This is a genomic window from Nocardia sp. NPDC060255 (assembly GCF_042727395.1).
Taxonomy (GTDB): domain Bacteria; phylum Actinomycetota; class Actinomycetes; order Mycobacteriales; family Mycobacteriaceae; genus Nocardia.
The window spans coordinates 22,567-79,936 of sequence record NZ_JBHXAU010000034.1 but is presented as its reverse complement, the minus strand read 5'-3'; the positions used below and the strand labels follow the sequence as shown (position 1 = coordinate 79,936).

Genomic DNA, 57,370 nt, shown 5'->3' with positions numbered 1-57,370 from the left:
ACGGACCGCGGCACGCAGCCGCTCGGGTGGATTCTGCGGACGAAATACGGCACCGAGGACAGTCACCCGACCATTCCTACCCGGCGGGTACGACACCCTGGCGATCCCCACGACCGCGTCTGTGCCCGATATTTCGGAATCTCTCAGGTTCACCCAGGATGATGTGGCCGTGGCCCGATCACGCGGGGTTCGGTTTCCGGCTCTACCATCGTGGCGGCAGGTACCGGCAGTCGAGCGAAAGGCGTGGTGAACGCACGGTGAGCAAGAACCCGGGTGGGAAGAAGAACCCGCTGCTGGCGGCGGATCGCAGCGAGCGCAACCGCAAGATCTTCATCCAGGTGGCGGTGGCCGCCGTACTGATCGCGCTCATCGCGGCGATCGGCATCGGTGTCGCGGTGAAGAAGGCCCGCAAGGACGACCCCGGCGCGAGCCCGGCGATTCCGGCCGAGGTGAACCAGAACGCTTCGGGCATCACCGGCACGGTCACCGACAACGGCTCGATCCGCATCGGCAAGCCCGGTGCGAAGACCACCGTCCGGGTCGTCGCCGACCTGCAGTGCCCCGCCTGCAAGGGCTTCGAGGCGGCCAACTCCCAGGTGCTCGACGACAACGTGAAGAACGGCACCATCGCGGTCGAATACAACGTGATCGCGTTCCTGGACAAGGCGTCGACCACCCGTTACTCGACCCGCGCGGCGAACGCCTCGTACTGCGTCGCCGAGGCGGACCCGACCAAGTACATGGCCTGGCTGACCTCGATGTTCGCCCAGCAGCCCGCCGAGGGCGGCGCCGGCCTGACCAACGACAAGCTGGCCCAGATCGCCAAGGAAGCGGGCTACCCGGATTCGGTGGCGAGCTGCATCACGGATGTGAAGTACGACAAGTACATCCAGGCCCGCACCGATGAGGTGCTCAACAGCGGCATCAAGTCGACTCCGTCGGTCTTCGTCAACGGCAAGCAGATCCAGTCGAGCCAGGAGCTCATGGGCCCCGGCGGCCTCGCACCGGTGATCGCCGCCGCCGCGGCGCAGTGATCGTCGCCGCCCCGCCCCGGGCCGCCTGGATATTGCTTCTCGGCGGCCTGGCGGGTTGGCTGGCCGCGGTGGCGCTGACCGTCGAACGGTTCAAGCTGTTCACCGATCCGGGCTACACCCCCTCGTGCAGCATCAATCCGATCCTGTCCTGTGGCTCGGTGATGGTGACCAAGCAGGCCGCGGTCTTCGGGTTCCCGAACCCGCTCATCGGCGTCGTCGGCTTCTCCGTGCTGGTCACCCTCGCGGTGCTGTCCGTGGCCGGGATCGGGTTCCCCCGCTGGATCTGGGGCGGGCTGTTGCTCGGCCTGCTACTCGGGGTCGGTTTCGTCGGCTGGCTGATCTTCCAGAGCCTGTACCGGATCAACGCGCTGTGCCCGTACTGCATGGTGGTGTGGGCGATCATCACCCCGTTGCTCGCGGTGGTCATAGATCAGCTCTGGGGCGGGTCACGCGGCCCGCTGCGGATACTCGCGGAGTGGCGGTGGACGATCGTCGCGCTGTTCTACGCGGTGGTGCTGTTGCTGATCTTCCTGCGGTTCCAGGATTACTGGCTGTCGCTGGTCTAGTTCGGCGTGCCCAGCGCGAGCACGACGGTGACCGTGCGGCGGGCACCCGCGGGGTCGAGGATTTCGAGCTGGATCGTGTCGTCGGGCTTGTGCACGTTGATGGCGGCGTGCAAGGTCCGGGCCGAGGTGATCGGGTGCCCGTCCACCGACGTGATCACCTCGCCGTGGGTCAGCCCGGCCGCGTAGGCGGGTTGTCCGTAGATCGCCATATCGATCCGTGCCCCACCGGTTTTCGCGTCGGTGGTCAGCACGCCGAGGGTCGCGGTCGGGCCGATGTGCACGGTCTCGGTCGGCGTCCCGGAGCGGATCTGCCGGACCACCCGCATCGCGGTATCGATCGGCACCGCATACCCGTTCGGCGGCCTGCTCACCGCGCGCGCCGGATCGCCCGACGCGGCGGCGATCACCCCGATCACCGCGCCCGCGCGGTCGGCTAGCGCCCCACCGGACTGCCCGGAGGTGACCGCCGCGGCGACCTCGAGCATGCCGGTGAGCGGCTTGCGGGACAGGTCGGCGGAATTCAGCGCGACGATCGTGCTGTCCAAATCGGTGAGAGTGCCCTGGATCGCGGTAGGCGTGCCGCCGACACCGCCCGCATTGCCGATCGCCAGCACCTGGTCGCGCACCCGCGCGTCGGCCGAGCTGCCGATGCGGGCGGTCGGCAGCCCCGCCGCGCCGGACAGCGCGAGCAACGCGATATCCGCGTCGGAGTCGTAACCGAGCACGACGGCGTCGTACTCGCGCCCGTTGCCGACATCGGTGACGGTCACCGTGTCCGCGCCCTTGACCACGTGATGGCTGGTCAGCACCTGACCGTCCGCGGTGAGCACGATGCCGGACCCGGCCGCGCCGAGCCCGAACGGCTTGGTCGAGGCGCTGACATCCACCAGCGCCGGATCGACGACGGCGGCGACGGCCACCGGATCGAGCGGCGGCGGCGCGGGCTCGACGATCGGCGCGGCCACCTCGCTGGCCCCGATCTGCCACCCGGGCAACTCACCCCGATAACCGAGGAATCCGGCCACGGCGAGCAGCGCGGCGACGATCAACGCCAGCGCGCGGCCACCAAACCGATGCTCATTCATTGTTCTCCGCCTCGATGCCTGCGAATTCCATTGTGGCCGGAGATCTTCACCGTAGATCAGAAAACGGTCCGGATGGCGGCCGATCACCGCCGAAATACCCGCGTGTCCGAATTTCAGTCGGGTCCGTTATGCGTCGGGTTTGGCATGTGGTGGCATGCGGCGGTAGGCATGTATGCATGACAACTGCTGCCGCGTACGCCCTATCCAGTTCTGACGGCGCGTTCGAGAAGGTGACGATCGAGCGCAGGGACCTCGGTCCGCGCGATGTCTTGATCGACATCAAATACGCGGGCATCTGCCATTCCGATATTCACACCGCCCGCGACGAGTGGGGCGGCACCAAATATCCCGTGGTGCCCGGTCACGAGATCGCGGGCCTGGTCGCCGCGGTCGGGTCCGAGGTGAGCAAATATCAGGTCGGCGACCGCGTCGGCGTCGGCTGCATGGTGAATTCCTGCGGGAAATGCGGTCCGTGCCTGGCCAACGAGGAGCAGTACTGCACCCGCGGCGCCACCATGACCTACAACACGACCGTCGATCCGGCGGTCCAGGCCAACGGATACACGATGGGCGGCTACTCCACCCAGATCGTGGTGACCGAGAACTTCGTCGTCGGCATCCCCGAGGGGATCGGGCTCGACCAGGCCGCGCCGCTGCTGTGCGCGGGCGTCACCCTGTTCTCCCCGCTGCGGCACTGGAACGCCGGGCCGGGCAAGAAGGTCGCCATCATCGGCATGGGCGGGCTCGGGCACGTCGGGGTGAAGATCGCGGCCGCGCTCGGCGCGGAGGTCACCGTGCTCAGTCACTCGCTGAGCAAGCAGGAGGACGGCAAGCTGTTCGGCGCGAGCCACTACTACGCGACCAGCGACCGGGAGACCTTCCGCGAACTGCGCGGCAAGTTCGACCTCATCCTCAACACCGTCTCGGCCGATCTGCCGATCGATCACTACATGAAGCTGCTGAATCTCGACGGCACCCTGGTGCTCCTCGGGCTTCCGGAAAACCCGATCAGCGTCAAGCCGTTCACCCTCGTGGGCTTTCGGCGCTCGCTGGCCGGTTCATCGATCGGCGGCATCGCGCAAACCCAGGAGATGCTGAACTTCTGCGCCCAGCACGGCATCGGCGCGGAGATCGAGGTGATCTCGGCCGACGAGATCGACGGCGCCTACGACCGCGTGGTGGCCAGCGATGTCCGCTACCGCTTCGTCATCGACGTGTCCACGATGTAAGTGCCTGGCGGGTTGACCGGTAGACCCGCCCCGACGTGGGTACGTTTGGCGATGTGGCCTCGGATGAAGACGACAGCGCGACACGGCCCACCGACGCACCGGCGGCGGCCGGCGGCGACGCCGTGGTCACCGCGGAGATGACGACCGGTCCGCCGCCGTGGTTGCTGCGGGCGTTCCTGCTCGCCGCGGCGACGGTGGCCGGGCTGTTCGCGGGGTTCTGGGCCCTGACCCGGTTGCAGGGCTTGCTGACCATTCTGCTGGTTTCGCTGTTCCTGGCGTTCGCCATCGAGCCCGCGGTGAACGCGCTCGCGCGCCGCGGGATGAAGCGCGGACTCGCCACGGGGGTGGTCTTTCTCGTCCTGGCCACCGTCGTCGTCGGCTTCTTCTGGGCGCTCGGCTCGCTGCTGATCGATCAGGTCACCACCCTGGTCAACAACGCGCCGCAGTATGCGGACCAGGGCATCGACTGGATCAACCGCACCTTCAAGACGAACCTGTCCGGCACCGACATCGAGAAATACACCAGTAACTGGAGCAAGTATCTCGAGGGCGCGGCCGGAAACGCCTGGGACATCGGCACCAAGACGGTCGGGGTGGTCTTCCAGTCCCTCGGCGTGCTGCTGTTCACCTATTATTTCGCCGCCGACGGCCCGCGTTTCCGCAACGCCGTGTGCTCGCTGCTGCCGCCACGCAAGCAGCGACATGTGTTGCGCGCCTGGGATATCGCGGTGGAGAAGACCGGCGGCTACATTTACTCGCGCGGCTTGCTCGCGCTCGCTTCGACCATCGCGCACTATGTCGCGTTGCGGGTGCTCGATGTGCCGTCGGCCTTCGCGCTCGCGCTGTGGGTGGGCGTCGTCTCGCAGTTCATCCCGACGGTGGGCACCTACCTGGCCGGCGCGCTGCCGGTCATCGTCGCGCTGGTGCACAGCCCCTCCGACGCGCTGTGGATCCTCGGCTTCATCGTGGTGTACCAGCAGTTCGAAAACTATGTGCTGCAACCGAGAATCACCGCGACCACCCTGGACATGCACCCGGCCGTCGCCTTCGGCGCGGTACTGGCGGGCGCGGCCTTACTCGGCGCGACCGGTGCGCTGCTTGCCATTCCGGTCACCGCGACCGTGCAGGCCTTCGCCGGGGCCTACGTCCGGCGCTACGAGGTGCAAACCGATGTCGACCACGACGCACCGCTACCACCGGCACCGCCGAAGCCTCATCGAAAGTGGGCTCGCCAGTTGACTATTCGGTTCACCGGCGCAGATCGGCCGAAAGGCGAGTAGTCGCACAGCGGCGGATCTGCTCGATCAGGGCCAGCGTGACCTTCTCCAGCTGCCCCCGGCTGTGCTGCGCGGTGTCGTGCTCGACCTGAATGGTGAGCCGGTCGCCGACCGTGAAGACGGTGAGCTTCGGCGGCATGCCCGGACCCATCGCGAAGACGTCGTCGCGCACGTGCCGGATACCCGCCGGCGTTGAATGTGCGGGCAGGCGGCCGATATTGGAGATGGCCAGGGTGGGCGCGGCGGCAAACGCGGCGGCCGTCGCCGCATCCGTGACGCGCTGCGCGGCCAGTGGGAATCGGCCCGCTTCGTGCCGTTCGGCTGCGGCCTGCATGCCCGCCGTCACCAGTAGACCGAGGCCGATCGGGCTGTGGTCCGGGTCGACCTCCGCCGCGGTGCCGACGCCTGACGCGAAATTCACCATCGTGTTCGCGGGCACCGGCGGCGTCAGCTCGCCGCGGACGTCCACCGCGTGCCCGCAGATCATCGGCAGCGCACCGGTGGCCGGGTCGATCTGGGTACGGAACGCTACCAGTGCCGCGCCGGTGAGCAAGCTGTTGACCGAGATGCCGTGCGCGCGAGCGGAATCGACCAGCGCCCGGGTTTCGGCGGCATCCAATTCGATGCGCCGCACCGCGAATCGTCCGAGCGGATCAGCACCGCGGCCGTCCCCGTCGTCGGGCAGCTGCCGCGGCGCCGCCGCCGGGTCGATCATCGTCACACTCGCGCGGACGAGCTCCAGGAACTCGGCCACCTCCGCCTCGGAAAAGACCTCGGCGAGACGGGTATCCATCGCCGCAGGCAACGACTGGTCCGAATCGTCCACCGGCAGCGGCCTTCCCGCGAGGTGCGCGGTGTAGCGCCGCCAGAACTCCGCGAGCAGCGCGAAAGCCGATCGGCCATCGGAGATGCCGTGATGGATGATCAACACCAGCTGCTGACGCTCACCCGCACGCAGCAGCTGGGCACGGAACAACCCGTCGGTCCAGTCCCGCGGGCCGTTCACCAGCCGCAGATAGTCGGCCTCGTCGCCGTCCGCGATATCTAGAAGCGGGCGATAGTCGTCGTCGCGGTGCAGGTGCATCGTGCCGTCGGCCTCGGTCACCACCTTGCTGCGCAGCAACGGATGGATGGCAGCCAGTTCGCCGAGGACTCGGCGCAGGATCTCGGCGTCGAGCACGCCGTGCACGGTGGAGCCGATGAACAGCGGCATGCCACCGGTCGGCACACTGCCGAGCTTGGTATCCGTGCCGAAAAACGTGATTTCGAAGGGGGAAATGGGACGCTGTGCGGTCATGCCCCGACCATACGCACGTTTCAAACGCTTGTCACAAACATATGTATGAAACGATTGTCACAAACACACGTATGCCCAGCTGCTATCGTGCGGAGGTGGGAACCCGAGACGACCTCCTCGCCGCGGCCAAGCAGTGCCTGGCCGAACGCGGCTACGCGCGCACCACCGTGCGCGACATCGTGGCCGCCTCCGGCACCAACCTGGCGGCGATCAACTACCACTTCGGCACCCGCGACAAACTGCTCAGCCAGGCCATGATGGAGTCGAGCGCCACTGCGGTACAGGCGATCCTGGACTCACTGCCCGCCGACGACACCGCCGATCCGGCCGCCCGCCTGCGCGCCTTCTTGCAGCGGCTGATCGCCTCATTCACCGAGGACCGGCTGCTCTGGTCGGCCAATATCGAAAGTCTCGTGCAGGCGCTGCACTCCCCCGAGCTGCGCGCCGAACTCGGCACCGCGCAAGGCCAAGCGCGCGAAGCGCTTTCGCACGTCTTCGACACCGCGACGCCCGATCCCGCCATCGGCGCGGTGTTGCAGACCATGATCGGCGGACTGCTCGTCCAATGGCTGGTCGATCCCGCCAACGCGCCCTCTGCCGAGACCATCGCCGCGGGCCTGCGCGCGCTGGCCGCCGGGCTCGCCGCGGCCTGACCGGCACCGGGCGACCGCCCGGCGAACTCGTCGGCCCGTGCTAACGTTCCCGCCCGTGCCGATCACCCATGCTGGAACGATGGCGATTCTGCTGGCGCTGGTGTCGATGTGCGCCACGCTGGTCGGTGGCTACGTCGCGGTCCGTATCGGCGACCGCAAACATCTGGTGCTCGGCCTGGCCGCCGGTGTGATGCTCGGCGTGGTCTTCTTCGATCTGCTGCCCGAGGCGCTCGAACAGTCCAGCCAACACGTGCTCGGCGTGCCCGCCGCGTTGATCACCGCGGTGGTCGGGTTTCTCACCATCCACGTCATCGAGCGCGCGGTCGCCATCCACACCGGGCACGAGCAGGAATTCGGCACGCACACACACGGTTTCGAGTCCGTCGGCCTACTCGCCGCGGCGGGCTTGATCTTTCACAGCCTGCTGGACGGTTTCGGCATCGGCCTCGGCTATCAGGCGGGCGCCACCGTCGGCGCCGCGGTGGCCATCGCGGTCATCTCGCACGACTTCGCCGACGGCTTCAACACTTTCACCATCTCGACCCTCTACGGCAACGCGCGCAAACGGGCACTGACGCTGCTCGGCCTCGACGCCATCGCCCCCGTCGTCGGCGCGATACTCGGCACGCTGATCCACGTCCCGCAGAGCGTGGTCGGCCTCTACCTCGGCTACTTCGCCGGTTTCCTGCTCTACCTCGCCACCGCCGACATCCTGCCCGAGGCGCACGCCGTGCACCCGTCCCGCCTCACCCTCGCGTGCACCGTGGCGGGCGCGGCGCTGATGCTGGGCGTCGCCGCGCTCAATCACTGAACGACGAAGGCCGCCTTCCCGTAATAGGAAGACGGCCTTGGTCTTTCAAGCTATGGAGCTACTACCGTCCGGCGCGAGCGGCAGGTGCCTGCTCACGGGTCGCGACGGTGCGGGTGCGCGGCGCTCCGCTGCGGGCGGAACGGGTCGCGGGGCGGCCTGCGCCGTCAATGCCGTGGGTCGTGGCACCGTTGCCGCCACGACCGTTCCGACTCCGCGGCTGTCCACCGCCGGCGAACGGTGCGGCGTCACCGGCACCACGTCCACCGCGACCACGCGACTGACCACCGGCGGCACCGCGCGAGGCGGTGTCATCGGCGCCACGCGCAGTGCGGGTGCGCGGCTGTCCACCGGCAGCGGCGCCGTCCCGCGGACCACGCTCGCCACGACTACGGGCCTGCCCGGCAGGCGCGCTGTAGCGACGATCGCCACCGCCACGACGGTTGCGGTTGCCCTGGGTGTCGGCATTCGAGCTCACCGGCACCGCGCTCGGCGCGACCCGCGGCGCGACAGTACCGACCAGCGCCGTCACCGGCACCGAATCGGCGGTCACCCGCTGGGAAGCGACATTGATGTTGGCCTTGCGCAGCAGCGCCGCCACATCCCGGCGCTGCTCGGGCAGCACGACGGTGACGACGTCACCGGAGCTGCCCGCGCGGGCGGTACGCCCGGAACGATGCAGGTAAGCCTTGTGCTCGGCGGGCGGATCGACGTGCACGACCAGCTCGACGTCGTCCACGTGCACACCGCGCGCCGCGATATCGGTCGCGACGAGCACCCGGGCCGAGCCGTTGGTGAAGGCGGCCAGGTTGCGGTCGCGGGCCACCTGCGACAGGTTGCCGTGCAGATCCGTCGCGGGAATGCCCACCATGCTCAGCTGCTTGGCGAGCTTGCGGGCCTGATGCTTGGTGCGCATGAACAGGATTCGACGCCCGGATCCTGCCGCGAGGGTCTCCACCAGGACGCGCTTGGCCTCGACGCCACCGACCTCGAAGACGTGGTGGGTCATCGCGGGCACCGGTGAGTCCGCCGTGTCGACGGAGTGGTTGGCCGGGTTGCGCATGAACTGCTTGACCAGCTTGTTGACGCCGTTGTCCAGCGTCGCGGAGAACAGCAGCCGCTGCCCGCCGCTCGGGGTGGCGGCCAGGATGCGGGTCACCGCGGGCAGGAAGCCGAGGTCGGCCATGTGGTCGGCCTCGTCGAGCACGGTGATCTGCACGTCCTGCAGCGAGACCAGGCGCTGACGCATCAGGTCTTCGAGCCGGCCGGGGCAGGCGACGACGATATCGACACCGGCCGAGAACGCCTTGGCCTGCCGGTGCTGGGAAACGCCACCCATGATGGTGGTCACCTTCAGCCCGGCGGCGGTGGCCATCGGCTCCAGCGCGGCGGCGATCTGGGTCGCCAGCTCACGGGTCGGGGCGAGGATCAGGCCGCGCGGCCGACGGCCGGGACGCTGCTCGCCGCCGGCGAGGCGGTCGACCATCGGGATGGAAAAGGCGAGCGTCTTGCCGCTACCCGTCTTGCCGCGGGCGAGCACGTCGCGACCGGCCAGGGTGTCGGGCAGCGTGGCCGCCTGGATGGGGAAAGGAGCGGTGATGCCACTCGCCGTGAGGGCGCCGACCAGCTTCGCGCCGACTCCGAGAGCGGCGAACGACGTGGTGGGGGCAGGGCTCGAAACAGGGGTTGTCATATGTGGTGGGTGTGCCTTCCAGGCATCGGGGTGTACCCCAGCGCTGCGCAGGACGGTGGTCCGTGCGTTCGGTGTTATGACACCCAGCTGAGGCGCCGACGCGAAAGGTAAGACATCCACGACGGATCGAGAGGGAGCGTGAAGATCAACGCTTGCCTTTGGTAACTCTACCGCAACCTCGAGTATTCCTCGCCTTCAGACCGAGAGGTCCGCAAGTGGGTTACGTCACGACGCTTCGGACAGGGTATGACCGCCGATGTCGCACAGCCCACACACTGACACTGCCGGCGACCCGAGGCCACGGCGCGAACGAAGACCGCCCCCTGCGAAAACAGGGGGCGGCCAACGTAGTTCGCTTACTCGTTCGCGAGCGCGCGCCTGCGCACCCGGCGCGCGGCCGCGACCAGATTGCGCAACGACGGCTCCAACTGCCAGTAGTGCCGCGTCTTCAGCCCACCGTCCGGATTCGCCCATAGTCGATCCGGCGTGATGGCTTCCGCTGCGGCGGTGAGCAATTCGTCCAGCTCGTCGATGTCCGGGATCCGCGCCGAGCGGCTCTCGTACACACCGGGGCCGACGCCGTGACTCAGCCCGTGATCGGTGCCGCTGTCCGCCTTGAGCGCCTTGACCACCCACTCGATCGAGCGAGTCGCCACGATCGCGGTGACGTCGCAGTCGAGTTCCTCGATCGCCTCGACCACCTCGGCCCGGCCGGAATACCCGATGTGCGTGTGGATCTGGGTTTCCGGCTTGACCCCGGAGGTGGCCAGCCGGAACGCGCCGACCGCCCAGCGCAGGTACTGCGCCCGGCCTTCCGGCCGCAGCGGCAGCATCTCGCGCAGCGCGGGCTCGTCCACCTGGATGATGGCGATGCCCGCCTTCTCCAGGTCGGCCAGCTCGTCGCGGATGGCCAGGGCCACCTGGTCCGCGGTCTCGTGCAACGGCAGGTCCTGCCGGACGAACGAGCGAGCCAGCATGGTGACCGGCCCGGTGACCATGCCCTTGACCGGCTTGTCGGTCAACGACTGGGCGTAGCTGATCCACTCCACCGACATCGGCGCGGGCCGCGACACGTCGCCGTAGATGATCGGCGGTCGCACGCACCGGGATCCGTACACCTGCACCCAGCCGAAGTGAGTGGTCGCGAAGCCGTCCAGCAGCTCGGCGAAGTACTGGATCATGTCGTTGCGCTCGTGCTCGCCGTGCACCAGCACGTCCAGGCCGATGTCCTCCTGCAGCCGGATGGTCGCCTCGATCTCGGCTTCGATCCGCTTCTTGTAGTCGTCGAAGGACAGTCGGCCCTGCCCGAGGTCGTAGCGCGCCTGCCGGATCTTGTTGGTCTGCGGGAACGAACCGAGCGTGGTCGCGGGCACCGGCGGCAGGTTCAGCTTGGCCTGCTGGGCCGTCCGGCGCACCGAATAGGGCTCGCGCGTACGCATTTCCGGCGTGACCGCGTAAACCCGTTGCCGCACCGCGTGCTTCTGCTTGAAGTGCACCTCGGTCGGCCGCTTGCGCCAGCCCTCCGACGGGCCGTCGGTGAGCGCCTTGGCGAGCGAAACCACCTCGCCCACCTTCTGTTTCGCGAAGGCGAGCCGATCGGCCACGTTGCCGGGGATGTCGTACTCGATGAGCAGGTCGTAGGGCACGTGCAGCAGCGTCGTCCCGGTCGACACGACCATGTCCGGGCACACCTGCGCGAGCCGGTTCAGGTACTCGAGCGTGACGTGCCGGTCGGCCCGCCAGACGTTTTGACCGCTGATCACCCCGGCGTACAGGCGCTTACGCCGAATGCCGGGGATCTCCGCGAGGTCCTCCGGAGTGATCCGGTAGCTGGACAGGTCCAGCCCGATGGCCTCCACATTGCTGGCCGCCAGGATCCGCAGCGCCTCACCGAAATCGCCGTACTGCCCGGTGACCAACATCCGGGGACGCAGCGGCGCCTTCGAAAGTCGTTGGTAGGCAGCCTCGAACGCGGCCAGCTCGGCGGGCGTGCGCTCGCTGGTGAACGCGGGCTCGTCCAGCTGCACGCAGGTCGAGCCGCGCTTGGCCAGGATCTCGAACAACTGCTCGTACGCCGGCAGCAGCTTGTCCAGCAGCTTCAGCGTGTCGAACTCGTCCTGACCCGGGATCTGGCCGGCCTTGGACAGCAGCAACAGCGACAGCGGGCCGAGCACGACCGGCCGCAGCTCGATACCGCGCTCCTTGGCCCGGTCGAATTCGTCCAGCAGCGCCTCGGGGTGCAGCGAGAATTCGGTGTCGGCATCCAATTCCGGCTGCCGGTAGTGATAATTCGTGCCGAAGAAGCGCACCAGTTCCAGCGGCGGCACATCCGGATTGCCGCGCGCCATCAGGAAATAGAAGTCCAGCGGGTCCAGTCCCTCGCGATACTGCTCGAACCGCTTGGGCACGGCGCCGAACAACAGGGCGTTGTCCAGCACGTGGTCGTAGAACGAGAAGGTGTTGCCGGGGACCTGGGTCAACCCGGTGGCGGCGAGTTCGTTGAACTGCCGCTCCTGAATGTCACGGCCCACCGCGAGCAATTCGGCGCGGGGAATCGCACCGCGCCAATAGGCCTCGAGTGCCCGCTTGAGTTCTCGATGCGGCCCGATTCGCGGGTAGCCGAGGATGCTCGACCCGTAGCCGTCGGTCACGTTCACCATGAGCGCGCTGCTCCCTTCGATGGCTGTGCGGCGCCCACTGAGAACAACGGACGCCGCACGCTAAAGCGCCTGGGTTTTGATCGAAACGAGCTCAGGCCCGGTTGTACTGGTAGAAACCCGCGCCGGTCTTCTTGCCGAGCAACCCGGCTTCGACCATACGCATGAGCAGCGGCGGCGCGGAGTACAGCGGCTCCTTGAATTCCTGGTACATCGAGTCGGCGATCGACTTGACGGTATCCAGGCCGACCAGGTCGGTCAGCGCCAGCGGACCCATCGGGTGCGCGCAGCCCAAGACCATCGCCTTGTCCACGTCGTCCTTGGTGGCGAAGCCGGACTCGACCATCCGGATGGCCGAGAGCAGGTACGGCACCAGCAGCGCGTTCACCACGAATCCGGAGCGGTCGGCCGAGCGGACGACCTGCTTGTCCAGCACGTCACCGGCGAACGCCTCGGCCCGCTTGGACACCTCTTCGCTGGTCTTCAGCGTGGTGACCAGTTCGACCAGCGGCAGCACCGGCACCGGGTTGAAGAAGTGCATGCCGACCACGCGCTCGGGCTGGGTGGTGGCGACCGCGATCTTCATGATCGGGATGGACGAGGTGTTGGAGGCCAGCACGGCGGACGGGTCGGTGACGACCTTGTCCAGCTCGGCGAAGATGGCGGTCTTGACCTTCTCGTCCTCGAGCACCGCCTCGACCACCAGCTGGCGGTCGGCGAAGTCGCTGAGGTCGGAGGTGAAGCGCAGTCGCCATGCGGCCTGCTCGCGCTCGCGCTCGGTGATCTTGCCGCTGCTGACGCCGCGGTCGAGCGAACGCAGGATGCGAGAGCGACCCGCGGCGGCCAATTCCCTGGTCTGTTCGAAGACGAGCACGTCGACGTGCGCCCTCGCACACACCTCCGCGATTCCGGCACCCATCTGTCCGGCACCGATGATGCCGACGCGTTGAATCTTCTCGCTGCTCACGTCCCGCTCCTGCTGTTGGTCTGGCTAGTCGGTGGCTGGAGGGGGTGTGCTCTGGTGTGAGCGACCCCTCGATGGTCCAAGGTATAGGGATGCCCTCCCTGCTGGGGCTGTTCAGCAGGGAGGGCGGTACACCCCTACAGGGGGTTAGCGGTGTTCACGTCGGGAACCTCATTCCCTTGGCGAATCACTGGTGGCTCAGTGGAACTGGACCTCTTCGGTCGAGCCCTTCAGCGCCGCGGTGGACGTGTTCGGGTCGACGGTGGTGGCGATGGTGTCGAAGTAGCCCGCACCGACCTCACGCTGGTGCTTGACCGCGGTGAAGCCACGCTCGGAAGCGGCCTTGAACTCGCGCTCCTGCAGGTCGACGAAGGCGGTCATGCCCTCGCGGGCGTAGCCGTAGGCCAGGTCGAACATGCCGTAGTTGAGCGAGTGGAAGCCGGCCAGGGTGATGAACTGGAACTTGAAGCCCATCGCGCCGAGCTCACGCTGGAACTTCGCGATGGTCGCGTCGTCCAGGTGGGCCTTCCAGTTGAAGGACGGCGAGCAGTTGTAGGCCAGCAGCTGGTCCGGGAACTCGCCACGGACGGACTCGGCGAACTTGCGCGCGACCTCGAGGTCCGGCACGCCGGTCTCCATCCAGATGAGGTCGGAGTACGGGGCGTAGGCCTTGGCCCGCGCGATGCAGGGGTCGATGCCGTTCTTCACACCGTAGAAGCCCTCGGCGGTCCGGGTGCCGTCCAGGAATTCCCGGTCGCGCTCGTCCACGTCGGAGGTGATCAGGGTGGCGGCCTCGGCGTCGGTGCGGGCGATGATCACCGACGGCACGTCGGCGACGTCGGCGGCCAGACGCGCGGAGGTCAGCGTGCGGATGTGCTGCTGGGTCGGGATCAGCACCTTGCCACCGAGGTGGCCGCACTTCTTCTCCGAGGCGAGCTGGTCTTCCCAGTGCACGCCCGCGGCGCCGGCCGCGATCATGGCCTTCTGCAGCTCGTAGGCGTTCAGCGCGCCACCGAAGCCGGCCTCGGCGTCGGCGACGATCGGGGCGAGCCAGTTCTTGACCGAGTCGTCACCCTCGACCTTGGCGATCTCGTCGGCGCGCAGCAGCGCGTTGTTGATGCGACGCACGACGGACGGGACCGAGTTGGCCGGGTAGAGGCTCTGGTCCGGGTAGGTGTGGCCGGACAGGTTCGCGTCACCGGCGACCTGCCAACCGGACAGGTAGATGGCCTTGAGGCCGGCGCGGACCTGCTGGACCGCCTGGTTGCCGGTGAGGGCGCCCAGCGAGTTGATGTAGTCCTCGTTGTTCACGAGATCCCAGAGGATCTCCGAACCGCGACGAGCGAGAGTTGCCTCTTCGACGACGGTGCCCTGGAGCTTCGACACCTGCTCGGCGGTGTAGTTACGGGTGACGCCCTTCCAGCGGGGGTTGGTGTCCCAGTCCTGCTGGATTTCCGCAGCGGTCTTCGGGGTGCCGGCGTTCGACATCTCTGACTCCACTTCCTCGTTTTAAGTCGATTGCCCCACGGCCGAGCGGTGAAACAGCTCGAACTGCTGGAGCGGCAATTTGCAGGCTTGCTAGGCCCATGGGGTGTACTTCCACACGATTGCACAATGCGAAATGGCCGTCTACCTGTTGCTAATGTGAATCTAAGCTAGGTTTCGATCCCGGTTTGCTAACTCTGCGAAATTTGCGAGCAAATTGCAAAGATGGAACCTACCGGCAAGTAGCCCTGACATGCGGTTTTAGCGTAACGCTCGTACTGTTAGAGATCAGCGGCATATCGGCTTGCCGCGCCGCCATCCATTCCGGGTTGTGAGGACGTTCACAAGTCCGGGCAGGTGCCGCCCGTGTGGCCTACGCCACCCACACGTGGGCGGCGGACACCGGTTCGGGCAGACTGGGTCGAATCTGAACTTGGACATGCGTCCGGCTTCCCCTCGGGAAGCCACGGCACCCACGTGCACCCGGACAGGAGATCCCATGCGGAAATCGGTCATCGCCGCCGCGTTCACCCTTGCCTGCACCGCAGGCCTACTGAATCTGCCCGTCGCGGCGGCCGCGCCCGTCGGCACGGTCGAATCGGTCGCGCCGCTGGCACCGGTTGCCACGCCACCGGGCGCGGTGGATTCGACCCGCATTCTGTACAGCTCGACGACGGCCAACGACGTGCCGACCACCGCGAGCGCGGCGGTCTACTTCCCGCCGGGCGCACCGCCGCCGGGCGGCTGGCCGGTCATCGCATGGGCGCACGGCACCGTCGGACTCGGCGACGACTGCGCGTACAGCATCGCCGGGCCGGGCGCGGTCGACCGCGACTGGGCGTACCTCGGCACCTGGCTACAGCAGGGGTATGCGATCGTGGCCGCCGATTACGCCGGGCTCGGGACGCCGGGTGAACATCCGTATCTCAATGGGATCGTCGAAGCGCACAACGTGGTCGACGCGGTAAAAGCCGCGACCCGGCAGTATTCGTCGCTGGCGAAGAAATGGGTGGTGGTCGGCCAATCGCAGGGTGGCGGCGCTGCCGTCTACACCGCGCGCTACGCCACCGAATTCGGTGGTCCGGAACTCGACTACCGCGGCGCGGTCGGCACCGGCGTACCGGCCTATATCGAGGACATTCTGGTGCCGCTCGGCCCGAATGTGCCGCCGGTGAAGCTCAGTCCGCACACCACAGGCTATGTGCTCTACATCCTCAACGGGCTGCGCACCACCTACCCGGAGCTGAACATCGACTCGTTCCTCACCGACGCGGGCCGCTCGTGGCTGGCCAAAGCGCGCGAGGAGTGCCTCGTTCCGCTCGGCGACGAGCTCGACGCGGCAGGCGTGGTGGTGGGCAACCTGTTCAGCAAGCCGCTGGCGCAGATCCCCGACCTGCACGGACTGCTCACCCGCTACCTCGGGCTGCCCGAATCCGGTTACGACAAGCCGCTGTTCATGGGCCAGGGTCTGCGCGACACCGACGTCATCACCCCGGAGACGCTGCGGTTCGCCGCGGTGCTGCGGGCGAACGGACAGCCCGTGCAGCTGCACACCTATCCCGAGGACCACAGCGGGACGGTCAACGCATCGCTGCCGGATTCGGTCCCGTTCGTGCGCAATCTGTTCTCCTGAGGCCGGGAGCGCGGCTCTCCTGAGGCCGGGAGCGCGGCCGGTCCCTCGCGACCGGCCGCGCATCAGGTCCAGCGTCGGCTCAGGGCCGCACCGGGTGGACCTTGCGCCAGTGTTCGGCGATGTCGATGCGGCGGGTGATCCACACCTGGTCGTGGGATTGGACATGGTCGAGGAAGCGTTCCAGCGCCGCGATCCTGGCCGGGCGGCCGACGATGCGGCAGTGCAGGCCGATCGACAGCATCTTCGGATTGCCTTCCGCGCCTTCGCGATACAGCACGTCGAAGGCGTCGCGCAGGTGGGCGAAGAACTGCTCGCCGGTGGGGAACCCGGCGGGCGAGGCGAAGCGCATATCGTTGGTGTCCAGGGTGTAGGGCACCACCAGGTGGTCTTGATCGTGCACGGTGACCCAGTACGGCAGGTCGTCGGCGTAGGAGTCGGAGTCGTAGACGAAGCCGCCGTGCTCGACCACCAGTTCGCGGGTGTTCGGTGAGTCGCGACCGGTGTACCAGCCCAGCGGCGCGGCGCCGGTGAGCTCGGTGAGCAGGCGCACCGCCTCGGCCAGGTCCGCGCGTTCGGTGTCGCGGTCGGTGAGCTGGTAGGACTTCCAGCGCAGGCCGTGACTGGCGATCTCGTGGCCGAGTTCGCGAAAAGCGGCTACCGCCTCCGGGTTTCGTTGCATGGCGTGCGCGACGGCGAAGATGGTCAGCGGCAGGTCGCGGCGTTCGAAGGCGCGCAGGACCCGCCAGAGTCCGGCGCGGGAGCCGTACTCGTAGAGCGACTCCATGCTCATGTGCCGGTTCGGAAAGGCTTGCGCCGGAGTCATTTCCGAGAGGAAGGTCTCCGAGGCCGGGTCGCCGTCGAGGACGTTGTTCTCGCCGCCCTCCTCGTAGTTCAGCACGAATTGCACGGCGATCCGCGCGCCACCGGGCCATTGCGGGTCGGGCGGGTGCTGGCCGTAGCCGATGAATTCGCGAGCGGGCTCGTACGGTTCAGTCATCCGCCGAGCTCCCCGTAGAGCCGCAGCCGGGCAAGGCCACCGTCGGGATAGATGTCGAGGCGGACCTCCTCCACCGAGGCCGCCATCGGCGCGATCGCGAACTGATGCCTGGTGTCGGGCAAAAGCTCGGTGCGCGGGAGCAATTCGAGCTCGGTGCCGTCGTTGGTGCGGCCGGTCAGCCGGGCGGCGCCCGGACTGTTGCCGAGGAAGTAGGAGGTGTCGATCTCGGCGAGCCGGATCAGCCCGGGTCCGGCGAGCCGGATCCGCACCCAGTCGTTGCCGTCGTCGCGGCGGCGGGCGGTCTCCCAGCCGTCGCCCATCCGCCGGGCCAGCCCGGGATACAGCAGCTGATTCGGTGAACTGTAGAAGCGGTTGGAGCAATCCAGCACCAGCGCACCGTTTTCCAGTGCGGCCAGGTCGAGTGGTCCGAGGCCGAGCAGGCGCGGATCGGGACTGCCCTCGCCGTGCACGCGAAGCCGCGCCACACCACCGTCGGGATGCATGGTGAGTTTGACGTGGGTCCATCGCCGTTCGCTCGCGACGCCGAACGGGTTCCGGCTGTCCCCGGTGACCGGCGCGTGATCGATCAGGGTCTCCCAATCGTCACGTGCGGCAATGCTTTCCGCCGTCGGATAGTTGACGACCTCCAACGCGGCCACCGAGACCGCGGGCGGGTAGTTGCCCTTGAACCAGGCGGTATCGACCACGACGCCACGGATCACGCCGGGTACGCCGAGCCGCACGATGGCGGAGTCGTCGCCGGGTCGGCCACGGTGCCTGCGGGTTTCCCAGCCGTCGTAGACCTGCCCCTTGTGCCCGAAGGTCGACGGCTGATACTCGGCCGGGCCCGGGTTGATCAAATTCTCCTTCTCCGCGAAGAATTCGTCGTCGGCCCAGATCACCGAGCCGCCGAGCGGGCGGACCGCGAGGTCGGGGAGCAGGGTGAACTCTTGCGGGTCGGTCACGACCGCACCTCCTGGGGAATCGGCGAACGGGTGACCAGCGCACGCAACACCGCCGGTGACAATTCGGGCGCGCGGGCCGCGAGGTCCTCGGCGGTGCGTGCGCCGCACTCCACGCCGCGTAAAACGGTGGACGCCAAGGCCTCCGCGGTGGCCGGTTCGTCCATGACGCCGCCCGATCGACGATCCAGGTAAGCCTGCAGTCGCGGCACGGCCACGTCGATCGCCTGCCGGAAGAAGTCGTAGGTCGCCAGCCAGCGGGTGATCAGATGGCCGGGATGCATGTCCCATCCTTGGTAGTAGCCGTGTTTCAGCGACCGGCTGACCAAGCGGTGGTGGTTGCGCAGCGCCGCTTCCGGTTCGGTGTCGGGCACGATCTGGGTGGAACCGTCGCACACCCACACGCCGGTCTGCGCCGCGGCGACCTGCATGACCGCCTTCGCGTAGTCCGCGGCCGGATGATCGAGGGCCTGGTCCGGCGCGGCGACACCGCACGCCGCGGTGTAGTCGTAGGTGCCGAAATGCAATGCGCTGCAGCGTCCGTCGGCCAGCCCGATCATGCGCGCGATCGGCGCGGTGCCATCGGCGGCGATGATCGCCTGCGGACTCTCGATCTGGAGCTCGAAGCGGAGCGTGCCCGCGGCGAGCCCGTAGCCGCTCTCCAGCCCTTCACACAGCGCCACCAACGCCGGAACCTGTTCCGCCGCACGGATCTTGGGGACGGTGAACACGAAACCCGCTGGTACGTCAACCATGGCCGCCAGCACCAGTTCGAGCGTGCGCAGCGTGCGGTTTCGCTCGCCGATCGCCAGGCCCTTGGTCCTGATGCCATAGCTCTGCGGGCGATACGGCGTGTACGCCCAGGTGGCCAGCACGGCACCCGCCGCGGTGGCCGCCTCGTCCTCCTCCGAGTCGGAGCGGAACCCGTAACCGTCCTCGAAGTCGATGCGCAGATCTTGGATCGGATCCTGCTCGAGGCGCTGGCGCACATCGGGCAGCGAGCCGGTCGAATCCAGCTCGGACAGCAGGTCGTAATGCCGGTCGAGCAGCTCGATCGCCGCGGCACCCCAGACGGGCGGCGTGTCCTCGCGAATCCGGTCGGCCGGGACATACGCCGTGTGAATCGGCTGTGCTCGTCCGTCCGGTCCCGGGTAGCGCGTGCGCAGCTCGGCATCGACGGCATCCAGCATCGCGTCGATACTGACCCGGACATCCTCCGGCAACCGTGTCACCGCTGGTCTCCTTCCTGCATGGACCGCCAGATCCGATCGGCGGTCATCGGCAGCCGATCCGGCCGCACCCCGACAGCATCCCGTATCGCGTTCGCCAGGGCGGGGGCGACCGGGTTGTACGGGGATTCACTCATCGACTTGGCGCCGAGCGGGCCGAACTCGTCGGCGGTGTCGGCGAAGTACACCTCGGTGCGCGGCACGTCGGCGAACTGCGGAATGTGGTAGTGCCGCAGCGACTGAGTGGTGACGACGCCGAGCTCGCTGCGCATGTCCTCGTACAGCGCCGTGCCGATGGCCTGCGCGACGCCACCCTCCACCTGGCCCCGGCACTGCACCGGATTGAGCACAGTGCCCGCGTCGGCGGCTTGGATCGACTGCAGAATGCGCAGTGAACCGGTGTCCTGATGCACGGCGACCCGGAAGGCGTGCACGTTGAAGCTCACCGATCGCGGCGTGCCCGAGTGCTCGCCGTGCGCGATCAGGTCGCCGTCGGCCAGCAGCTCGCGGACGCCGAATACCTGGTCGCCGCAACGAACTCCGCCGGACTCGAGCACACAGTCGCGCTCGGGCAGCCCCGCCAGCTTCGCCGCCCTGGCCAGCAGCAGCCTGCGCAATTCGAGCGCCGCCACGTAGGTTGCCTTGCCCGCCACCACGATTCCGGTGGAGCCGAACGCGCCGGTGTCGTGGCCGACCAGGTCGGTGTCGGATTGCCGGACCACGATGCGCGCCGCATCGGTCTCCAACGCCGACGCCGCGAGCTGGGCATGCACCGTGGTGGTGCCGTTGCCAAATTCCGCGGTGCCGACCCGGAGCTCGTACCGGCCGTCTGGCAACAGGGTGATGGTGGCGTCGGCCGCGTGCCCGCGCGGTGGGATGGTCGCGATCATCGCCACCGCCATGCCCGTGCCGACCCGCCATTCCGGCCCGGGAGCCGGTACCCCGTTGCCTCGCAACAATGCTCGTTCGGCCAGGTCGATGCACTGGTCGAGGCCGTAGCTGCCGAACGACAGGTCGCTCTCGTCCACCTCGGCGCCGACGAACTCGTCGCCGGGGACCACCACGTTGCGACGCCGGAATTCGAACGGGTCGAGGCCGAGCTCACGCGCGAGATCGTCCAGCGCGGACTCGATGCCGAAGATGACCTGGCCGAGCCCGTAGCCGCGGAAGGCGCCGGAGGGAATGTTGTTGGTGTACACCGCTTGCGCGTCGACCCGCTTGTTGGCGCAGCGGTAGACGCCGACCGACTCCCCGACGCCGTGGAACATCACGCCCGCGCTGTGATTGCCGTACGCGCCCGCGTCGGCGAGCACGTCGACCGCCAGCGCGGTCAGTATCCCGTTCGCATCCGCGCCCGCGGTCACCGCGACCCGCATCGGGTGACGGCAAGTGGCGGAGGCGAATTCGTCGGCCCTGGTGAATTCGTACTGCACCGGCCGCCCGGTCCGCAGCACCGCCAAGGCGATCAGATCCTCGGCCAGCATCTCCTGCTTGGCACCGAACCCGCCGCCGACCCGGGTGGCGAACACCCGCACCTGCTCGCGCCGCAGCCCGAACACCTGACACAGCTCGTCCCGCACCAGGAACGGCACCTGCGTGCTGCACCGGATGACCAGCCTGCCGTCCGCGTCGAGCCAGCCGACGCCGCCGTGTGTCTCCAGATGCACGTGCTGCCCGCGCGGCGAATGCCACACGCCGCGCACCACTTTCGCCGCCGCCGCGAGACCGGCCGCCACCGCGCCGACCTCGCCGTGTACCTCGGCGATCAGATTGCGCTCGACGTCCGCGATCCGCGCCGAATCCGGTTTCTCCCCATGCAGTTTCGGTGCGTCCGGCGCCAGCGCCGCGGCCGGTTCGAAGACAGCGGGCAACACCTCGTACTCGACCCGCAACGCCCGGCAACCCGCACGCGCGGCCGCCGAACTCTCCGCGACCACCGCGGCGACTCGCTGTCCCACGAAGCGCATCGTCCGATCGAGCACATAGGTGTCGTCCGGATCGTCCTCCCGCAATTCGTGCCGTGCGGTGGAAAACGCCACGTCCGGCGCATCCCGGTAGGTGAGCACCGCGTGCACACCGGGCAGCGCCTCGGCGGCTGTCGTATCGATGGACACGATGCGCGCGTGCGCGTGTGGACTGGGCAGCACCGCGAGGTGCAGCGAAGCGGTGGGTGGCGAAATCTCCGGTTCCCCGGGCGAACTCGCGAGAGTTCCACCTGTCAGGCCGTTCGCGTCCGTTTGCGCGGCGCCCGGTCGGATATCAAAGGTGAACGGCTCCATCCCGCGCACGATCCGCGGACCGGCAGGAGCACCAACGCCGCTGCCTGCTCGTCCGGCCACGGTAGTACCCGATCCGCCACTGCCCGAACGTGTTCCGGCGGAGACGCCACGCTCGATCGCACCGTCCCCTTCGGCAGCGTCGACTCGCTTACCGGCCAGCGCCTCGGCGATGGATCGATAACCGGTGCAGCGACAAAGATTTCCCTTCATCAGCTCTGCCAACTCGGCATCGGAGCGTTCTGCCGCAGCGAAAGCGCTCGGCGCCGCTACGTCGGCCGACGAGACAGCACCATCCGGCACAACGCCAGCGACCCGTGCCGCGGTGGCATCAGAATCCGATAGGTCCGCGCTATGCGCAGCATCGCCGCAGGACGCGGTCGCCGACCCACACGCGGAGGCACCGACCATTCCCGCCGCGTCGCCAGGCAGGTGCGCACCATCGGCGGCATCGTCACATCGCGCAGCCGCCGATCCGCGCACGAATGTTCCGCAGCCGAGGCCTGCGGCGGTCACTACCATTCCGGCTGTACAGAACCCACACTGGAAGGCGGCGTTCTCGACGAATCGGCGCTGGATCGGGTGGGGCTCCTCGGCGGTACCGAGCCCCGCTGCGGTGGTGATCGCGCGGTCGGCCGCCCGGTGGGCCGGGATGAGGCAGGAGTGCACGGTCATTCCGTCGAGCTGTACCGAACAGGCTCCGCAATCGCCTGTGTCGCAGCCCTTTTTGACAGACAGCGTGCCCTGTTCACGGAGCAAGGTGCGCAGGCACTGGCCTGCACGCGGTTCGGCTTCGATGGGACGACCATCGACTTCGAATTTCATAGTCGCTCCCGATCCGACGCGCGTAGCTCGGCGGCTACTTCGCGGGCGAGTACGCCGGTGACGTGTCGGCGCCAGTCGGGGCTGCCGTGTGGGTCGTCGAACCACAGCAGCGGATCTATCTCCGCGACCACCGCATCGATCTCGGCATCACTAGGCGCCGCAACGAAATCCAGCGCGATGGGCCGGTCGGTGGCGGCCGTAATGGTGACCGCACAGCGACCATCCGGATCGCGCCGCCCCATCACCACGGATCCGGACCGGCCGAGCGGCGCGAGCGCGACCTTCCGAAAGCTCGTGTGCGCCAGCAGACTCGAGGTCGGTACAGTGATCGAGCGCAATACCTCGCCAGGCAACAGCACATTGCGGCCGGGGCCGAGCACGAACTCCCGCAACGGAATCCGACGATCCACCCCATCCGGACCCCACACCAGCGCGACACCGTCGAGCGCGGTCAGCGCCGCGAGCACCGCACCGGCGGGCAGGGACAAACAGACGTTGCCGCCCACCGTCGCCGTCCGCCAGATCTTGTGCGACGCAAGCAATGCCCGGCATCCCTGCGCGAACAACCTTGTCCCCGGCCACTCGTCGCGCAGCACCGGCGCACCGAGCTCGCGCCCCGGCGCGGCACCGGCGAATTCGGCCAGCGTGCAGGTGGCCGCGATCGCCAGCCCGTCCGGCTCCTCGGTGAACGCGGGCCAGCCGAGTGCGGTGATATCGACCAGCCGGTCCAGATGATTCTGCGGCTCGGAAAAGAGAAAGGTCCCGCCCGCCAGCACCGCGCACGATGCACCGATCGCACCCAGGTCCGCCCGCTCCCGCGCCGGCACCACCTCCCGGATCGTGTCCAGGTCCACGTCTCACCTCACTCCGCTGCTCTGCGGTCACCCTAGAAGCGGGGAGTTGCCGCAATGTTGCGCAACAACCGCCCCAGATTTCGCGACCGTTACCCGGCCGGCCGCCGACCGGCCTATTCCACTCCTCGAATCGCCCCCCGGCACCCGACGTTGGTTCCGCCCGCCGCCCCGGTCAGAGGCGGCACTGTTCCAGTATCCCGCACGGGCTCTGAACTGGCCCAATGCCGATTCAATACCTGCCGGTCTATTTATGACCCGACCGCAGCGCCGACCCCGAAATCAGCGCGGCGACACCCGGCGGACGCAACACCCCTAGCTCCCGGTTCACGGCCCGCTCTCGACACGCGATCTCGAGCACGTCACACACTCGACAACCGGGCGGCTGCCGGATTAATGTCCATCGCGGCCCGCTCTGTGTGACATTTCCCACGCATACGCGGGCCATCCCTTACAGATGTGAGCCACCGTCGGCCCGCCCGTCGGCAGCCCATGTCCCGACGCGGAAGGGCCACCGATAAACGCCAACCAGCGGGCGGCGACCGCCGACCACGAGTTGCCAGCGCCCCGCTCCGAGGACGCACCGTCCTCCTGGATGATGACGGCGAACGATTTCCCGCTCACCGACCGCGACCTGCACGTCTTACGTCGCACCTTCCGGGACTACACCGAACTCGACCGCTGGCTGCCCGGCGGCGAGCAGTACCGCCGCCGGGCGTACCAGTGTTTCGACCTGGCGACGGCTCGTCTGGCCGAGGACGGACCGGACGCGCTCACCGCGATCAGCGAGCCACCGCCGTACGTGCAGTCGAAGCAGGTCAACCCCGTGGCGGGCGATATCGAACGCGCCTTCAAGCTGATCCCGCCCGATCATCCGGCGACCGAGCCGACCAGGCAGATCGCCACCGCGGTCGCCCGGCTGCTCGCGACCAACGGCGTGCTGTCCGCGGTCGGCACCCCGCATTGCCTCGTCGACGCCCACTACATGCGGCTCATCGCGCCGGGCCATCCGGCCCCGGAGGGCAAGCACCGCGACGGCCTGATCGCGGGCTCGGCACACCTGATCCAGCGGACCAACGTCACCGGCGGCGACTCCGCCCTCTACGATCGCTACGACCCGGAACGGGAGCTGTGCAGCTTCGTCCTCGAGCGGCCGCTCGATTCCTACGTCTTCGACGACGAGCGGGTCCTGCACTACACGACGACAATCACGGTGACCGATCCCGCCGAGGGCGCCGGGTTACGCGATGTCCTGCTGATCGGATTCAGAAAGCGTGAATAGTTCCACAACGACCTTTGTCGACCAGCTGCCCCGGCTGCTGCCCGACGACGAACTCGTGCAGCTCGCTGCCGGGCTCACCGCGGTACCCTCCTTCACCGGGCAGGAGACACCGCTGGCCTTTCATGTCCGAAATATTCTCGCCCGCAATGACATTCATTCATACCACCAAGAAGTTCAGCCCGGCCGATTACAGACGATCGCGCGCCTCGGCCCGGAGCACGGCACCCCCGCGCTGCTGCTCAACGGTCACCTCGACATGGATCCGCTCGGCCGGGACTATCCCGGCGAGCCGTTCAGCGCCCGTCGGGACGGCGACCGGCTGTACGGGGCGGGCCTGCACAACATGAAGAGTGGTCTCGCGGCCATCCTCGGCGCGGCGATCGCGGTGCGCCGCAGCGGGATCGCGCTGCATCGGCCGCTGCTGCTGGAGTTCGTCGTCGGCGAGCTACAAGGCGGGGTCGGCACCCGCCACGCCCTACGCAGCGGCCTCACCGCGGACGCCGCCGTTGTCCCCGAACCGTATTCGGTGCGCAGGGTGATCACGCGCACCGCGGGCGTGCACAAGTTCGCCATCGTGGTGCGCGGCACCACCGCACACACCAGCAGGCACCACGAGGGCGTCGACGCCGTCAGGGTCCTGCGCCGGGTCCTCGACCTGCTCGACGCCGCCGACCTCGGCCTGCACAATCCCGAATTCCCGCCGCTACCAAGGCTTCAGGTGGCCAGCCTGATCGCCGGACGCGGCGAGGGGCACGACCTGTCCGGGGTGAGCTACTGCTCGGACAAGGCCACCGCGCTCATCGATCTGCGCTACCCGCCGCCGTACGAGCCGCACCAGGTCGGCAAGGCCATCGACGAGGTATTGGACCGCGCCAGGGACGCGTTCCCGCAAGCGCGGATCGCCATGGAGCATCCGGTCGATCCGCAGTTCCGGGTCGGCGGCACCGATATGCCGCCGATGGACATGCCCGCCGACTGCTCGGTGGTCCGCGATATCGCCGAATTGCTGCCCCGGGTCTCGGATTTCCAGGTCGAGGAGACCGGGCTGGCACTGCCTTACTCCTACTGCGGCAACGACACCACCCACCTGAGCCGGGCAGGCATCGAGTGCTGCCTGTTCGGGCCCCGCGGCGATACACCTGACACCGAACACCATGTGCTGATCAGTGAAATGCGCGCCTGCGCGGACACTCTCGCACTGCTCGCCGCCCGCCGCTGCGGGTGAACTACCTTCCGCGAGTGCGCAGTTCGGCCCGCACCTGAGCCGCGAGCTGCAGCCCGATGCCGTCGTACAGTGCGAGCGCCTGCGTCAACAGTTCCTCGCCCTGCGCTGCGGAGCCCGTCGCCGTCTCGACGCCCGCCAGACTGCGCAGCGCGTCCGCCTGGCCCAGCGGATCGCTGATGCGGTGCGCGACGTCCATCGACTCGAGGTAATACCGTCGCGCGGCGTCGAATCGACCGAACTGCCGGTCGATATGCCCCAGCCCCCGCAGCGCGTCGACCTGTCCGAGCGGATCGTTGATCTCGACCGCGATGTCATAGGCCCGCTGGAACATCTCGCGCGCTTCGACGTAGTCCCCCGCTTTGCGCGCGAGATTGCCCAGCCCCCAAAGGGTCCAGCCCTCGCCGTAGCGATCGTGAATCCGGCGCGCGATCTCGAGCGCGTCGTCGAAGTTGCGCCGCGCGGTCTCGTGCTCGCCGACCAGCCGTTCGATGTGCCCGAGCCCGCGCAGCGCATCGCCCTCCAGCTTCTGATGATTGAGCCCCCTGGCGATCTCCAGCGCCTCGGCGTACCGGCGTTCGGCGCCCTCTGCGTCGCCGAGCCGCCGGATCACCTCCGCGAACCCCCACTGCGCGCTGGCGATCCGCACCGGGTCGTCGATGGCCTCCGCGATGGCGAGGGCCTGCGCCGAACAATTCCAGGCGGCGCGGTATTCGGACGAGGCGCGTTCGACGTGCGCGAGACCGTCCAGTGCGTCGCATTCGGTCGGCTGATCGTCGATATCCCTTGCGATACCGAGGGCTTCGCTGAAGTAGCGCCGCGCCGCCGCGTGGTCGCCGGTGACCCGCGCCGTCTGCCCCAGCTCGCACAGCACGGCCGCGTGACATTGCTGATCGCTCAGCTCGACGGCGATCTTGCGGGCCAGCCGGAACCCGGTGCACGCCTGCTCGTGTCGCCCGATCAGCCGATCGACCCGGCCCTGGCCCACCAGCACCCAGGCTCGGGCCCGCCGATCGCCGACTTCGGTGGCGATCTCCAATGCTCTTGCGTAGAGCCGCAAAGCCAGCGACCAGTGGCCGGTGCCGGACAGGTGCGAGGCCAGCCTGGTCGCCAATTCCGCCGCCGCCGAGGTGGGTTCGGCGTCGCGCAGGCAGCCGACCAGCAGCTCGCGCTCTCTGGTCAGCCAGGCCCTGGCCCGCGCCGTGTCGGCGGACGGATTCGAAAGGTGTTCGCTGCCTGCGGGATCGAAGAGCTGATGGATGCTGGCTCGGCGGGCCACCGCCAGACTGTCGTTGATCAGGCGGTCGATCACCGCCGCGTACTCCACCGCCGAGTCCTCCCGCTCGGCGTGCAGGCGCGCGCACAATCGGGTCAGGTCGTGCATCCGGTAGCGCGGGCCACCGGGGCCGCCGGGCGACGGATCCAGGAACCCCGCTTCGAACAGCCTGCGCACCAACATCTTCCCGTCGCGCAGCGGGACCGCCGCCATCGTCGCCATCGCCTCGGCGGTGATCTCCGGCCCGGGGAACCAGCCGAGCAGCCGGACGGCGCGCTGCTGCCCGGCATCGGGCAGGCGCTGATACGACATCTCGAACGCGGCCCGCAACGATTCGTCCTCGGCCGCGAACCGATCGAGTAGATGTTCGGCCGCCGAACCGTTGGTGTGATCCGCGGGTGCGTTTTTGATCCGTTCGGTGAGCTGCGCGATATCCGCCGCGCTGTCGGCCAGCATGGCCTCGCCGTGGTGCGCGATCTGCCCGCCGATCAGCCGGATGGCCAACGGCAGCCGCCCCGCGGTCTGCAGGATCTGGCGGACCGCGCCCCGGTCATAGCCGGGCCGCAGGTTACCCAGCTTGACCAGCAGTTCCTCGGCTTCGTCCCACTCCATCACGTCGAGGCGCAGCGGTGCCGCCTCGGCCAGGCCGGTGAGCTTGCTGCGGCTGGTGATCAGCACGAAGCAGCCGGGCGCCTGCGGCAGTAGGTGTTTCACCTGGGCGCTGTCGAGTGCGTTGTCGAACACGATCAGCATGCGACGCGGTCGCGTCGCGGTGCGCCAGCGGTCGGCCCGCCCGGCCAGGTCGGCGTCGATGGTCTCCCGGGGCACCCCGATCTGCAGCAGCAGTTGTTCGAGCACCTCGACCGGTTCGCGTGGCTCGCGTCCGAGGGTGTAGCCGTGCAGGTCGATCCAGAGGGTGCCGTCGGGATAGTGCTTGCCGAACACCGCGACCGCGTACCTGGCGAGCGCGGTCTTGCCGATCCCGGTGAGCCCGACGATGACGTGCACGGCCGCCGTCGCGTTCCGCAGATGCGCGGTAACGCGTTCGCGCAGTTGCGCTTTCGGGCCTTCCCGGCCGGTGAAGTGCGGCACCTCCGCGGGCAGGTCCCGACCGGCCCGCACCGGCTGGCGGCCGATCGATCGCCTGGCCACCGCCTCGTGATATTCCATCCGCTCGCGGTGCGGCATGTACGCCAGATCCGCGACGTCGACCAGCTGGTCCCAGGCCGTACCGTAAATGGCGGCAAGGTTTTTCAGCACCCGGATGGTCGGTCGGGCGCCGCTCGGGCGATGGTGCTCGTCGTCGGGATCGGCGCCGTCCCTGGCGAACGGCCACGCCTCGTACTCGGAGATCCGGCTGGCCTTCATCGCCGCCCGCGCGCTGTCGGTCACCTCGTTGTAGCGTTCCGCGACCGCCGCCTGGGTCAGTCCGTTGGCGTAGCGCCAGGCCGCCCGCGGCCGGTAGCCGCGCTGGCGCAGTTCCGCCGCCAGCGGTTCGAGCAACTGCAGTTCGGTTAATCCCAAGTCGGCCAACCGATCACGCAGCTGACGTCGTTGCTCGGCGGTCAGATTGCCGCCGGGACGCCATCGGCCGGTTCGGCCGGATCGATCCATCCCGCCACCCTCCCGCGCGCGATGGGTCCGGCGTAGCGGTGCGCCGGAACCGGAGAATCGAGACGCTGATTGTGATTAATTCCTTGGTATCAGCGCCGTTTTCCCAGGTCAAGTAATTGGGCCGACCCGATAAAACGCTACGCCCGCTGGGATCGCGCCGCGCCGGAAAGAGCTGGCACCATCGAGATAGTCGCCTGGACAATGTGACCGGGCGCTGCGGACGAAAGGGGGTCCGGCGATGGCGATCAGGGCCACCGACTGGCTGATCACAAGCGATGTCGCGCACGAGGCGGCGTTCCGGGTCGATCTGCCCGAGGCGGACCGGGGCAAGTGGGTGCTGTCCTACCTGCCGACCAATCGGCGACTGACCAGGAACCAGGCCTTGACCGGCATGGTGCTCGCCGAAATGATCCTGCTCGACCGGCTGCACCCGGCCGGTTTCGATCAGGAGATCGCGCACGTGCACGCGATGGAACTGGGCTTCACCCTGCACGACATCATGATCCTGCTGGCCCTGCGGGCACCTGAAGCGGCCGAGCCGGACGCACCCTGCGAGGTTTCCGACGATCGACTCAGGTCCACCCTGGCATTGATCCACGGCGCGGCGTCGTTCGCCGCATAGACCCGATCAGGTTGCCCAGGTCCGCTTTTCGATCACTCGGGCCGCGCTAACCCGCCTTGGCAACCAGCGCGGCCTGCGCCCGGGCCACCTGCGCCCCGACGGCGTTCTCGTCGACGGTACGCAGCCGACCGTCGCGAACGACCTCGCGCCCGTTCACGATCAGCGCCGCGAGGGGTGGCGCCGAACCGAGCACCAGCGCGGTCACCGGATCGTCGATGCCCGCGTGCGCCGGGGTGTCCAGCCGCCACAGCGCCAGGTCGGCGAGTTTGCCCGGCTCGATCGAGCCGATCTCGGCGGCGCGGCCGAGCACCCGCGCGCCGCCGATGGTGGCCAGCGCCAACGACGTTCGCACGGTCATCGCGCGCGGACCGCCCTTGTTGCGCGCGAAGAACAGGGCATTGCGCGGCTCCTCGATCATCGAGCTGGACTCGTTGCTCGCCGCGCCGTCCACCCCGAGCCCGACCGGCACACCGGCGTGCACCAGATCCGCGGTACGCGCGATACCCGCGCCGATCCGCGCGTTCGAGGTGGGGCAATGCGCCACTCCGGTACCGGTTTTCGCCATGGTCTCGATCGCGGAGTCGTCCAGGTGGATCGCGTGCGCCCACCAGACGTCCGCGCCGACCCAGCCGAGCCGCTCCATGTACTGCGCCGGGGTACAGCCGAATGTTTCGGCGCAGTAGTCCTGTTCGTCGATCGTCTCGGCGACGTGGGTGTGCAGTCGCACCCCCGACTCGCGTGCCAGCACGGCCGACTCGCGCAGCAGTTCCGGGGTCACCGAGAACGGCGAGCACGGGGCCAGCGCGATGCGCAGCATCGAGTCGAACGACGAATCATGGTGCCGGGCAATGGCAGTCGCGCTGTCGGCCAGGATGTCATCCAAGGTCTGCACCACGTGATCGGGTGGCAGCCCGCCCGAGCTGGCGCCGAGATCCATCGAGCCGCGGCACGGATGGAAGCGCAGGCCCACCTCGGCCGCCGCCGCGATCTCGGCGCCGAGCAGGTCCCCGCCCTCGCGCGGGAACACATAATGATGGTCCGTCGTGGTGGTGCAGCCGGTACGGGCCAGCGCGGCCAGCCCGCCGGTCGCCGCGATCCGCACCGCTTCCTCGTCGATGCCCGCCCAGATGGGATAGAGCGTGGTGAGCCACTCGAACAGCGTGTTGTCCGCGGCGAGACCCCGGGTGATCCACTGGTAGAGGTGGTGGTGCGTGTTCACCAGGCCGGGAGTCAGCAGACAGCCACGGCCGTCGATGCGATGCACCGGGCCATCGATGACAGGCGCCGCGCCCGCGCCGACGGCCTCGATCCTGTTGCCGCGCACCACCACATAGCCGTCGCGATATTCGGTGCCGACCGCGTCGACCGTCGCGACGGCACAGCCCTCGATGACTGTCACTGTGTCCATGCCGGCCCTGCCTCCGGTGCGTCGGCCCGCTGCACGGTCGCGTGGATCAGCCCGTACGGGCGGTCGGCGGCGTGGTACACCTCGCCGTTGTTCTCGATGCCGAAGCGGGCCAGGTCGTAGTCGAAGTGGTGCTTGTTCGGTGCGGCCAGCCGGATCTCGGCGAGCACCGGATAGGCCTCTAGCGCGGCCTTGCCCATCTCGAACAGCGTCTGCTGCAACGCCTTCGAGTGCTGCGTCGCGAACGTCTCGACCAACCGCGCCCGGATACCGGCGTACACCTCGTCCCAGGCGATGCCGGTGCTGCCCGCGAAACGCCATTCCACCACGAGCGAGGTGGCCAGCATCCGGTCGTGCGTCGGGGCCAGCACGGTGAATTCGTCGGTCAGGAAGTCGGCGAACTCCGAGCCGGTCGACTTCAGAATCGTCAGGTCCTTCACCCCGCCGATCACCCAGGCCTGCCGGTCGGCGCCCTTGCCCGCCACGGTGACCGCCGCGGTACGCACCTCGGGGCCCTGCCGGACCCAGGTGTAGTCGTGTTCGCGGCCGTCGACCGAAACCCGTTGCCAGGCATACTCGTCGATCTCGATCCGCGCGCTGGTCACCGGCTCGACGTCGTCGACGAAATGACCGGCCAGCGCCAGCGCGTAGTCCTCGATCGTTTGTAGCCCGGGCTGTTTCGCGTAGGCGTACGCGGTCTGCTTCTGCGTGTCGGTGGGTAGCACCTTGCGCTGATCACCGGCGATGTAGGCGTCGGCGAAATCGCCGCGCAGCACGGTGGACACGTTCACGTCGCGAATCTCGTGGCGCGCGTGCTGCCGCCAGATCCGGACGATCCGGTTCTCGGCCTTGCCGTATCGGTGGTCGGACAGCACGATCGGCCCGGTCAGTTCCATGCTTGGTTCAGCTCCCTCGATAGGTGGAAAAGGCAAAGGGCGACAGCAACAACGGGACGTGATAGTGCCGTTCCTCGGTGACCGCGAACGTCACGGAGACCTCGGGGTAGAAGGTGTCGACCTGTTGTCCGGCGAAGTATGGGCCGGTGGCGAACACCAGCCGATAGGTGCCCGCCGGAAGCGCACCGCCCAGCGCGCCGATCCGGCCGTCCGCGTCGGTCGTGCCCGAATCCAGTTGCTCGGCACCGCGATACAACGTCACCGCGACCTGTTGCGCGGGCGCGCCACGCACCGCGTCCAGCACGTGCGTGCTCAGTGAGCTCATCGGGCCGCCAGCAACGCCCGCAACCGGATTCGATTGATCTTCGCCAGTTCTGTTCGCATGACCCGCCTTTCGGTCTCGGCCTCGTTGCCGAGTCGTTCCTCGAGGATCGCGAGCAGCTCGCTGCCCGATCTGCCGCTCGCGCACACCAGATAGATATGACCGAACCGCGCCTCGTAGGCCCGGTTTCCGGCCGCGAGCGCCGACCGTACCGCGTCCTCGGCCGTGGCGACCCCGGCTTGCTCACGCGCCGAGGCCGCCGTGTCCGGTCGCTCGCCGATCCGCGGATGCCCGGCCAGCGCTCGGTCGATCTCGGATTCGGGCAACCCGGCCAGCACGGTGTCGGCCGCCTGCAGCAGCGCGTCGACGCTCGGGTACGGCCGCCCCGCCACCAGCGACCGCGCCCATTCGGGCGAAGAGCAACACGCGAGCAATGCCTCGGTGGCCGCGTCGTCCGGCATCGCGTCGAACCCGGCCAGGCCCGCCCCGTCGTCTGTCATCGGACCAGCATCGAATACGACCCGCCCGGCCGCCACCCGAAAGAGATAGATCACCCCCGGGCGTGTCGCCGCAACGAAACCGGCCGGGCAGGTCCGCGAGCGGCACTCTTCCGACACGCGCGGACAGCGGTTCCGGACTACCGTCGTCACCATGGCTGTACCCGATCGCCCGGCCGTCCCGCCCGTCTGCGCGGGCATCGTGCTCGCCGCGGGCGCCGGAACACGCTACGGACGGCCGAAAGCCCTGGCCGAGGGTGGTTCCTGGCTGCGCGGCGCGGTGGCCGCGCTGCGCGACGGCGGGTGCGATCCGGTGATCGTGGTGCTCGGCGCCACCGGCCCCGACCCGGCCCTGCTCGACCTCCCGGCCGGCGTCCACCACGTCTGGGCGGCGGACTGGGCCACCGGGCTCGCCGCGTCGGTCCGGGCCGGGCTCATCGCCGCCGCCCGCACCCCGGCGCGCTACGCCGCGATCATGCCGGTGGATACCCCGGACGTCGGCGCCGATGTGGTCGCCCGGGTCACGGCGGCGGCCTTCGCCGCACCCAGCGGTCTTGCCCGTGCTGTGTTCCACAACACACCGGGGCACCCCGTTGTGGTCGCTCACAAGCACTGGACCTCGATATGTCAGGAGGCCGTAGGAGATTCGGGCGCGCGCAACTATTTGTCACGTAGGGCAGATATGGTGTGCGTCACGTGCGACGATTTGGCGACGGGCGTCGATCGTGATTACCCGGCCTCGTCCGCACGCTGATCGGAGCGAGCTGATGCGGGACATCGTCGATGACCTACTGCGGGTTTGGCATTCCGGGCGGACCGGTGGGCTGGCCACCATAGTGCGCACCGGGGGCTCCGCGTCCCTGCCGATCGGCTCGGCGATGCTGGTCGATCCGGACGGCGGCGTCTACGGCGCGGTCACCGACGGCGGGCTCGAGGAAATCGCCTACGAGGCCGTCCTGCAGGCCGCTCGCACGGGCCGGCGGGCGATGCACCGCTACGGCGTGGCTACCGGCGCGGAAGGCGCGACGGACCGCGACGGCACCATGGACGTGTTCACTGAACCGTTCTCGCGCAGGCACTTTCCCGAGTTTCCCGTCGTCGCCGCGGAGATCGCGGCACATCGGCGGATCACCGTGTTCACCGTCGTATGGAACTCCGACGCGGACCTGATCGGCCAGCACCTGGTCACCGACAAGAAGCACGGCACCGAGCTGCTCGCGCTGCCGGATTCGGATGTGTTCGTCGCGTCGTTCGCCCCGCCGCCGCGGCTGATCATCTTCGGCGCCAACTCTTTCGCCGCGGCGCTGACCGTGCAGGCCAGGCTGCTCGGCTACCGCGTCACCATCTGCGACTCCCGCGAGAACTTCGCGATGCCGGAGAAGTTCCCCGGCGCCGAGGTGGTCGTCGACTGGCCGCACCGATACCTGAACACGCTGTCCTCGGCGGGCGAAATCGACGGCAGCACCGGCATTGTCGTCACCTCGCACGACCCGAAGTTCGAGATCCCGCTGCTCACCGTCGCGCTACGACTACCCGAGCTCGGTTACCTGGGCGCCATGGGTGCGCGCACCGTGCACACCCAGCGCATGGAAGACCTACGGGCGGGCGGCTTCACCGAAGCGACCCTGGCCCGCCTGCACTCCCCCGCCGGACTCGACCTGGGCGCGCGCACCGCCACCGAGATGGCCGTCGCGATCGCCGCCGAGCTGATTGCCGCCAAGACCGAGCAGTCCGGGCGGCACTCGCTGCACAACAGCACCCAGCCTTCGCTGAAAACCGTTGTCGGACTGAATAGTTAAGCCTTCAGCCCCGGGTTCTCCGCGTATACCTCGCGCAGCACCGACAGGTCGAACAGCTGATCGGCCTTGATATCGAGCTTGGCCGCCTTCAACGCGGTGATGTTCTGCTCGATCAGCGTGTCGGTCATGGTCAGCAGGCCGTTGGCGGTCGCGTCCGCGGAGGTGACCAGATCGTTCTGCGCCTGCGCCTCCTTCGTCTGCTCGGCCAGATCGAGCTTCTGATCCTTGCCGTACACCTCGACCGCGAGCCTGGCCGATTCGGCCGGGTTGGCCACCGCGTCCTTCCAGCCCTTGATCTCCGCGACGAGGAACGCCTTCAGCTTGTCCCGCTCCTTGTCGATGGTGGACTGCTTGACGGTGAGCGTCTCGGCCGTCAGCGGCAGGTTGTAGTCGGCGAACAGGAAGTGGGTGTTGGCGAATCCCTTGGCGGTCAAGGTGATCGGCTCGTTGGTCACGTAACTGACCCACCCGTCGACCTCGCCGTTGGCCAGCGGGGACGGATCGAACTGCGCGGGCACGATGGTGACATCGCTCGGCTTCAGGCCGTTCGCGGTGAGCAGGGCGTTGAAGATCAGCTGGTTGGTGTCCTGCACCCCGATCTTCTTGCCCTTCATGTCCTCGGGCGTCTTGATCGGCTTGGCGGCCGAGCTGACGATCGCGAAGGGGTTCTTCTGATAGGTGGTGGCGATGATCTTGCCGGGCAGCCCCTCCAGCACCGCCTTGGCGGTGGTCTGCGGGGCGGACAGGCCGAGCCAGACCTTTCCGGTGTCCAGCCCGGCCTCCACCGAGGTGCTGGCCGCACCGCCCGCGATGAGGTTGACCGAGCCGAAACCGGCTTCCTTGAAATAGCCCTTACTGTCCGCGAAGTACTCGCCGGCGAATTCGATGTTCTTCAGCCAGGACAGCTGCACCGCCACGGTGCCATATTTCGAGCCGTCCGCGGTGGAACCGCCCGACGAGTCGGAGGAACTGTCGCCGCAGGCGGCGAGCAGACCAGCACCGCCGAGGGCGGCACCGGCCAGCGCGGAGTAACGAAGGAGAGACCGTCGGTTCAGTGTCGGCCCGAACGAAGAGCGTTGCACGGGTGTCATGCGCCGAATCTAGGTCGATTGCGTTTCGTTTTCTTTACTTTGACGTTCCGGACATTGATTTGCTCGAATTTCGCCGCGTTTTCCGGGCAGAAAACCGGGCTCACGACCTCCCCGCGTCGGCTCCGAAGCGGGCGAGCACCAGATTCTCGATCACGCCGACGATGGCGTAGAGCAGCACCGAAACGATGGTGACGATGACGATCGAGGACCACAGCTGGTTGTACTGGAACGTCGGGATGGCCCGGATCAGGCTGGCGCCGAGGCCCGTTCCGCTGCCGAGCCATTCGCCGAGCAGCGCACCGATCAGCGCGCCGGGCACCGAGATCCGCGCCGCCGCGAACACCGAGGGCAGCGCGGCGGGCACCGCGACCATCCGCAATCCGGTCCATGTGGACCCGCCGTACGCGGCCACCAGGTCCAGCGCCTCCCGCGGCGCGTTGCGCAGCCCGGCCATGATCATCACCAGCGCCGGGAAGAACACCACGATCGCGGCCAGCACCGCGACGCCGCCGAGCCCGCGGCCGAACACCAGCACGATGATCGGGGCGAGCACCACCAGCGGCACCGACCGCAGCAGCATCGCCACCGGCAGGAAGGTCTGCTCCACCGCGGCGAACGACACGAACAGCGCCGCGACCACCAGCGCCGCCGCCATGCCGAGCCCGAACCCGATTGCCGCGTCCCGCAACGTGATCTGCAAGTCGTCGATGATCACCTCGCGCGCGGCACTCGCACCGGGCGAGGTGACCAGATAACGCCAGATGTCTTCCGGTGACTTCCCGACCCGCGGCCCGACCTGCGGGAACGCCTTCAGGAAGACGTACCAGATCACCAGCATCAACAACAGCGAAGTGAACAACGGGAACAAGAACTTCCCGATCCGCAACACGACCTTCATCGCACCTCCTCCGCGTCGCACGTAAAACGTTGCACGCCAAGCTGTTCGGTCATCGCGCCGCCTGGGTGGTCCAGGGGGCGACGACGCGGGCGGCCAGTGCGACGACCGCGTAGCCGAGGCCGGCCAGCGCGGCGGCGGCCAGTGCCATGCCCCAGGTGCGTGGCACGTTGTAGGCGGTCTGGGCGGCGGTCAACGCGACACCGATGCCGCTGTCCACGCCGCCGAGGTACTCGCCGATGATCGCGCCGAGCACCGCCGACGGAGCCGCGATCTTCAACGCCGCGAACGTATTCGGCAACGCCGAGATCAACTGCACCCGGTACAGCTGCTGCCAGCGCCCGCCGCCATAGGCGCGCACCAGGTCGAGGCTTGTTCTGTCGGCCGAGCGCAATCCCGTCACGGTGCCGACCATGGTGGTGAAGAAGCAGTACATCGCCGCCAGGAACACGGTCGGGGTGCGGCCACCGAACACGACGAGGATGATCGGCCCGAGCGCGAGCAACGGCGTGCAGTAACTCAGGATCGCCAGCTGGGTGGCCAACGATTCGATCTGCGGGATCAGCATGATCAGGATCGCCAGCGCGATGGCCATCCCATTGCCCCAGAGGAATCCCTTCAGCGCGCCGAGCGCGGTGATCCGGAAGTTCGGCCCGTAGAGGCCCCACCCGTCGGTGTACATGGTGTGCAGCACCGTCCACGGGCTCGGCACGGTGCCACCCGCGACACCGAGCGCCGCGAGCAGCCACCACACCCCGATCAACCCGGCGACGCCGAGCAAGCCGCCGATTCGCTTCATGCCCGACCTCCCCGGCCACGCCGGACGCAGATCGCGACCGACCGCATCGACTCTCCATAGGGCCGCACCCGCTGCCAACCCGGTCGCGCCTGCCACTGACAGCGCGCCGGTCGTTGCCCGTTCACGGCTGCACCGCGCCCGTGCTCGACTTCCCCGCGGCGGTGCCCAGCGCGCCGCCGGTGCCGGACTTCCCGAACAGCAGCTCCGACAGATAGTCGTGCAGCTTGTGGAATTCGGGCGTGCGCATCATCTCCGGGGTGCGCGGACGCGGCAGATCGATCTCCACCAGTTCCAGCACCCGGCCCGGTCGCGGACTCATCACCGCGACCACATCGGAGAGGAACACCGCCTCGGCGATGCCGTGCGTGACCATCAGCGTGGTCGCCGGTTTCTCCGTCCAGATCCGCAGCAATTCCAGATTGAGCCGCTGCCTGGTCATGTCGTCCAGCGCGCCGAACGGCTCGTCGAGCAGCAGCACCGTCGGCTTCACCACCAGCGCCCTGGCGATCGAGACGCGCTGGCGCATGCCGCCCGACAGCTGCGCGGGCTTGGCCTTCTCGAAGCCTTCCAGCCCGACCAGCTGGATCAGGTCCGCGATCAGCGCCGGGTCCGGCGTGAGGCCCGCCACCTGCAACGGCAGCTTGATGTTCGACTCCACCGAACGCCACGGCAGCAGCGCCGAGTCCTGGAACGCGATGCCGAGTTCGTGCCTGCGGATCAGCTCCGCGGGCGTCTGGCCATCGATGAGCGTCTTGCCCGCGCTCGGCGTTTCCAGTCCGGCGAGGATGCGCAGGACGGTGGACTTGCCGCAGCCGGACGGGCCGAGCAACGACAGGAAGGTGCCCTGTTCGGTGTGCAGGTCGACCGAGTCCAGCGCCTGCACCGTCTTACGACCGACTCTGAAGGTTTTGGTCAACCCACTGATGTGAATTCCCGTCCCCCCGGTACTGCTTTCCACACTCATGCCTCCGCCTCGCCGGCGCTCGGCTCCGACATGACTGTGGCCACAGCTGTACCTATTTTTCGCTCGCTACGCTCCCTCATGAACGTCACCCTAGAAGGGGTCCGTTGCACAGATATTGCGAATCGCGACCCCAGATTTCGCAATCGTTACGCGAACCCGCGTCTGCGCCGGTTTTTCGATCAACCCGAGCCGATATCCGGCCGGTGGATGACATCGGCGGGCGCGCTGGTTGCACCACAGGTGAACCCGATCATCTCGCTGCTCGACGCCAAGCTGCACATCGCAGGCTCGGAGATCCTCTGGCGCGAGGTGATCGGCAACGGTTTCGGCCTCGCCTCCGCGCTCGGCGGCATGCGGCGACGCGTCTGGGCGTGGCCGATCGGCATCGCCGGGAACGCCCTGTTGTTCACCGTTTTCGTCGGCGGGGTCTTCAATACCCCGCAGCATCTGAACATGGCGGGCCAGGCGGGACGCCAGCTGATGTTCGTCGCGGTCAGCGTCTACGGCTGGTGGAGCTGGCATCGGCACGCCAACGAAACCGGCCTCGAACACCGCGGCGTCGATCCGCGCTGGGCGAGCAATCGCGAACGTCTAGTTCTGGTCGCCGCGATGGTGGTCGGCACCGTGGCCTTCGCGCAGATCTTCGCGCTGATCGGTTCCTACGGTCCGTGGGCCGAGGCCTGGATCTTCACCGGCTCGGTGCTGGCGACCTACGGGATGGCGCGCGGGCTCGCCGAGTTCTGGCTCATCTGGATCGCCGTCGACATCGTCGGCATCCCGCTATTGGTGAAGGCGGGCTACTACCCGTCCGCGACCCTGTACTTCGTCTACGCGGGCTTTGTGGCCTGGGGCTTCGTGGTGTGGATGCGCAGCATTCGGCCGACCACCACACCCGAAGCCGTATCGCTGGCCGCGACGCACTAGCGGGCGCGCAGCCCGTCGAGCATGATGTCGACGACTCGATCGACGGCTTCGCGGTGGGATTCGCCTGGGCGAGTGTAGATCTGGAGTGTCATCAGCTTGGCGATGTCGGCCGGGCCGATGTCGCCACGCAGCGCTCCGTCGGCTTTGGCCTGTGTGGTCATGCGCTCGATGAGGTCGGTGACGACGCCGCGTACCTCGATCAGCTTGCCGTCGGCGTGGATTCGGGTGTGCGCGACGGGCCCGATCGCCGAAGACAGTCCGCCGACACCCATTTGAACGCATTCGCGCAGGAAGCGAGCGAGCGCTGTCCAGGCGTCGGACTCTTCGCGCCATGCCGTCGCGGCGGTGTCCGCGAGCCCCGCCAGGTAGGCGCTGGAGGTGGCGGAGATCAACGCGTCGCGGTCGGGGAAGCGGCGGTACAGCGTGCCGACGCCGACGCCCGCACGGTCGGCGATCTCCTTCATGGGCACATCGACTCCGCGTTCGCGAAAGACGCTCAGGGCCGCCGTGAGGATCTGATCCCGGTTGCTTCTGGCGTCGGCGCGCAGTTCCTCGGTCGCCATGAGCGTCTCCCATCAGGCCATATCGAATAACTGGACGATTTTCTTCCGCTTAGCGTACGCTACTGCTAACCGGACGAAAATCGTCCAGTTATCTGAAGAAGGTGTCGCCATGAACAAGACAGTGCTGATCTCCGGAGCGGGCGTCGCGGGTTCGACGCTGGCCTACTGGCTGGCGCGGCAGGGTTACGAGGTGACCGTCGTCGAGCGCGCGGCGGCGCTGCGTTCGAGCGGAAATCCGGTCGACGTGAAGGGGCCCGCGGTGGCCGTGGCGGAACAGATGGGGATCATGCCGCAGCTGCGTGCCGCTGGATCAGCTGTCGATCGGATGACATTCGTCGATGGCTCGGGCAAGTCGGTGGGACGGATTCCACTGGCCGCCTTCCAGGGCTCGGGCGGTGATCGGGAAGTAGAGGTACCGCGTGCCGACCTCGCCGCGATCCTGCTGGCAGCCAGTCGCGCGGAAGCCGAATTCGTTTGGGGCGACACCATTACCGGACTCACGCAGGACAGCGAGGGCGTCGGCGTCACCTTCGCAAAGGCATCTCCTCGACGCTTCGACCTGGTCATCGGCGCCGACGGGCTGCACTCCACGGTCCGGCGCCTGGCCTTCGGCCCGGAAAGCGAATTCGTCAGGCACAAAGGCATGTTCGTCGCGACTATGCCGATCGACGCGCCCGTCGGCTCGGATCGGGAAGTCGTCATCTACAACACACCGGGCCGCGCCGTGTCGGTGCATCCGACGCGTGGGCGCGCACTAGCCGCGTTCATCTTCCGGCACGATGCCGTGCCCGGCTTCGATCACCGGGATCAGGCGAGCCACAAACGCCTTGTCGCCGAGGCATATTCGGGCGGCAGCTGGCGGTTGCCGGAACTGCTGCAGCGCATGGATGCCGCCGACCTGTACTTCGACGCCGTCAGCCAGGTCGATTCACCCACCTGGTCGACTGGACGAATCGCGCTGGTCGGCGATGCCGGATCCAGCCTGTCCCTGTTCGGCGACGGTTCCACGCTCGCCATGGCGGGTGCTTACACCCTGGCCGAGGAGCTGGGTGCCGCGGACAACCCCGCGACCGCACTGCACCGATATGAGGCGCGTCATCGAAAGCTGGTGCGGTCCAAGCAAGGTGGCTTCCGGATCGCCGGTGCCCTGCTCGTGCCTGCCACCCGAACCGGCATCGCACTGCGCAACGGGGCAACCCGGCTGACACCCGCGCTTACCGCGCTGGCCAACCTGCGGTCCGCCCGAACGGTGTCGGCGACGCAGCGCGTCCATGCCGGGTGAGCCCGAAAACTCCTGCAGCACTTTCAGTCTTGCTGTGCCGCGGCCTCGGCGAAAAGCTTGGCGAGGACTTCGGCGATGTTGGCGGACCGGTCGAAGTGGTAGCCGAGGTCGGCGGCGTGGCCCGCGAACAGGTGCCAGCCGGACGCGGTGAGCATTCGGGCGATGGCCTCCTGATCGGGGCGATCGGGGCCGGGCGGTGTGCCGAGATACTGGGTGACGATGCCTTCGACCAGGCCGACCAGCCCATAGGCGAGCGGACGATACGGTTCGATATCGATGGCGAGCAGGCCGGTCCACGACGAAAACTGTTGCCACAGCGCCTCCGCCACCCGATGCCTGCCGACGGTGAGACTGTTCTCCGCGGCCGAGTGCCCGTGCACCGGGCCGCTCTGCGCGAACCGATAGAGACTGGGATGCTCCGCGGCCCAGCTCACCACCCGGCGCATCACCTCGAGGAACATCTCCTCCGCGGTTTTGGCCGGATCGAGCACGAGCAGCGACTCCACCTCGGCCACATAGTGATCCGTGATGTACTCGCGCACCCGGGCGTCCAGATCTTCCCGATTGTCGAACTGCCGGTAGACCACCGAGCGGGCCAGGCCGGCGCGCTCGGCGATCTGCTGGATCGACACCTCGGCCTTCGGGCCGTGCTCCTCGATCAACGCGACGGCCGCCTCGAGGATCTGCGTCTGCCTGGTCGAATTGTGTTCGTCCCAGCGCTGCCCACCCGAGCGCCTGCGATGGCTGCGCATGTGGGCGGGCGGTTTCACGGATCCGACTATACGGCGGTGTCCGCGCGCTCCAGTTCCGGCAGGAACCGAGGGCGCATCGGCAGCGGGCCGTCCGGACCGCCGGTGAACGAGATCTGCCGTCGCACCCGCTGATCCGACACCGCGTCGAATTGCAGCTGCTGCGCGAAGGTGGCGACCACCAGCGCGGCCTCCATATTCGCGAATCCCGAAGCGACACACATTCTTTTGCCCGCCCCGAACGGCATGGTGGCCCGCTTGTGTTCGCGCTCAACGTTTTCCGGCAGGTACCGGCTCGGGTCGAATTCGTCCGGCCGATCCCAGACCCGATGGTTGTGGTGCGAGCCGTGGATCAGCGTGATCACCGTGGTGCCCGGCTTGATCCGGTAACCGCCCAGTGCGTCAGCCGCTTTCGCCGTTCTGGCCAGCCCGACCACCGGCGGCAGCACCCGCATGGTCTCGGCGACCACGGCCTGCGTCCACGGCAGCCGATCGAGGTCGGCGGCGGTGGCCGGGCGCGAGCCGAGTACCGAGGTGACCTCGTCGCGCAGCCGCTCGCGGGCCTCGGGGTGCTCGGCGAGCATCTGCCACACCCAGGTCAGCGCGGTCGCGGTGGTCTCCATGCCGGCGCCGATGAACGTCATCAGCTCGTCGTGGATCTCCTGATCGGTGTACTGGTAGCCGGTTTCCGGATCGGAGGCATCGATCAGCGCGGCGAGCAGGTTGTCCTTGCGGGTGATCCGGCCCGCGCGATGATCGGCGATCAAGCCGTCGACCACGCCCTCGGCGTGCCGCAGGTCGCGCATGCTGCGCGGCTCGATCACCCAGCCCGCGGCCCGCATCACCCGCATCGGCAACCGCGAATTCCCGGCATCGTCGCGATGCCGCCCACGCTGGTGCAGCCAGGTCGCGAGGTGATGCAGCGGATGACTGAGGTTGGTCATGAACCCGCGGCCGAAGAACCGCAGCAGCCGATACAGCACCACCTCCGACATCGGACCGGTGATATCGGTGCCGAACATCGTCCGCGACGTGACATCCAAAGTAAGCCGGTTCATTTCGGCGTTGACATCGACCACGCCATCGCCCGCCGAGAGCTCCCGGATCCGTGCCACCGCATCGCGCGCCGCCTCGACCATCACCGGCGCGAACCCATCCACGTTGCGCTTGGCGAAGATCGGCTGCACCAGCCGCCGATTACGCTGCCACAGTTCATCATTCAGGTCGGTCACCAGCCCGCGCCCGAACGCCACCGCGAGCATGTCGTAATCCGGACTCTTCGTGTAGTTGTTCTGATTCGTCACCAGCACATGCCGAGCCAACTCCGGACTGCGCACGATGACGAACTTCGCGAACGGCACCCTGGCCACGAGCACGTCATCCTGCCCCGGAAAGTTCGTCACGTAATCCAGCACCGTGTGATCACGCACCCTCGGCAGAATCCCCACCGACAGCTTCACCGACTCCCACCAGGTCACCTGGGTGTTGTGCCATCGAATGAACGTCGGCGCCCACCGGGGCGGGTGCAGCTTCGAATCAACGCCGGAATCAACGGAATCAACATCGGCCATAGCGGACCCACCTTGCCTACACACTCACATGGGACGTGCTGTCCCATTCAGACTAGTGAGACACGATGACTCGGTCAATGGGGGAACGACGCCGATCTCCGACCCTCGACACAGCACAGCCCGGCAGACCATCCAAGGCCTACCGGGCTGGGTTATCGACGGCCCCGCGGTCAAGCGGAACTAAGCGTGGCGGCGCGAAAGAGCAGGTCTCATCGATAAGTCGGTGCTGCGCGAACAGAAATCCCTAGTTGGGCGTATCGCCCTCATAGTCCATATCCGCCGCCTGATCCTCCGTGGTCGCCGCAGCATCCTCGGTCGAATCCGGCTGATCAACGTCGTCACGGTCCACTTCGGTGTCATCGGAACGGTCTGTACCGGGTTCAGTGGTCATGAGCTCGAACATGCCCGACCCAGTCGCATTCAAACAGGAACCGGACACCAATCACCCGATCCCGACTGAGGGACAGTGCCGACCCTGGCGGGGTCGCTACACGACGTCGACTCGGACTCCTGTTGCGCGGATGGCTGCTACTGCGGCTGGGTCGGCGTCGGTGTCGGTGACCAGGACTTGGACCTGTTCGATGGTGCAGATTCGGGCGAGGGCTGTGCGTTCTAGTTTGTCGGCGGTGGCTACGACCATGACGTGGCGGGAGCGGCGGACCATTTCGGTGGTGACGCCCGCCTCGTCGATGTGGCGGCATTGGGCGCCGCCCTCGGCGGAGATGGCGTTGACGCCGAGGATCAGTTCGTCGAGGCGGAGTTCGGCCAGCGCGCGTTCGGCCAGGGGGCCGTGCAGTTCGTAGGACTCGCGGCGGGCCACGCCGCCGAGGACGACGGTGCGCATGTGCGGGCGCAGGACCATTTCGCCTGCGATGTTGAGCGCGTTGGTGACGAGGGTCAGTTGTTCGTCACCGGTCATGCCGAGGTCGGTGCGGCCGGCCAGCGCCCGCGCCACCGCGGTGGTGGTCGTGCCGCCGTTCATCGCGACGACCGTGTGCGGATCTACCAGGGACGCAGCATGTTCCGCGATCCGCTGCTTCGCCTCGCCGCCGGTCTGGCGGTAGCGGGCGGGCAGGTCGTAGGCGACCGAGGTCGCGACGACGCCGCCGTGCGTTCTGGTCGCCAGCTGTTGTTCGGCGAGCGAGGTGAAGTCACGACGGACCGTCGCGGAGGACACGCCGAGTCGCTCGGCGGCCTCCTCGACGGACAGTCGCCCGGATTCGGCGAGCAGTTCGAGCAGCCGGTTCCACCGCTGGGGGCGGTCGGTTGGTCCGGTCATCTCACACCGCCCCGAACCCGACCCGCAGTTTTTCTAGGCACGCGAACAATCTGATCACAGGCACGCTGCCGACCGTAGAGATTCCGGTACGGCAATGCCAAGCGGTCGCCCTCTCAGCGGCGCATCGCGGACGCGCTGGCCAGCGGCAGCGTGCGGAACGAGGCCGCACCCTCGGTGCGCTGGATGTCGTAAACGCCACCCAGCAGCGCGGGGTAATCCTTCGGGTTGACGATGTGGGTCGGCGCGTCACCGGAGCCGATGGTCACCTGCAACCGGTGGCCGGGCTGGAACGCGCCGAGCACACTGCCGTCCGGGGCCCGCCATGTGCCCAGACGATTTGACTCAGGTCGCGGTGAGGTCGCGGCGCAAGAGCTTTCCGGTGCTGGTGCGCGGGAGCTCGTCGACGAAGGTGACATCGCGCGGCACCTTGAACCGGGCCAGATTCGCCTTCACGTGGGCACGGACCGCGTCGGCATCCAGCCCCTGATCGGGGTGCCGCACCACGAAAGCCGCCAGCCGCTGGCCGAATTCGTCGTCGGGCACCGCGACGATCGCCGCCTCGGCAATGGCCGGATGGGCGTACAGCAGCTCCTCGACCTCGCCGGGGAAGACGTTCTCGCCGCCGGAGACGATCATGTCGTCGTCGCGTCCGTCGATGAACAGCCGCCCGCCCGAATCCCAGTGCCCCACATCGCCGGAGGACAGCAGGCCATCGATGACGTCCTTGTTGCCGCCGCCGGAGTATCCGGCGAACGACAGCATGCTGCGCACGTAAATGGTGCCGCGCACACCGGGTTCGGTGACCAGGTCGCCGTCCTCGTCGTAGAGCCGGACGGTACACACCGTCGGCGGCTTGCCGACCGTCCCGGACGCCGCGCGCCAGTCCGCGGGGTGGCGATGGCGGCGACGCCGACCTCGGTCGAGCCGTAGAAGTTGTAGAGCACGTCGCCGAACACCTCGGTGGCCGAATCGCCCAGCGCGGCAGGCAGTGCCGAGCCCGCGCTGAACACGATGCGCAAGCTGTCGGTGTGGTATTTCGCCAGGACCTCGGGGCCGAGGTCGAGTATCCGGCGCAGCATGGTCGGCACCAGGACGAGCACCTGCGCTTGATGCTCGGCGACGTCGGCCAGGGTCGTCTCGGCGTCGAATCGCCTGCGCAGCACCACCGTCGAGGCCAGCGACAGCGCCAGGATGAACTGGTTCAGCGCGGTGCCGTGGAACAGCGGGGCGGCCAGCACCAGCGTCTGGTTGCGCCGCAACGGAATCCGCTCCAGCAACGCGGCCGCCGCGAGTGGCGACTTGACCTCGCGCGGTACCCCTTTCGGCGTCCCGGTGGTGCCGCCGGTCAGCAGCACGAACCCGCCCTGCCGTGGCGGTGGCGGCAACTCGGCCGGGTCGTTGCCCGCGATCAACTCGGCGACAGTCGCGATGCCATCGACCCCGATGCCGTCATGCACGGCGAGCACCCGTCGCACGTCCGGCGGCAGCACCTGCAGCAAGTCGGTGAATTCCTGGTCGTACACCACGACATTCACCCCCTCGCGCGCCGCGACATCGGCCAGCTGCGGACCGGCGAACCCGGTATTCAGCAGCACCAACCGCGCACCGATCTTCGCGGCGGCCAGCATGGTGTCCACCAGCTCGCGCCGGTCCCGGATGAGCGCGGCGACCGTGTCGCCCGGCCCGAGGCCGAGGCCGGTGAAGCCGCGGGCCAGCGCGTTGCCGCGGCCCTCGAGCTCCCGGTAGCTGAGGGGGCCGAGCTCATCGATCAGCGCCACCCGATCGGGCTCGCGCCGCGCCGACATCCGCACCGGCCCGGCGATGCCGCCGAACTGCCGGACCGCACGGGAGGCGCGCACGAGGTCGGCCGGCGCGAGCAGGTTGAGTACGCCCGCCCGTTGCAGTACGCCCACCGAATGCAGATTGACCACCAGCGCGCGAACGGCACTTCCGATGGAGGACATGAACACTCCGTCCAGAGAATCGTCGACACCCTCGGACAAGGGCGTCGACTCGACTGTAGGAGATTGACATCAATTCGGCAAGACATCTTTTCAGATGTGCGCGCCGCCGAATCCGAAGCCGGTTTCGCTGATTTCAGATCAGGTGAGCGCGAGCCCGGAGTTCACGAAATACGCGATCTCCTCGCATATTTCGTCCACGGTGATGACCGAATCGGGCAGCGTGCTCTGCACCAATTCCTGGGCGAGCGAGTTCACCGCACCGATCACCGCGAGCGCGAAAAGATCGAAACGCCGGGGCTTGGCCTCGCCGCGCTCGACACCCCGCTCGGCTTCGCTGATCAACAATGACGAAAGCAGGCGCCGTTGATCTCTGCGCCATTCCTCGACCGCCTGGCTCACACCGACCACCTCGACATAACAAACCCTGGCCGATCGATGGTCCGCACAGGTCACCGAGAGATAGGCGCGAAAGCCCTCGACCACCCTCGTCGACAGCGGATCGTGCTCGGTTTTCGCCAAGGCCTCCAAGGCCCGCTCGACCGCGTGCGAGGTGGTCCGGTTGACCAACGCGATGAGCAAAGCCTCACGGCTGCCCATATCTTCGTAGAAACTGCGGGTGGAAACATTGGCGACCGCGCAGAGTCGCTCGATGGACGTGGCCGCGTAACCCTGGGTGCCGAATAATTCGAGGGCGGCATCGATCAATCGGGTCTGTCGCTGCGCCACCCGCTGTTCCCGGGACAGCCCGCCGTAGCTGCGACCGTCCTTCGATTCTTCTTCCCGCCGTGCCACCGTTCGATGCTACCCGTTGCCCCGGCGCGACCCCGGCACGGACATCGGCCCGCGCCGGGGTCGACAGCTCATTTCTGCTGGCCGATCGCGTATCCGACCAGGGCCTGCGCCATGGGTGGCAGGATCTCCGACAGCGCCTGCCCGAACTGGGGTTCCCCAAAGGTGCTCACCGGGCTGGTAATCGAGCAGCCCTGCGGTGCGGCGACGCCGTTGAGCCGGTCTTTCAGCCAATAGAACGCGCCGGGCAGGTGCGAGAGGACTCCGGAGAGATGCTCGGCGGCGAATTCCCGGACATAGGTCACGCTCGGCGCACCCGCACTGCAGTATTTCTGCACCGTCGCGTCGGTGCCCGCGATCGGAATGAGCTCGTCGTTCTGCGCGTGATAGAAGTAGATCGGCACAGTCGGTTTCTGCTGCCCGAGTGAGTTGTCCGCGATCGCTTCCCGAATCTCCGGCAGGCTCAGCGGATCTCCGCCTTGGAAAGTGCCGAAGTAGTTGAATCCGGGGAACAGGATCGCACCCTGCGGATGGCACAGCACCTTCTTGGACGCCAGCACGAATTGCCCGAGCAGATCGACCCTTTCACGCATCACCCGTTGCATTTCCGGGTATTCGGTGGAAATGCCGACGATCGCGGCCGAGATGAGCCCCGCGTAGACGCCACCGTTGTTGTGCCGCACCACCCCGGCGTAGTCGCCCGCCGCGACACCGCCCGCCGCGATGCCGACGATATTCAGTTCGGGCGCATAGCTTTCCTTGATCTCCGGAACGAAGGCCGACGGAATCGTGCCGCCGGAATAACCCCACAGTGCCGCAGGCGTATCCGGCCCGCTCAACTGCGCAGGCGCGAAGTTCTCCGCGGCCCGAATGCCGTCGAGCGTGGCCTGCGCGTTCATCCGCGAAGCGCCGTAGGCCGAATTCGGACCCTGATAGTCGGGCATCGCGACCGTCCAGCCCTGACCGAGGCCCGCGGCGATCGGAATGAGCGTCTCCGCCGCGTTCACGTAATCGACCGGAATAGCACCGGATTGGGCCACATACGACGGAGCGCAGTACTGCGCGACGCTGTCCTCGGCGATCTGATAGGACAGCAGCTTCGATCCGCCCGCGGGCGCGGGGCCGCGCGGTTTCAGGAGGGTGGTGACCGTCGAGATCGGCTCGCCATGACTGTTGGTGGTGCGGTAAAGCAACTGCCACGCATCGACATTCAGCTGCAGGATGCCCATGAACGCCGGATAGATCGCCCGCGCGCGCAGGATCTCGCCGGGCTGTGCCGCGGCGACCGCTCCCGCTGCGGGCCGGTAGAAGTCGTCGAGTTCCGGCGGCAGGGTGAGCGCGGGCGCCGGTTCGATCCGGACACCGTCCTGCTGCTCCCCCGGCGCCGCCTGCCCCGAACCGAGTGCCGTCCACGCCGCCATCAGCGCGATGACGCCGAGGACGACGACGCGCCCACCATTGCGCACGTTCATCGAAGTGCCTTCCCGTTACCGCTCGATACCGATATTGGTAAGGGATATTTTCAGATAACCGGCGAGAAGTCCAGACTCAGACAGTGTTTCGGTTCACAACGCGCCGAACGGCGGGTGGTGTGGCACACCACCCGCCGGGTCGGCCTACTTCACGCTGCCCGCGGTAAGACCCGCGACGAGGCGCTTTTCGATGAAAGCGAACAGGATCACGACCGGAATGATGCCGACCGTAGATATAGCGAAAACGTATTGCCACGAGGTGTCGTACTGACCGATGAACTTGGTCAGCGCCACCGACAGCGGCTGGTTCTCGGGGGTGGTCAGCACCACCAGGCTGGCGGCGAACTCGTTCCAGCAGGAGACCACGACGAAGATCGTCGCGGTGACGATGCCCGGCCACACCAGCGGCAAGCTCACCCGGACCAGGATCTGCCAGCGACTCAGCCCGTCCAGCATCGCGGCCTCCTCGATCTCCACCGGAATGGAGGCGAAGAAGCTGTGCAGGATCCAGACCGCGAACGACAGGTTGAACGCCGCGTTCACCAGGATCATCGCCAGCCAGGTGTCGTTGATGCCGAGCGCGAAGAACTCCCGGATCAGACCGGTCACCAGCACGGTCGGCTGCAACATCTGGGTGATGAGCACCAGGCCGAGGAACACCGCGCGACCCGGAAACTTGTGCCGCGCCGTGTAATACGCGGCCGGGATGGCGACGATCAGCACGAGCAGCGTGGCGAACACCGAAATGATCACCGTGCTCGCCAGATTGAACGGCAGCGGCGTTTCCGGGGTGTCCCACATGGTGGCGTAGTTGTCCGGATGCCACGTCTCGGGCAGGTACGTCGGTGGGATACGCAGGATTTCGGCTCGGCTCTTGAGCGATCCGAGCACCATCACGATGAACGGCAGCAGGAACAGCGCGGCCAGCACGACACCGACCGCAGTCAGTTCCCACCGACGCCGTTTCGTGCGCGCACCGGGCCGCTCGGCCGAATCACCGGCTTCCACTGCCCCGGTGACCTTCTCGATGTGCGCGATATCCGCCGCGGTCATCCGTCGACCTCCTGAGTCGGCCGGATCACCTTCACGTAGATCGCGATGATCACGATGATCAACACGAAGTTCAGCACGCTCATCGCCGCGGCCGTGTCGACCTGCTGATTCTGCCGAATCAACTTGAACATCAACGTGGTTGTGGTGTCGGCCTGGAAACCCGCGATGCTGCCGGTGATCACCTGCAGAATCGGCAACGAGTTGAACGAGTTGATGATGTTGATGATCGTCGCCACCGCGATGGCCGGCCGCAGCTGCGGCAGCGTGAGAAAGCGGTAGCGCTGCCACGAACTCGCGCCGTCGACCCGGCCCGCCTCACCGATCTCGGCCGGAATCGATTGCAGCCCGGCCAGAATCGTGTAGGTGGTGAACGGGATCGAGACGAACACCGCGACCCCGATCGCCACCAGGAACGCGGGCGTCGGCTGCTTGGTGAAGCCGTAACCCCGGTCCAGCAGGCCGATATCGACCAGGAAGCGGTTGGCGATGCCGACGTCGGGATCGAGCATGTAGTAGAAGATCGTCGTCGTCATCACGACCGAGGCCGCCCATGGCACCAGGATCGCCATCCGTACCGCGGTGCGGCCGGGGAAATCCTTGTTGAGGAACTGGGCGAGCGCCGCCGACAACACCAGGGTGATCAGCACCACGGCGACAACCCAGATCACCGTGTGTGCCAGAACGGATCCCAGCTCGGAAATCCCGAACAGGGTGCGGAAGTTCGCCAGACCCGCCGCGCCTCGGTCTTGACCGTAGGCGTTCAGATCCCGGGTACTCGTCCACACCATGTAGCAGGCGGGAAAGGCGACGATAGCCGCGATCAAGACCAGCGCGGGCCCGATCCACGGTATCGCCGCCAGAGTTCCTTTCCGTCGCACGCTATTTCGCGGCTTCCTGAATGCGCTGCAAGACCTGGGCCGGGTCGGTGCCCTGGGCGATGGTGCCGATCTGCTGCCGGATCGCGCCTTGCGCCGCAGCCCACTTCGGGTTGTTGCTCGGGTAGAACTGGGCCACCGCGAGGGTCGAACCGAAGGCCTTCGTCACCGGGTCCGAGGCCAGCTTGGTGGCCGCGGTGTTGGTGATCGGGATGAAGCCCTCGGTCGAGACGAACTTCGAGTAGACGTCGGCGCCGTAGAAGAAGTCGAGGAACTTCTTGATCGAGTCGGTCTTCTTGCCGTCCTTCTTGAACGCCATCAGGTGATCGGCCACGCCGAGCGTCACCGGGGTGCCGGACTTGGTCGGCGTCGGCGCGGTCGCGTACTTCAGGCCGGGGTTCTTCGCGGTGATCTGGCTGATGTTCGGGGGCAGGCCCTCGATCATGCCGATCTTGCCCTGGATGAACGCGTTGATGACGTCCTTGCGGTCGGTCGCGCCCGGATTCGGCTGGGTGACACCGGCATCGGCGATCTCGCGCATCGCGCGCACGCCATCCAGGTTCGCCGGGGTGTCGATGGTGAGCTTGTCACCCTCGGCCCACTGGCCGCCCGCGCCGAAGGTCCAGATGGAGGTCTCGCCCTGGGCTTCCTCGCTGCCGAGCGGCAGACCGTAGCCGGAGACGCCGCCGCCGAGCGCCTGGATCTTCTTGGCGGTGTCGGTGAGCTCGGCCCAAGTCTTCGGCGGCGCGGTGACGCCCGCCTTGGCGAACAGGTCGGTGTTGTAGAACAGGGTGCGCGTCGAGGCGAACAGTGGCAGCGCGAACTGGGTGCCGTTCAGCGACGCGTTCTTCGCGAAGCCGGGCTGGATGTCCGAAAGCACCTGCGGGGAGACGACTTCGGATGCCGGGTAGAGCTGTCCGTCACTGGCGAAGCTGGCGTAGGCATCGATGTTGAGGATGTCCGGGGTGGTCGACTTCGACTGCAGCTTGGTGCGCACCACGTCGTTGATCGAGTTCCAGGACTCGATCTGCAGGTTCACCTTGATGGCGGGGTTCTGCTTCTGGAAGTCCGCGATGATCCCGTCCCACAGCGCCTTCGTACCGTTGGCCCCGTCACTGTAGGCCGGGGCTAAGAAGTTGATCGTGGTGTCGGAGTCGGCGTTATCCTTCGAGCCGAACCCACAGGACGAGATCGCCAGCGCAAGGCCGGTGACCATCGCGACCCCCGCAAGCACGCCGTGGAGTGGTCTTTTCACGAGTAAAACCTTTCAAATTTGCACACCGGGCGCCACTGGACAGCCGATGATGGGATCGAACTGATCGACCGACTATCAACATAGACCCAAGCTTGATCATATGTGACTGATTCGCTCGTAAATTTGACATGAACGATCACCGGGCGGATTCTGTTGTTGTGCCGATCTCCGCCGAACCCACGCCCGTCACCCATCTGGCCAACGAGGTCGCCACCCAGCCTGACGACTGGGCGCGCGCCGAAACGATCGCTGCCGAGCATCGCGACATCCTCCCCCACAAGGGCGAGCGAGTCGCCGTGATCGGTTGCGGCACTTCCCTGTTCATGTCCAAAGCGATCGCGGCGCTGCGCGAGGGCGCAGGGCACGGTCTGACCGATGCCTGGCCTGCCAGCGAGGTCCGCTCCAGCCGCGAATATGACCGTTACTTGGTGATCTGCCGGTCAGGCACGACCACCGAGGTGGTCAATGCCATGCGGGACATCCCAGCACACATTCCCCGCACCGTCATCTGCTCCAGTCCCGGCACCCCGGTGCTCGAGCTCGGCGACCCGATCCTGATTGACGAGGTCGACGAGGAATCGGTGGTGCAGACCCGCTTCGCCACCACCACGCTGGCCATCCTGCGCTGGCACCTCGGCGAAGATCTCGCCCCGGTGATCGAGCAGGGCCGCAAGGTGCTCGCCGAGGATCCCGCGGTGTCACTCGCCGACGTCCGCCACGCCGAGGAGATCAGCTTCGTCGGCATGGGCTTCGCCGCCGCCATCGCGGAGGAATCCGGGCTCAAACTGCGCGAATCCTGCCAGTCCTGGACCGAGTCCTACCTGGCCACCGAGTACCGGCACGGTCCGGTCGCCATCTCGGCGCCCGGTCGCGCGGTCTGGGCCTTCGGCCCGCTGGTGCCGAACTTCGCCAGGGACATCGCCAGCACCGGTGCGCACTTCGAGCACCGCGACATCGACCCGATGGCGGACCTGCTCCGCGTGCACCAGCTCTGCGTGCTGCGCGCGGCCGACCTCGGCCTGGACCCCGACCACCCGCGTGGGCTCAATCGCTCGGTCGTCCTCGACCAGTGATCGGACCGGCCCGGTGAAACTCGACCCAGCTTTAGCCGGCGCCGCAGTGCGCGACGCGCCGGGAACTACTGTGCGAAGCATGGGAGTGGTGCCGGAACCGACGGCCGACAACGAAACGTCCTCGACCAGTGCCGCCCGGCCCACGGCCGAGACTGCCGGGTCGACCGCGGCACACCGCGGCGGCACACCGACGCGTTCGGCTGCGGTACTGCCGCAGCCGGACGCGTTGTCCGCGGACGCGCTGGTGCTCGGCCTCGATGTCGGCGGGACGACCATCAAAGGTGAGATCACCGACGCGGCGGGCACCGTGCTCGCCGTCGGCACCATGCGGACACCACAGGGCGACGCGGCGTTCGAGGCGATGGGGGTGCTCGGCGATCAACTGCTCGCCGAGCTGACCGCGGCACAGCGCGGCCGCGTCGGCCGGGCGGCCGTGGTGGTCCCCGGCATCGTGGACACCGTCCGGTCGATCGCCGTGTTCAGCAGCAACATCGGCTGGCGGGACTTCAAGGTCGGCGACCGGTTCCTCGATCGCTGGGGCATCCCGGTATTGCTCGAACACGATGTCGCCGTGGCGGGTTGGGCCGAATGGCGGGTCGGGGCCGGACGGGGTTACGACAACGTCTGCGTGGTCATCCTCGGCACCGGCATCTCCGGCACCCTGTCCGTCGGCGGGCGCTTGGTGCGCAGCAGCTACGGCCAGGTGGGCGAATACGGCCACATCCCGGTCCGCGCGGACGGCCTGCCCTGCCCGTGCGGTAACACCGGTTGCGTCGAAACCGTCGCCTCCGGTGCATCGATCGCCCGCGCGTACACCCGCCGGACCGGACGTGAAATCAGCGGCGCCGCAGAAGTATTCGCCTTGGTGGATACCGACGCCGACGCCAAGGCAGTGCTCGCGGACGCCGTCGACGCGCTCGCCGACGGGCTCATCGGCATCGTGCACGCGGCCTGCCCCGAACTGATCATCCTCGGCGGCGGGCTGGCCGGCGCGGGTGCCGCACTGACCGAGCCGCTCCACCAAGCCATTTCCGACCGACTCCGGCTCGTCCCCGCTCCCCATGTTGTGCTCGGCGAATTCGGCGCGCGCGCCGGTTTGACGGGCGCCGCGTTCTTCGCCAGGCAAGGAACGCTCGCATGATCGGCTCGTTACGCGTCGAGCACCGCGCGGATATGGTGCTGTCTGTCGTGAAATCGGCTGTTGGCAAACCAGATTCGCCTCGGCGCGGAGCCGGTCGTGCGGAGGTGCTCGCATGGTGACCGAGCTGGTCGTTCGCGGGGATGTTGTCTCGGCGTCCGTGCAGCTGGACGATGGTGTCGTGACGGTCGCGGGTGACCGGATCACTGGCGTACTGCCGTTCGCGGACTGGGTTGCGGCGCATCCGGATTCGCCGGAGCCTGCTTTTGCAGGGACGCTGCTGCCCGGCCTGGTGGACATCCACAATCACGGCGGGTTCGGGCATCGGTTCGACACCGTCGATGCGGCGGAAGCGCGGGCGGCGGCGGAGTTTCATCAGTCGCGCGGGTCCACGACGGTGGTGGCCAGCATTGTCACGGCGGCCGCGGCGGACATGGTCGCGCAGACCGCCACCTTGCGGGAGCTGGCGGCCGACGGGGTGCTCGGCGGGATTCACGCCGAAGGGCCGTTTCTGTCGGAAGCGCGGTGCGGGGCACAGGATCCGCGGTTTCTGCGGGATCCCGATCTCGAGCTGACCGATCAGCTGCTCGCCGCCGGGGGCGGGCACCTGCGGGTGATGACGCTGGCTCCGGAGCGATCCGGTTATGACGCTGTCGCGCAACGGCTCAGCGAGCACGGTGTGCTGGTTTCGCTGGGGCACAGTAACGCCGACTACGCCGCGTTCCGCAAAGCATTGCGGCCCACTGGGTTCGGATCTCTCGTCACACACCTGGCGAACGGCATGCCGCCGCTGCACCACCGCGAACCCGGTCCGGTCGGGGCGAGTCTGGTCGCCGCGGCGGACGGGCACGTGACGGTCGAGCTGATCGGGGACGGCGTGCACGTCGACCCCGGATTCGCCGAGCTGGTGTTCGCGACCGCGCCCGGTCGGGTCGCGCTGATCACCGACGCCATGCAGGCGGCCGGGTTGTCGGACGGCGAGTATCAGCTCGGTCCGCAGTCCGTCACGGTGCGGCAAGGGGTCGCCCGGATCGCGAACGGTTCGATCGCCGGCGGTGTCAGCACGCTGCTCGACGGCGTGGCCCGCGCGGTGCGCGAGTCGGGCGTGTCGCTGACCGACGCGGTGCTCGCGGCGACGTCTACCCCGGCGGCGGCTCTTGGACTGCCCGACGTCGGTGACCTGCGGACGGGCTACTTAGCCGACCTACTGATCGTTGGCGAGGGCCTCCAGTTGCGCCGGGTACTCAGGCGAGGAGAGTGGTTGTCGTGATCCTCACCGTGACGATGAATCCCGCCTACGACATGACCTACCGCGTCGAGCACTTCGAACGAGGCCAGGCACATCGGGTCCGCTCGGTCGAACAGCGCATCGGCGGCAAGGGCATCAACGTCACGCGGGTGCTGAATCAGCTCGGCAAGTACGCCAGGGCGACGGGTTTCGCCGACCACGCCTTCGCGGCCGCCGCCGAGCTGGAGATGCCGGTCGACTTCGTGCACGCGCTGCCCTGGGTCCGGCGCACGGTGGTGATCAGCGAATCCGAGGACGGCACCGCGACCGCCCTGTGGGAGCCCGGCGCGCGCGTCTCCAATCCGCACGCCGCTGAACAGCTCGCGGTCCGGGTCGCGGGCATGCTGCCCGACGTCGACGGCCTCGTCATCTCCGGGTCGCTGCCCGGCGGCATCGCGGCCACCCTGCCCGCCGAGATCGCCCGCACCGCCATCGCCGCCGACGTGCCGACCATCTGCGACGTCGACGGCGAGGCCCTGCGCCTGGCCGCCCAGATCCCCGGCGTCATCCTCATGCCCAACGGCGACGAACTGCACCAGCTCACCGGCATCAAGCCGGCCACCGCCGAGGAAGTCGTCGCCGCCGCGTACCCCCTCATCGAGAGCGGCGTCCGCGCTGTCATCGCCACCCGCGGCGCCGACGGCATGGTCGCCGTCACCGCCGACGGCGCCTGGTACGCCACCCTGCCCGAGCCGCTGGCCGGAAACCCCACCGGCGCAGGCGATTCCGCCACCGCCGCGGTGATCGCCGCCCTCACCGAGGACCAGGTGCCCGACTGGCCCGCCATCCTCACCGACGCCGTCGCCACCTCCGCCGCCGCCGTGGTGATTCCCGTCGCCGGCGAGATCGACCGCTGCCTGCGCGACCGCATCACCCCCACCGTCCGCATCACCCGACTCGACCTACCCACCCGCCACGAATCCGCCCCGTAACTGTCGAGCAGACGGGCGTGCTGAACCTTCAGGAGATGTACCGATGCCGCTGACGCCCGTTTCCGACTTGATCACTGCCGCGCGACCGGGCGGGCTCGGCGCGTTCAATGTGATCACCCTGGAGCATGCCGAGGCTATCGCGGCGGCCGCAGAGTCGGCGAAACGTCCTGTCGTGCTGCAGCTTTCGGAGAACACCGCGAGCTACCACGGTAGCCTGGCCCCACTGGCCCTCGCCTGCCTGCGCATCGCGGCGGACAGCGGCGCCGACATCGCCGTACACCTCGACCACGCGACGACTCCCGAATTGGTCCGCGCCGCAGTCGATCTCGGCATCCGCTCGGTCATGTACGACGGCTCGACCCTCGACTACGCCGCCAATGTCGCCAGCACCGCCGACATCACCCGCTGGTGCCACGACCGCGGCGTGCACGTCGAAGCCGAACTCGGCGAGGTCGGCGGCAAGGACGGCGCCCACGCCCCCGGCGTCCGCACCGATCCTGACGAGGCCGTCGAATTCGTCGCCAGCACCGGCGTAGACGCCCTCGCCGTAGCCGTCGGCTCCTCCCACGCCATGCACACCCGCACCGCCACCCTCGACACCGACCTCATCGCCCACCTCGCCGCCAAGGTCCCGGTCCCCCTGGTCCTGCACGGCTCCTCCGGCGTCCCCGACGAAGGCCTCCGAGCCGCCGTCGAGAATGGCATCACCAAGGTCAACATCGCCACCCGCCTCAACGTCCTGATGACCGAGTCCATCCGCACCACCCTCGAGGCCACCCCCACCCTCTCCGACCCCCGCAAGTACCTGACCCCCGCACGCGCGGCGATCCAAACCGAGGTAGCACACTTCCTCCACCTGCTCGGCTGAACAGAAGTATGCGGTCGGCGGCGCCAGGAGTAACGCCGCCGACCGCGCGGAGGGGTGAACCGGGGCAGCCGAACCACCAAGGTCGACACC

General features: G+C 67.9%; 51 protein-coding genes and 2 pseudogenes (1 of these 53 cut by a window edge). 19 read left to right on the top strand and 34 right to left on the bottom strand.

The window, feature by feature from the left end; all coding sequences use genetic code 11:
* Window positions 1-66 carry the start of an LLM class flavin-dependent oxidoreductase gene (locus ACFWF1_RS39595; protein ID WP_379284431.1) on the bottom strand. It extends 795 nt beyond the left edge of the window, so the window shows 66 of its 861 coding nt (coding positions 1-66); its start codon is at window positions 64-66; the stop codon falls past the left edge of the window.
* Window positions 67-257: 191 nt separating this feature from the next.
* On the opposite strand from ACFWF1_RS39595, the gene ACFWF1_RS39590 reads away from it, so the two are divergent.
* Both ACFWF1_RS39590 and ACFWF1_RS39585 read left to right on the top strand, forming a co-directional pair.
* Window positions 258-1,034, top strand: a complete 777-nt coding sequence (locus tag ACFWF1_RS39590) for a DsbA family protein (protein ID WP_379284430.1) — start codon at window positions 258-260, stop codon at window positions 1,032-1,034.
* Window positions 1,034-1,600, top strand: coding sequence for a vitamin K epoxide reductase family protein (locus ACFWF1_RS39585; protein WP_379284480.1), 567 nt, complete (start codon window positions 1,034-1,036; stop codon window positions 1,598-1,600). Before ACFWF1_RS39590 ends, ACFWF1_RS39585 begins: the two co-directional genes overlap by 1 nt.
* Here the strand turns inward: ACFWF1_RS39585 and ACFWF1_RS39580 are convergent.
* Entirely contained in the window at window positions 1,597-2,685 is a 1,089-nt protein-coding gene (locus ACFWF1_RS39580) for a S1C family serine protease (protein ID WP_379284428.1), read from the bottom strand. The two genes, ACFWF1_RS39585 and ACFWF1_RS39580, sit on opposite strands and share 4 nt — an antisense overlap.
* A 176-nt stretch (window positions 2,686-2,861) precedes the next feature.
* Here ACFWF1_RS39580 and ACFWF1_RS39575 point away from each other — a divergent pair, with 176 nt between their 5' ends.
* Entirely contained in the window at window positions 2,862-3,914 is a 1,053-nt protein-coding gene (locus tag ACFWF1_RS39575) for an NAD(P)-dependent alcohol dehydrogenase (protein ID WP_379284426.1), read from the top strand.
* A 53-nt stretch (window positions 3,915-3,967) separates the two neighbouring features.
* Window positions 3,968-5,194, top strand: a complete 1,227-nt coding sequence (locus tag ACFWF1_RS39570) for an AI-2E family transporter (RefSeq protein WP_379284424.1) — start codon at window positions 3,968-3,970, stop codon at window positions 5,192-5,194.
* On the opposite strand, the gene ACFWF1_RS39565 is transcribed toward ACFWF1_RS39570, so the two are convergent.
* The gene (locus ACFWF1_RS39565) at window positions 5,163-6,488 is read right to left on the bottom strand and encodes a condensation domain-containing protein (RefSeq protein ID WP_379284423.1); all 1,326 of its coding nucleotides are present in this window, start codon (window positions 6,486-6,488) and stop codon (window positions 5,163-5,165) included. The two genes, ACFWF1_RS39570 and ACFWF1_RS39565, sit on opposite strands and share 32 nt — an antisense overlap.
* Window positions 6,489-6,583: 95 nt before the next feature.
* On the opposite strand from ACFWF1_RS39565, the gene ACFWF1_RS39560 reads away from it, so the two are divergent.
* A complete protein-coding gene (locus tag ACFWF1_RS39560) occupies window positions 6,584-7,141 on the top strand; it encodes a TetR/AcrR family transcriptional regulator (protein WP_379284422.1) in 558 nt (185 codons plus the stop codon).
* Window positions 7,142-7,220: 79 nt separating this feature from the next.
* The gene (locus ACFWF1_RS39555) at window positions 7,221-7,952 is read left to right on the top strand and encodes a ZIP family metal transporter (protein WP_379284420.1); all 732 of its coding nucleotides are present in this window, start codon (window positions 7,221-7,223) and stop codon (window positions 7,950-7,952) included.
* Window positions 7,953-8,013: 61 nt separating this feature from the next.
* On the opposite strand, the gene ACFWF1_RS39550 is transcribed toward ACFWF1_RS39555, so the two are convergent.
* The 4 genes from ACFWF1_RS39550 to aceA all read right to left on the bottom strand — a co-directional run bounded on the left by ACFWF1_RS39550 (window position 8,014) and on the right by aceA (window position 14,751).
* Window positions 8,014-9,642 carry a DEAD/DEAH box helicase gene (locus ACFWF1_RS39550; protein WP_379284419.1) on the bottom strand — a complete coding sequence of 543 codons (1,629 nt, stop codon included), beginning with the start codon at window positions 9,640-9,642 and terminating at the stop codon, window positions 8,014-8,016.
* A 356-nt stretch (window positions 9,643-9,998) separates the two neighbouring features.
* On the bottom strand, window positions 9,999-12,302 hold the full coding sequence (gene metE / locus ACFWF1_RS39545) for a 5-methyltetrahydropteroyltriglutamate--homocysteine S-methyltransferase (RefSeq protein WP_379284418.1): 2,304 nt from the start codon (window positions 12,300-12,302) through the stop codon (window positions 9,999-10,001).
* A gap of 91 nt (window positions 12,303-12,393) precedes the next feature.
* Window positions 12,394-13,266 (bottom strand): 3-hydroxybutyryl-CoA dehydrogenase, encoded by an 873-nt coding sequence (locus ACFWF1_RS39540; RefSeq protein WP_357385319.1) that lies wholly within the window; start codon window positions 13,264-13,266, stop codon window positions 12,394-12,396.
* A gap of 195 nt (window positions 13,267-13,461) precedes the next feature.
* Window positions 13,462-14,751, bottom strand: a complete 1,290-nt coding sequence (gene aceA, locus ACFWF1_RS39535; RefSeq protein WP_379284417.1) for an isocitrate lyase — start codon at window positions 14,749-14,751, stop codon at window positions 13,462-13,464.
* 496 nt (window positions 14,752-15,247) lie between these two features.
* On the opposite strand from aceA, the gene ACFWF1_RS39530 reads away from it, so the two are divergent.
* Complete coding sequence (locus ACFWF1_RS39530; protein WP_379284416.1) at window positions 15,248-16,381, top strand: lipase family protein; 1,134 nt, start codon at window positions 15,248-15,250, stop codon at window positions 16,379-16,381.
* Window positions 16,382-16,460: 79 nt separating this feature from the next.
* On the opposite strand, the gene puuE is transcribed toward ACFWF1_RS39530, so the two are convergent.
* The 6 genes and pseudogenes from puuE to ACFWF1_RS39500 form a co-directional block, all read right to left on the bottom strand.
* The gene (puuE, locus tag ACFWF1_RS39525) at window positions 16,461-17,378 is read right to left on the bottom strand and encodes an allantoinase PuuE (RefSeq protein ID WP_379284415.1); all 918 of its coding nucleotides are present in this window, start codon (window positions 17,376-17,378) and stop codon (window positions 16,461-16,463) included.
* Window positions 17,375-18,343, bottom strand: coding sequence for an allantoicase (gene alc / locus ACFWF1_RS39520; RefSeq protein ID WP_379284414.1), 969 nt, complete (start codon window positions 18,341-18,343; stop codon window positions 17,375-17,377). The genes puuE and alc overlap by 4 nt, the downstream gene beginning before the upstream one ends.
* On the bottom strand, window positions 18,340-19,530 hold the full coding sequence (locus ACFWF1_RS39515) for a DUF6986 family protein (RefSeq protein WP_379284479.1): 1,191 nt from the start codon (window positions 19,528-19,530) through the stop codon (window positions 18,340-18,342). Before ACFWF1_RS39515 ends, alc begins: the two co-directional genes overlap by 4 nt.
* A 38-nt stretch (window positions 19,531-19,568) precedes the next feature.
* A complete protein-coding gene (locus tag ACFWF1_RS39510) occupies window positions 19,569-22,058 on the bottom strand; it encodes a molybdopterin cofactor-binding domain-containing protein (protein WP_379322270.1) in 2,490 nt (829 codons plus the stop codon).
* Window positions 22,059-22,400: 342 nt separating this feature from the next.
* Window positions 22,401-22,670, bottom strand: a pseudogene (locus tag ACFWF1_RS39505) ((2Fe-2S)-binding protein); the annotation flags it as partial.
* Window positions 22,667-23,524 carry an FAD binding domain-containing protein gene (locus ACFWF1_RS39500; protein WP_379284412.1) on the bottom strand — a complete coding sequence of 286 codons (858 nt, stop codon included), beginning with the start codon at window positions 23,522-23,524 and terminating at the stop codon, window positions 22,667-22,669. The pseudogene ACFWF1_RS39505 and the gene ACFWF1_RS39500, both read right to left, overlap by 4 nt.
* Before the next feature lie 592 nt (window positions 23,525-24,116).
* Here ACFWF1_RS39500 and ACFWF1_RS39495 point away from each other — a divergent pair.
* Together ACFWF1_RS39495 and ACFWF1_RS39490 are read left to right on the top strand one after the other, a co-directional pair.
* Entirely contained in the window at window positions 24,117-24,803 is a 687-nt protein-coding gene (locus ACFWF1_RS39495; protein WP_379284411.1) for a 2OG-Fe dioxygenase family protein, read from the top strand.
* Window positions 24,796-26,028: a M20 family metallopeptidase gene (locus ACFWF1_RS39490; protein WP_379284409.1), complete on the top strand. Its 1,233-nt coding sequence runs from the start codon at window positions 24,796-24,798 to the stop codon at window positions 26,026-26,028. The genes ACFWF1_RS39495 and ACFWF1_RS39490 overlap by 8 nt, the downstream gene beginning before the upstream one ends.
* Before the next feature lies 1 nt (window position 26,029).
* Here ACFWF1_RS39490 and ACFWF1_RS39485 read toward each other — a convergent pair whose 3' ends face one another.
* Entirely contained in the window at window positions 26,030-28,915 is a 2,886-nt protein-coding gene (locus ACFWF1_RS39485; protein WP_379284408.1) for a tetratricopeptide repeat protein, read from the bottom strand.
* 238 nt (window positions 28,916-29,153) lie between these two features.
* On the opposite strand from ACFWF1_RS39485, the gene ACFWF1_RS39480 reads away from it, so the two are divergent.
* Window positions 29,154-29,537, top strand: a complete 384-nt coding sequence (locus ACFWF1_RS39480; protein WP_379284407.1) for a hypothetical protein — start codon at window positions 29,154-29,156, stop codon at window positions 29,535-29,537.
* Between the two features lie 46 nt (window positions 29,538-29,583).
* On the opposite strand, the gene ACFWF1_RS39475 is transcribed toward ACFWF1_RS39480, so the two are convergent.
* The 4 genes from ACFWF1_RS39475 to uraD are packed head-to-tail and all read right to left on the bottom strand — an operon-like array spanning window position 29,584 to window position 32,660.
* Window positions 29,584-30,945, bottom strand: a complete 1,362-nt coding sequence (locus ACFWF1_RS39475) for an 8-oxoguanine deaminase (RefSeq protein WP_379284406.1) — start codon at window positions 30,943-30,945, stop codon at window positions 29,584-29,586.
* Window positions 30,933-31,838 carry a factor-independent urate hydroxylase gene (gene pucL / locus ACFWF1_RS39470; RefSeq protein WP_379284405.1) on the bottom strand — a complete coding sequence of 302 codons (906 nt, stop codon included), beginning with the start codon at window positions 31,836-31,838 and terminating at the stop codon, window positions 30,933-30,935. Before pucL ends, ACFWF1_RS39475 begins: the two co-directional genes overlap by 13 nt.
* A gap of 7 nt (window positions 31,839-31,845) precedes the next feature.
* Window positions 31,846-32,163, bottom strand: a complete 318-nt coding sequence (uraH, locus tag ACFWF1_RS39465; RefSeq protein ID WP_379284404.1) for a hydroxyisourate hydrolase — start codon at window positions 32,161-32,163, stop codon at window positions 31,846-31,848.
* Complete coding sequence (gene uraD / locus ACFWF1_RS39460; protein ID WP_379284403.1) at window positions 32,160-32,660, bottom strand: 2-oxo-4-hydroxy-4-carboxy-5-ureidoimidazoline decarboxylase; 501 nt, start codon at window positions 32,658-32,660, stop codon at window positions 32,160-32,162. The genes uraH and uraD overlap by 4 nt, the downstream gene beginning before the upstream one ends.
* A gap of 151 nt (window positions 32,661-32,811) precedes the next feature.
* Here uraD and ACFWF1_RS39455 point away from each other — a divergent pair, with 151 nt between their 5' ends.
* Both ACFWF1_RS39455 and ACFWF1_RS39450 read left to right on the top strand, forming a co-directional pair.
* Window positions 32,812-33,411, top strand: coding sequence for an NTP transferase domain-containing protein (locus ACFWF1_RS39455; RefSeq protein ID WP_379284402.1), 600 nt, complete (start codon window positions 32,812-32,814; stop codon window positions 33,409-33,411).
* Window positions 33,412-33,424: 13 nt separating this feature from the next.
* Window positions 33,425-34,456 (top strand): XdhC family protein, encoded by a 1,032-nt coding sequence (locus ACFWF1_RS39450; RefSeq protein WP_379284401.1) that lies wholly within the window; start codon window positions 33,425-33,427, stop codon window positions 34,454-34,456.
* Here ACFWF1_RS39450 and ACFWF1_RS39445 read toward each other — a convergent pair.
* The 4 genes from ACFWF1_RS39445 to ACFWF1_RS39430 all read right to left on the bottom strand — a co-directional run bounded on the left by ACFWF1_RS39445 (window position 34,453) and on the right by ACFWF1_RS39430 (window position 38,205).
* Entirely contained in the window at window positions 34,453-35,547 is a 1,095-nt protein-coding gene (locus ACFWF1_RS39445; protein ID WP_379284400.1) for an ABC transporter substrate-binding protein, read from the bottom strand. The two genes, ACFWF1_RS39450 and ACFWF1_RS39445, sit on opposite strands and share 4 nt — an antisense overlap.
* A gap of 100 nt (window positions 35,548-35,647) precedes the next feature.
* Entirely contained in the window at window positions 35,648-36,445 is a 798-nt protein-coding gene (locus ACFWF1_RS39440) for an ABC transporter permease (RefSeq protein ID WP_379284399.1), read from the bottom strand.
* 49 nt (window positions 36,446-36,494) lie between these two features.
* Entirely contained in the window at window positions 36,495-37,241 is a 747-nt protein-coding gene (locus ACFWF1_RS39435; RefSeq protein ID WP_379284398.1) for an ABC transporter permease, read from the bottom strand.
* 121 nt (window positions 37,242-37,362) lie between these two features.
* Entirely contained in the window at window positions 37,363-38,205 is an 843-nt protein-coding gene (locus tag ACFWF1_RS39430) for an ABC transporter ATP-binding protein (RefSeq protein WP_379284397.1), read from the bottom strand.
* Window positions 38,206-38,412: 207 nt separating this feature from the next.
* Between ACFWF1_RS39430 and pnuC the strand changes: the two genes are divergently transcribed.
* Complete coding sequence (gene pnuC, locus ACFWF1_RS39425; protein WP_379284395.1) at window positions 38,413-39,129, top strand: nicotinamide riboside transporter PnuC; 717 nt, start codon at window positions 38,413-38,415, stop codon at window positions 39,127-39,129.
* Here pnuC and ACFWF1_RS39420 read toward each other — a convergent pair.
* Complete coding sequence (locus ACFWF1_RS39420; protein ID WP_379284394.1) at window positions 39,126-39,692, bottom strand: TetR/AcrR family transcriptional regulator; 567 nt, start codon at window positions 39,690-39,692, stop codon at window positions 39,126-39,128. The genes pnuC and ACFWF1_RS39420 overlap by 4 nt on opposite strands.
* Before the next feature lie 109 nt (window positions 39,693-39,801).
* Here ACFWF1_RS39420 and ACFWF1_RS39415 point away from each other — a divergent pair, with 109 nt between their 5' ends.
* Window positions 39,802-40,974, top strand: coding sequence for an FAD-dependent oxidoreductase (locus ACFWF1_RS39415; RefSeq protein ID WP_379284393.1), 1,173 nt, complete (start codon window positions 39,802-39,804; stop codon window positions 40,972-40,974).
* Window positions 40,975-40,997: 23 nt separating this feature from the next.
* Here ACFWF1_RS39415 and ACFWF1_RS39410 read toward each other — a convergent pair whose 3' ends face one another.
* The 11 genes and pseudogenes from ACFWF1_RS39410 to ACFWF1_RS39360 all read right to left on the bottom strand — a co-directional run bounded on the left by ACFWF1_RS39410 (window position 40,998) and on the right by ACFWF1_RS39360 (window position 51,981).
* On the bottom strand, window positions 40,998-41,744 hold the full coding sequence (locus ACFWF1_RS39410) for a TetR/AcrR family transcriptional regulator (protein ID WP_379284392.1): 747 nt from the start codon (window positions 41,742-41,744) through the stop codon (window positions 40,998-41,000).
* Window positions 41,745-41,752: 8 nt separating this feature from the next.
* Window positions 41,753-43,294 (bottom strand): cytochrome P450, encoded by a 1,542-nt coding sequence (locus tag ACFWF1_RS39405; protein WP_379284391.1) that lies wholly within the window; start codon window positions 43,292-43,294, stop codon window positions 41,753-41,755.
* A gap of 244 nt (window positions 43,295-43,538) precedes the next feature.
* Entirely contained in the window at window positions 43,539-43,685 is a 147-nt protein-coding gene (locus ACFWF1_RS39400; protein ID WP_379284390.1) for a hypothetical protein, read from the bottom strand.
* A gap of 96 nt (window positions 43,686-43,781) precedes the next feature.
* A complete protein-coding gene (locus tag ACFWF1_RS39395) occupies window positions 43,782-44,573 on the bottom strand; it encodes a DeoR/GlpR family DNA-binding transcription regulator (RefSeq protein ID WP_379284388.1) in 792 nt (263 codons plus the stop codon).
* 113 nt (window positions 44,574-44,686) lie between these two features.
* Window positions 44,687-44,875 (bottom strand): hypothetical protein, encoded by a 189-nt coding sequence (locus ACFWF1_RS39390; protein ID WP_379284387.1) that lies wholly within the window; start codon window positions 44,873-44,875, stop codon window positions 44,687-44,689.
* A gap of 40 nt (window positions 44,876-44,915) precedes the next feature.
* Window positions 44,916-46,537, bottom strand: a pseudogene (locus ACFWF1_RS39385) (AMP-binding protein).
* A gap of 138 nt (window positions 46,538-46,675) precedes the next feature.
* Window positions 46,676-47,329: a TetR/AcrR family transcriptional regulator gene (locus ACFWF1_RS39380; protein WP_379284384.1), complete on the bottom strand. Its 654-nt coding sequence runs from the start codon at window positions 47,327-47,329 to the stop codon at window positions 46,676-46,678.
* Window positions 47,330-47,397: 68 nt separating this feature from the next.
* On the bottom strand, window positions 47,398-48,798 hold the full coding sequence (locus ACFWF1_RS39375) for a lipase family protein (protein WP_379284383.1): 1,401 nt from the start codon (window positions 48,796-48,798) through the stop codon (window positions 47,398-47,400).
* Between the two features lie 144 nt (window positions 48,799-48,942).
* The gene (locus ACFWF1_RS39370; RefSeq protein WP_379284381.1) at window positions 48,943-49,851 is read right to left on the bottom strand and encodes a carbohydrate ABC transporter permease; all 909 of its coding nucleotides are present in this window, start codon (window positions 49,849-49,851) and stop codon (window positions 48,943-48,945) included.
* The gene (locus ACFWF1_RS39365; RefSeq protein ID WP_379284380.1) at window positions 49,848-50,729 is read right to left on the bottom strand and encodes a carbohydrate ABC transporter permease; all 882 of its coding nucleotides are present in this window, start codon (window positions 50,727-50,729) and stop codon (window positions 49,848-49,850) included. The genes ACFWF1_RS39370 and ACFWF1_RS39365 overlap by 4 nt, the downstream gene beginning before the upstream one ends.
* A 1-nt stretch (window position 50,730) precedes the next feature.
* Window positions 50,731-51,981: an extracellular solute-binding protein gene (locus ACFWF1_RS39360; protein WP_379284379.1), complete on the bottom strand. Its 1,251-nt coding sequence runs from the start codon at window positions 51,979-51,981 to the stop codon at window positions 50,731-50,733.
* 128 nt (window positions 51,982-52,109) lie between these two features.
* Here ACFWF1_RS39360 and ACFWF1_RS39355 point away from each other — a divergent pair, with 128 nt between their 5' ends.
* From ACFWF1_RS39355 to ACFWF1_RS39335, 5 genes are all read left to right on the top strand, one after another.
* The gene (locus tag ACFWF1_RS39355; RefSeq protein ID WP_379284378.1) at window positions 52,110-53,054 is read left to right on the top strand and encodes an SIS domain-containing protein; all 945 of its coding nucleotides are present in this window, start codon (window positions 52,110-52,112) and stop codon (window positions 53,052-53,054) included.
* A gap of 79 nt (window positions 53,055-53,133) precedes the next feature.
* Entirely contained in the window at window positions 53,134-54,195 is a 1,062-nt protein-coding gene (locus tag ACFWF1_RS39350) for an ROK family protein (protein ID WP_379284376.1), read from the top strand.
* Window positions 54,196-54,307: 112 nt separating this feature from the next.
* Window positions 54,308-55,462 carry an N-acetylglucosamine-6-phosphate deacetylase gene (gene nagA, locus ACFWF1_RS39345; RefSeq protein ID WP_379284375.1) on the top strand — a complete coding sequence of 385 codons (1,155 nt, stop codon included), beginning with the start codon at window positions 54,308-54,310 and terminating at the stop codon, window positions 55,460-55,462.
* Window positions 55,459-56,412 carry a hexose kinase gene (locus ACFWF1_RS39340; RefSeq protein ID WP_379284374.1) on the top strand — a complete coding sequence of 318 codons (954 nt, stop codon included), beginning with the start codon at window positions 55,459-55,461 and terminating at the stop codon, window positions 56,410-56,412. Before nagA ends, ACFWF1_RS39340 begins: the two co-directional genes overlap by 4 nt.
* A gap of 43 nt (window positions 56,413-56,455) precedes the next feature.
* Entirely contained in the window at window positions 56,456-57,280 is an 825-nt protein-coding gene (locus tag ACFWF1_RS39335) for a class II fructose-bisphosphate aldolase (RefSeq protein ID WP_379284373.1), read from the top strand.
* Window positions 57,281-57,370 lie beyond the last annotated feature (90 nt).

Bases quoted from the DNA above. Each gene is read 5' to 3' on its own strand.
- aceA (WP_379284417.1), bottom strand. From the start codon at position 14,751: ATGTCGAACGCCGGCACCCCGAAGACCGCTGCGGAAATCCAGCAGGAC.
- ACFWF1_RS39375 (WP_379284383.1), bottom strand. From the start codon at position 48,798: ATGAACGTGCGCAATGGTGGGCGCGTCGTCGTCCTCGGCGTCATCGCG.
- ACFWF1_RS39550 (WP_379284419.1), bottom strand. From the start codon at position 9,642: ATGACAACCCCTGTTTCGAGCCCTGCCCCCACCACGTCGTTCGCCGCT.
- ACFWF1_RS39420 (WP_379284394.1), bottom strand. From the start codon at position 39,692: ATGGCGACCGAGGAACTGCGCGCCGACGCCAGAAGCAACCGGGATCAG.
- uraD (WP_379284403.1), bottom strand. From the start codon at position 32,660: ATGACAGACGACGGGGCGGGCCTGGCCGGGTTCGACGCGATGCCGGAC.
- ACFWF1_RS39440 (WP_379284399.1), bottom strand. From the start codon at position 36,445: ATGAAGGTCGTGTTGCGGATCGGGAAGTTCTTGTTCCCGTTGTTCACT.
- nagA (WP_379284375.1), top strand. From the start codon at position 54,308: ATGGTGACCGAGCTGGTCGTTCGCGGGGATGTTGTCTCGGCGTCCGTG.
- ACFWF1_RS39355 (WP_379284378.1), top strand. From the start codon at position 52,110: ATGAACGATCACCGGGCGGATTCTGTTGTTGTGCCGATCTCCGCCGAA.
- ACFWF1_RS39495 (WP_379284411.1), top strand. From the start codon at position 24,117: ATGATGACGGCGAACGATTTCCCGCTCACCGACCGCGACCTGCACGTC.
- ACFWF1_RS39415 (WP_379284393.1), top strand. From the start codon at position 39,802: ATGAACAAGACAGTGCTGATCTCCGGAGCGGGCGTCGCGGGTTCGACG.
- ACFWF1_RS39455 (WP_379284402.1), top strand. From the start codon at position 32,812: ATGGCTGTACCCGATCGCCCGGCCGTCCCGCCCGTCTGCGCGGGCATC.
- ACFWF1_RS39575 (WP_379284426.1), top strand. From the start codon at position 2,862: ATGACAACTGCTGCCGCGTACGCCCTATCCAGTTCTGACGGCGCGTTC.
- ACFWF1_RS39405 (WP_379284391.1), bottom strand. From the start codon at position 43,294: ATGGCCGATGTTGATTCCGTTGATTCCGGCGTTGATTCGAAGCTGCAC.
- ACFWF1_RS39350 (WP_379284376.1), top strand. From the start codon at position 53,134: ATGGGAGTGGTGCCGGAACCGACGGCCGACAACGAAACGTCCTCGACC.
- ACFWF1_RS39530 (WP_379284416.1), top strand. From the start codon at position 15,248: ATGCGGAAATCGGTCATCGCCGCCGCGTTCACCCTTGCCTGCACCGCA.
- ACFWF1_RS39430 (WP_379284397.1), bottom strand. From the start codon at position 38,205: ATGAGTGTGGAAAGCAGTACCGGGGGGACGGGAATTCACATCAGTGGG.
- ACFWF1_RS39565 (WP_379284423.1), bottom strand. From the start codon at position 6,488: ATGACCGCACAGCGTCCCATTTCCCCCTTCGAAATCACGTTTTTCGGC.
- ACFWF1_RS39445 (WP_379284400.1), bottom strand. From the start codon at position 35,547: ATGACACCCGTGCAACGCTCTTCGTTCGGGCCGACACTGAACCGACGG.
- ACFWF1_RS39580 (WP_379284428.1), bottom strand. From the start codon at position 2,685: ATGAATGAGCATCGGTTTGGTGGCCGCGCGCTGGCGTTGATCGTCGCC.
- ACFWF1_RS39435 (WP_379284398.1), bottom strand. From the start codon at position 37,241: ATGAAGCGAATCGGCGGCTTGCTCGGCGTCGCCGGGTTGATCGGGGTG.
- ACFWF1_RS39480 (WP_379284407.1), top strand. From the start codon at position 29,154: ATGGCGATCAGGGCCACCGACTGGCTGATCACAAGCGATGTCGCGCAC.
- ACFWF1_RS39510 (WP_379322270.1), bottom strand. From the start codon at position 22,058: ATGAAGGGAAATCTTTGTCGCTGCACCGGTTATCGATCCATCGCCGAG.
- pnuC (WP_379284395.1), top strand. From the start codon at position 38,413: ATGACATCGGCGGGCGCGCTGGTTGCACCACAGGTGAACCCGATCATC.
- metE (WP_379284418.1), bottom strand. From the start codon at position 12,302: ATGGTGAACGTGACCGACGGCTACGGGTCGAGCATCCTCGGCTACCCG.
- ACFWF1_RS39450 (WP_379284401.1), top strand. From the start codon at position 33,425: ATGCGGGACATCGTCGATGACCTACTGCGGGTTTGGCATTCCGGGCGG.
- ACFWF1_RS39485 (WP_379284408.1), bottom strand. From the start codon at position 28,915: ATGGATCGATCCGGCCGAACCGGCCGATGGCGTCCCGGCGGCAATCTG.
- ACFWF1_RS39395 (WP_379284388.1), bottom strand. From the start codon at position 44,573: ATGACCGGACCAACCGACCGCCCCCAGCGGTGGAACCGGCTGCTCGAA.
- ACFWF1_RS39515 (WP_379284479.1), bottom strand. From the start codon at position 19,530: ATGCTGGATGCCGTCGATGCCGAGCTGCGCACGCGCTACCCGGGACCG.
- pucL (WP_379284405.1), bottom strand. From the start codon at position 31,838: ATGGAACTGACCGGGCCGATCGTGCTGTCCGACCACCGATACGGCAAG.
- ACFWF1_RS39370 (WP_379284381.1), bottom strand. From the start codon at position 49,851: ATGACCGCGGCGGATATCGCGCACATCGAGAAGGTCACCGGGGCAGTG.
- puuE (WP_379284415.1), bottom strand. From the start codon at position 17,378: ATGACTGAACCGTACGAGCCCGCTCGCGAATTCATCGGCTACGGCCAG.
- ACFWF1_RS39400 (WP_379284390.1), bottom strand. From the start codon at position 43,685: ATGACCACTGAACCCGGTACAGACCGTTCCGATGACACCGAAGTGGAC.
- uraH (WP_379284404.1), bottom strand. From the start codon at position 32,163: ATGAGCTCACTGAGCACGCACGTGCTGGACGCGGTGCGTGGCGCGCCC.
- ACFWF1_RS39335 (WP_379284373.1), top strand. From the start codon at position 56,456: ATGCCGCTGACGCCCGTTTCCGACTTGATCACTGCCGCGCGACCGGGC.
- ACFWF1_RS39475 (WP_379284406.1), bottom strand. From the start codon at position 30,945: ATGGACACAGTGACAGTCATCGAGGGCTGTGCCGTCGCGACGGTCGAC.
- ACFWF1_RS39555 (WP_379284420.1), top strand. From the start codon at position 7,221: ATGGCGATTCTGCTGGCGCTGGTGTCGATGTGCGCCACGCTGGTCGGT.